Annotated in this window: 47 protein-coding genes (2 of these 47 only partly in view); 36 read left to right on the top strand and 11 right to left on the bottom strand. The window is 72.8% G+C overall.

The window, feature by feature from the left end; genetic code table 11:
- From ACFVSL_RS10055 to ACFVSL_RS10115, 13 genes are all read left to right on the top strand, one after another.
- Window positions 1–1,318: the 3' portion of a protein kinase gene (locus ACFVSL_RS10055; protein ID WP_386940666.1), read on the top strand. 377 nt of this gene lie to the left of the window's left edge; the window shows 1,318 of its 1,695 coding nt (coding positions 378–1,695); the start codon falls outside the window, past its left edge; its stop codon occupies window positions 1,316–1,318.
- Complete coding sequence (locus ACFVSL_RS10060; RefSeq protein WP_386940667.1) at window positions 1,315–2,025, top strand: hypothetical protein; 711 nt, start codon at window positions 1,315–1,317, stop codon at window positions 2,023–2,025. The genes ACFVSL_RS10055 and ACFVSL_RS10060 overlap by 4 nt, the downstream gene beginning before the upstream one ends.
- A gap of 141 nt (window positions 2,026–2,166) precedes the next feature.
- Window positions 2,167–7,530, top strand: a complete 5,364-nt coding sequence (locus ACFVSL_RS10065; protein ID WP_386940669.1) for an Ig-like domain-containing protein — start codon at window positions 2,167–2,169, stop codon at window positions 7,528–7,530.
- 46 nt (window positions 7,531–7,576) lie between these two features.
- Window positions 7,577–8,545, top strand: coding sequence for an AAA family ATPase (locus ACFVSL_RS10070; RefSeq protein WP_386940671.1), 969 nt, complete (start codon window positions 7,577–7,579; stop codon window positions 8,543–8,545).
- The gene (locus ACFVSL_RS10075) at window positions 8,542–9,840 is read left to right on the top strand and encodes a DUF58 domain-containing protein (protein WP_386940673.1); all 1,299 of its coding nucleotides are present in this window, start codon (window positions 8,542–8,544) and stop codon (window positions 9,838–9,840) included. Before ACFVSL_RS10070 ends, ACFVSL_RS10075 begins: the two co-directional genes overlap by 4 nt.
- Window positions 9,837–12,149 carry a transglutaminase domain-containing protein gene (locus tag ACFVSL_RS10080; protein WP_386940675.1) on the top strand — a complete coding sequence of 771 codons (2,313 nt, stop codon included), beginning with the start codon at window positions 9,837–9,839 and terminating at the stop codon, window positions 12,147–12,149. Before ACFVSL_RS10075 ends, ACFVSL_RS10080 begins: the two co-directional genes overlap by 4 nt.
- A gap of 9 nt (window positions 12,150–12,158) precedes the next feature.
- Entirely contained in the window at window positions 12,159–12,737 is a 579-nt protein-coding gene (locus ACFVSL_RS10085; protein ID WP_386940677.1) for an FHA domain-containing protein, read from the top strand.
- A gap of 142 nt (window positions 12,738–12,879) precedes the next feature.
- Window positions 12,880–14,328, top strand: coding sequence for a 3-isopropylmalate dehydratase large subunit (gene leuC / locus ACFVSL_RS10090; protein ID WP_386940679.1), 1,449 nt, complete (start codon window positions 12,880–12,882; stop codon window positions 14,326–14,328).
- Complete coding sequence (leuD, locus tag ACFVSL_RS10095) at window positions 14,328–14,948, top strand: 3-isopropylmalate dehydratase small subunit (protein WP_386940681.1); 621 nt, start codon at window positions 14,328–14,330, stop codon at window positions 14,946–14,948. Before leuC ends, leuD begins: the two co-directional genes overlap by 1 nt.
- Window positions 14,945–16,312: a UDP-N-acetylglucosamine 1-carboxyvinyltransferase gene (gene murA, locus ACFVSL_RS10100; protein WP_386940683.1), complete on the top strand. Its 1,368-nt coding sequence runs from the start codon at window positions 14,945–14,947 to the stop codon at window positions 16,310–16,312. The genes leuD and murA overlap by 4 nt, the downstream gene beginning before the upstream one ends.
- Before the next feature lie 7 nt (window positions 16,313–16,319).
- Window positions 16,320–17,096 carry a lysophospholipid acyltransferase family protein gene (locus tag ACFVSL_RS10105; RefSeq protein WP_386940685.1) on the top strand — a complete coding sequence of 259 codons (777 nt, stop codon included), beginning with the start codon at window positions 16,320–16,322 and terminating at the stop codon, window positions 17,094–17,096.
- Window positions 17,086–18,225: an NAD(P)H-dependent glycerol-3-phosphate dehydrogenase gene (locus ACFVSL_RS10110; protein ID WP_386940687.1), complete on the top strand. Its 1,140-nt coding sequence runs from the start codon at window positions 17,086–17,088 to the stop codon at window positions 18,223–18,225. Before ACFVSL_RS10105 ends, ACFVSL_RS10110 begins: the two co-directional genes overlap by 11 nt.
- Complete coding sequence (locus tag ACFVSL_RS10115; RefSeq protein ID WP_386940689.1) at window positions 18,125–19,234, top strand: D-alanine--D-alanine ligase family protein; 1,110 nt, start codon at window positions 18,125–18,127, stop codon at window positions 19,232–19,234. The genes ACFVSL_RS10110 and ACFVSL_RS10115 overlap by 101 nt, the downstream gene beginning before the upstream one ends.
- A gap of 130 nt (window positions 19,235–19,364) precedes the next feature.
- Here the strand turns inward: ACFVSL_RS10115 and ACFVSL_RS10120 are convergent, their stop codons facing one another.
- Together ACFVSL_RS10120 and ACFVSL_RS10125 are read right to left on the bottom strand one after the other, a co-directional pair.
- A complete protein-coding gene (locus ACFVSL_RS10120) occupies window positions 19,365–19,892 on the bottom strand; it encodes a DUF3515 domain-containing protein (protein WP_386940691.1) in 528 nt (175 codons plus the stop codon).
- A gap of 46 nt (window positions 19,893–19,938) precedes the next feature.
- Window positions 19,939–21,606: a substrate-binding domain-containing protein gene (locus ACFVSL_RS10125; protein WP_386940693.1), complete on the bottom strand. Its 1,668-nt coding sequence runs from the start codon at window positions 21,604–21,606 to the stop codon at window positions 19,939–19,941.
- Window positions 21,607–21,814: 208 nt separating this feature from the next.
- Between ACFVSL_RS10125 and thiL the strand changes: the two genes are divergently transcribed.
- Window positions 21,815–22,822 carry a thiamine-phosphate kinase gene (gene thiL / locus ACFVSL_RS10130; RefSeq protein ID WP_386940694.1) on the top strand — a complete coding sequence of 336 codons (1,008 nt, stop codon included), beginning with the start codon at window positions 21,815–21,817 and terminating at the stop codon, window positions 22,820–22,822.
- On the opposite strand, the gene rsmD is transcribed toward thiL, so the two are convergent.
- The gene (rsmD, locus tag ACFVSL_RS10135; protein ID WP_386940696.1) at window positions 22,792–23,385 is read right to left on the bottom strand and encodes a 16S rRNA (guanine(966)-N(2))-methyltransferase RsmD; all 594 of its coding nucleotides are present in this window, start codon (window positions 23,383–23,385) and stop codon (window positions 22,792–22,794) included. The genes thiL and rsmD overlap by 31 nt on opposite strands.
- A gap of 48 nt (window positions 23,386–23,433) precedes the next feature.
- Here rsmD and ACFVSL_RS10140 point away from each other — a divergent pair, with 48 nt between their 5' ends.
- The 10 genes from ACFVSL_RS10140 to mutM are packed head-to-tail and all read left to right on the top strand — an operon-like array spanning window position 23,434 to window position 34,320.
- Window positions 23,434–24,264, top strand: a complete 831-nt coding sequence (locus ACFVSL_RS10140; RefSeq protein ID WP_386940698.1) for a hypothetical protein — start codon at window positions 23,434–23,436, stop codon at window positions 24,262–24,264.
- Window positions 24,261–26,477, top strand: coding sequence for an ATP-dependent DNA helicase RecG (locus tag ACFVSL_RS10145; RefSeq protein WP_386940699.1), 2,217 nt, complete (start codon window positions 24,261–24,263; stop codon window positions 26,475–26,477). The genes ACFVSL_RS10140 and ACFVSL_RS10145 overlap by 4 nt, the downstream gene beginning before the upstream one ends.
- Window positions 26,478–26,528: 51 nt before the next feature.
- Window positions 26,529–27,020 (top strand): pantetheine-phosphate adenylyltransferase, encoded by a 492-nt coding sequence (coaD, locus tag ACFVSL_RS10150; RefSeq protein ID WP_157423978.1) that lies wholly within the window; start codon window positions 26,529–26,531, stop codon window positions 27,018–27,020.
- Window positions 27,017–28,048, top strand: a complete 1,032-nt coding sequence (locus ACFVSL_RS10155) for an AAA family ATPase (protein WP_386940701.1) — start codon at window positions 27,017–27,019, stop codon at window positions 28,046–28,048. Before coaD ends, ACFVSL_RS10155 begins: the two co-directional genes overlap by 4 nt.
- Before the next feature lies 1 nt (window position 28,049).
- On the top strand, window positions 28,050–29,489 hold the full coding sequence (locus ACFVSL_RS10160; RefSeq protein WP_386940703.1) for a DUF58 domain-containing protein: 1,440 nt from the start codon (window positions 28,050–28,052) through the stop codon (window positions 29,487–29,489).
- A complete protein-coding gene (locus tag ACFVSL_RS10165) occupies window positions 29,479–31,857 on the top strand; it encodes a transglutaminaseTgpA domain-containing protein (protein WP_386940705.1) in 2,379 nt (792 codons plus the stop codon). Before ACFVSL_RS10160 ends, ACFVSL_RS10165 begins: the two co-directional genes overlap by 11 nt.
- A gap of 11 nt (window positions 31,858–31,868) precedes the next feature.
- Entirely contained in the window at window positions 31,869–32,438 is a 570-nt protein-coding gene (locus ACFVSL_RS10170) for a YceD family protein (protein WP_386940707.1), read from the top strand.
- 2 nt (window positions 32,439–32,440) lie between these two features.
- Entirely contained in the window at window positions 32,441–32,644 is a 204-nt protein-coding gene (gene rpmF / locus ACFVSL_RS10175) for a 50S ribosomal protein L32 (protein WP_022887809.1), read from the top strand.
- A gap of 46 nt (window positions 32,645–32,690) precedes the next feature.
- Window positions 32,691–33,401 carry a ribonuclease III gene (gene rnc, locus ACFVSL_RS10180; protein ID WP_386941134.1) on the top strand — a complete coding sequence of 237 codons (711 nt, stop codon included), beginning with the start codon at window positions 32,691–32,693 and terminating at the stop codon, window positions 33,399–33,401.
- 1 nt (window position 33,402) lies between these two features.
- On the top strand, window positions 33,403–34,320 hold the full coding sequence (mutM, locus tag ACFVSL_RS10185; protein WP_386940708.1) for a bifunctional DNA-formamidopyrimidine glycosylase/DNA-(apurinic or apyrimidinic site) lyase: 918 nt from the start codon (window positions 33,403–33,405) through the stop codon (window positions 34,318–34,320).
- A gap of 7 nt (window positions 34,321–34,327) precedes the next feature.
- Here the strand turns inward: mutM and ACFVSL_RS10190 are convergent, their stop codons facing one another.
- Window positions 34,328–34,885 (bottom strand): dihydrofolate reductase family protein, encoded by a 558-nt coding sequence (locus ACFVSL_RS10190; RefSeq protein ID WP_386940709.1) that lies wholly within the window; start codon window positions 34,883–34,885, stop codon window positions 34,328–34,330.
- 105 nt (window positions 34,886–34,990) lie between these two features.
- Here ACFVSL_RS10190 and ACFVSL_RS10195 point away from each other — a divergent pair, with 105 nt between their 5' ends.
- Complete coding sequence (locus ACFVSL_RS10195; RefSeq protein ID WP_386940711.1) at window positions 34,991–35,623, top strand: TetR/AcrR family transcriptional regulator; 633 nt, start codon at window positions 34,991–34,993, stop codon at window positions 35,621–35,623.
- A gap of 8 nt (window positions 35,624–35,631) precedes the next feature.
- On the opposite strand, the gene ACFVSL_RS10200 is transcribed toward ACFVSL_RS10195, so the two are convergent.
- Complete coding sequence (locus tag ACFVSL_RS10200) at window positions 35,632–36,702, bottom strand: GNAT family N-acetyltransferase (RefSeq protein ID WP_386940713.1); 1,071 nt, start codon at window positions 36,700–36,702, stop codon at window positions 35,632–35,634.
- Window positions 36,703–36,886: 184 nt separating this feature from the next.
- Here ACFVSL_RS10200 and smc point away from each other — a divergent pair, with 184 nt between their 5' ends.
- Entirely contained in the window at window positions 36,887–40,405 is a 3,519-nt protein-coding gene (gene smc / locus ACFVSL_RS10205) for a chromosome segregation protein SMC (protein ID WP_386940715.1), read from the top strand.
- A gap of 3 nt (window positions 40,406–40,408) precedes the next feature.
- Here the strand turns inward: smc and ACFVSL_RS10210 are convergent, their stop codons facing one another.
- The 3 genes from ACFVSL_RS10210 to ACFVSL_RS10220 all read right to left on the bottom strand — a co-directional run bounded on the left by ACFVSL_RS10210 (window position 40,409) and on the right by ACFVSL_RS10220 (window position 43,770).
- Entirely contained in the window at window positions 40,409–42,070 is a 1,662-nt protein-coding gene (locus ACFVSL_RS10210) for an alpha-amylase family protein (protein ID WP_386940717.1), read from the bottom strand.
- Complete coding sequence (locus ACFVSL_RS10215) at window positions 42,067–43,035, bottom strand: TIGR03885 family FMN-dependent LLM class oxidoreductase (protein WP_386940719.1); 969 nt, start codon at window positions 43,033–43,035, stop codon at window positions 42,067–42,069. Before ACFVSL_RS10215 ends, ACFVSL_RS10210 begins: the two co-directional genes overlap by 4 nt.
- Window positions 43,036–43,134: 99 nt before the next feature.
- Window positions 43,135–43,770 carry a hypothetical protein gene (locus ACFVSL_RS10220; RefSeq protein WP_386940721.1) on the bottom strand — a complete coding sequence of 212 codons (636 nt, stop codon included), beginning with the start codon at window positions 43,768–43,770 and terminating at the stop codon, window positions 43,135–43,137.
- A gap of 73 nt (window positions 43,771–43,843) precedes the next feature.
- On the opposite strand from ACFVSL_RS10220, the gene ftsY reads away from it, so the two are divergent.
- The 3 genes from ftsY (at window position 43,844) to ffh (ending at window position 46,903) form a co-directional block, all read left to right on the top strand.
- Window positions 43,844–44,719, top strand: a complete 876-nt coding sequence (gene ftsY / locus ACFVSL_RS10225) for a signal recognition particle-docking protein FtsY (protein WP_386940723.1) — start codon at window positions 43,844–43,846, stop codon at window positions 44,717–44,719.
- Window positions 44,720–44,727: 8 nt separating this feature from the next.
- Complete coding sequence (locus ACFVSL_RS10230; RefSeq protein WP_386940724.1) at window positions 44,728–45,216, top strand: hypothetical protein; 489 nt, start codon at window positions 44,728–44,730, stop codon at window positions 45,214–45,216.
- 106 nt (window positions 45,217–45,322) lie between these two features.
- Window positions 45,323–46,903, top strand: a complete 1,581-nt coding sequence (gene ffh / locus ACFVSL_RS10235; RefSeq protein ID WP_386940726.1) for a signal recognition particle protein — start codon at window positions 45,323–45,325, stop codon at window positions 46,901–46,903.
- A gap of 92 nt (window positions 46,904–46,995) precedes the next feature.
- On the opposite strand, the gene ACFVSL_RS10240 is transcribed toward ffh, so the two are convergent.
- Window positions 46,996–48,177 carry a glutamate--cysteine ligase gene (locus ACFVSL_RS10240; RefSeq protein ID WP_386940727.1) on the bottom strand — a complete coding sequence of 394 codons (1,182 nt, stop codon included), beginning with the start codon at window positions 48,175–48,177 and terminating at the stop codon, window positions 46,996–46,998.
- A gap of 169 nt (window positions 48,178–48,346) precedes the next feature.
- On the opposite strand from ACFVSL_RS10240, the gene ACFVSL_RS10245 reads away from it, so the two are divergent.
- The 7 genes from ACFVSL_RS10245 (at window position 48,347) to ACFVSL_RS10275 (ending at window position 55,764) form a co-directional block, all read left to right on the top strand.
- Window positions 48,347–49,012: a GntR family transcriptional regulator gene (locus ACFVSL_RS10245; RefSeq protein WP_386940729.1), complete on the top strand. Its 666-nt coding sequence runs from the start codon at window positions 48,347–48,349 to the stop codon at window positions 49,010–49,012.
- A gap of 120 nt (window positions 49,013–49,132) precedes the next feature.
- Window positions 49,133–50,290, top strand: coding sequence for an NAD(P)/FAD-dependent oxidoreductase (locus ACFVSL_RS10250; RefSeq protein WP_386940730.1), 1,158 nt, complete (start codon window positions 49,133–49,135; stop codon window positions 50,288–50,290).
- Window positions 50,287–50,601, top strand: a complete 315-nt coding sequence (locus tag ACFVSL_RS10255; protein WP_386940732.1) for a (2Fe-2S)-binding protein — start codon at window positions 50,287–50,289, stop codon at window positions 50,599–50,601. The genes ACFVSL_RS10250 and ACFVSL_RS10255 overlap by 4 nt, the downstream gene beginning before the upstream one ends.
- Complete coding sequence (locus ACFVSL_RS10260; protein ID WP_386940734.1) at window positions 50,598–52,103, top strand: FAD-dependent oxidoreductase; 1,506 nt, start codon at window positions 50,598–50,600, stop codon at window positions 52,101–52,103. The genes ACFVSL_RS10255 and ACFVSL_RS10260 overlap by 4 nt, the downstream gene beginning before the upstream one ends.
- A 119-nt stretch (window positions 52,104–52,222) precedes the next feature.
- Window positions 52,223–53,155 (top strand): dihydrodipicolinate synthase family protein, encoded by a 933-nt coding sequence (locus ACFVSL_RS10265; protein WP_386940736.1) that lies wholly within the window; start codon window positions 52,223–52,225, stop codon window positions 53,153–53,155.
- A gap of 64 nt (window positions 53,156–53,219) precedes the next feature.
- Entirely contained in the window at window positions 53,220–54,221 is a 1,002-nt protein-coding gene (locus ACFVSL_RS10270) for a proline racemase family protein (RefSeq protein WP_386940737.1), read from the top strand.
- 49 nt (window positions 54,222–54,270) lie between these two features.
- On the top strand, window positions 54,271–55,764 hold the full coding sequence (locus ACFVSL_RS10275) for an aldehyde dehydrogenase (NADP(+)) (RefSeq protein WP_386940739.1): 1,494 nt from the start codon (window positions 54,271–54,273) through the stop codon (window positions 55,762–55,764).
- Window positions 55,765–55,877: 113 nt separating this feature from the next.
- On the opposite strand, the gene ACFVSL_RS10280 is transcribed toward ACFVSL_RS10275, so the two are convergent.
- Window positions 55,878–56,861: a proline racemase family protein gene (locus tag ACFVSL_RS10280; RefSeq protein ID WP_386940741.1), complete on the bottom strand. Its 984-nt coding sequence runs from the start codon at window positions 56,859–56,861 to the stop codon at window positions 55,878–55,880.
- Window positions 56,861–57,671: the 3' portion of an ornithine cyclodeaminase family protein gene (locus ACFVSL_RS10285; protein WP_386940743.1), read on the bottom strand. 134 nt of this gene lie beyond the right edge of the window; the window shows 811 of its 945 coding nt (coding positions 135–945); its start codon lies beyond the right edge, outside the window; the stop codon is at window positions 56,861–56,863. The genes ACFVSL_RS10280 and ACFVSL_RS10285 overlap by 1 nt, the downstream gene beginning before the upstream one ends.

Genomic DNA, 57,671 nt, shown 5'->3' on the forward strand with positions numbered 1-57,671 from the left:
CACCGCGCACGCCGCCGGCATCCTGCATCGCGACATCAAGCCCGCGAACGTGCTCACGAACGACTACGGCTGGCCCGCCCTCACCGACTTCGGCATCTCGTCGAACCTCGAGGGCGAGCTGCCGGTGCACACGGTCACGGCCGCCGAGCTCGGCGCGACCGGCTCGGCCTCCGGCACGGGGCAGTCCGCGGTCGGGCTCAGCGTGCCCTGGTCGCCGCCCGAGATGTTCGACGACGACCCCACGCCCGACCCCCGCAGCGACGTCTTCTCGCTCGCGGCGACGGTGCACACCCTGCTCGCCGGGCGTACCCCGTTCGAGATCCCGGGGCGTTCCAACGGCTCGCTCGACCTCATGGGCCGGATCGAACGCGGCGCGATCACGCCGATCGGCCGCAGCGACGTGCCCGCGAGCCTCGCCGCCGTCCTGGCGAAGGGCATGGCGACCCGCCGCGACGACCGGTACCCGAGCGCGGTCGAGTTCGCGAGGGCCCTCCAGCGGGTCGAGCTCGAGCTCGGCTACGCCGCGACGAACATCGAGGTGCCGAACCTCGCCGCCGAGCGCGATGCCGAGTCCGGCGACGACGACGGCGTCGACGCGACGCGCGCCCGCTCGGTGCAGACCGTCCAGGCGCAGGCGCCCGTCGCGCCCGCGCCGGCCGCGCCGCCGCGCGTCGCGCCGCCCCCCGTCGACGAGGACCGCACGCAGGTGCGCGCGCCGCAGCAGATCGCGGCGCAGCCGCCGGCGCCGTCGCCGCAGGCCGCACGCCCCGTCGACGACTCCACGGTGCTGCGGCCGCGCGGTGCGGCGCCCGCTCCGTCGCCCGCGGCCGACCGGACCGTCGTCCGGCCTGCGGCGCCCGCGGGGCCGGTGCCGTACGAGCCGAGCGCCGCGCCGACCGAGACGCGGGCGCCCCGTCGCTCCCGCATCGGCGTGGTCATCGCGATCGTCGCGGCGGTCGTGGTCGCGGCGGTCGTCACGGTCGCGATCGCGCTCTCGGGTGCGCCGGCCCCCGAGCCGACCTCCGAAGCGAACCCGGGCGGCAGCGGCGAGGACGCGCTGCTCGGCGAGCAGGTTCCGGTGCCCACCGTCGAGGTGGCCGGCGTCGACGGGGCATCCGTCACCTTCGCGCTGTCGCACGACGACGCCGAGGAGGGCGACCGCTACCGTTGGAAGCGGGCCGACGGCTCGGGCGGCATCGAGGTCTCCGAGGGGCCGACCGTGACGGTCGAGAACACCGCAGGGGGCATCGTGTGCATCGACGTCCAGGTCCAGCGCGGGAGCAAGACGTCCGAAGAGGTACGGGGGTGCACCGAATGAGGCCGCTGCGCGTCGAGTACTGCGGCGAGTGGTACACGGTCGAGGAGGGGGCGCCGTTCACGATCGGGCGCGACTCCGACCTCACCATCGACGAGAACCCCTACCTGCACCGCACCTTCCTGACCCTGTCGTCGGAGTACGGGCTGTGGTGGCTCTCGAACGTCGGTCAGCTCCTGTCGGCGACCGTCTCCGACGCGACGGGCAGCGTGCAGGCCTGGGTCGCCCCCGGGGCGAAGCTGCCGCTCGTCTTCCAGACGGTGCACGTCATGTTCAGCGCCGGGGCGACGACCTACGACTTCACCGTGCACGCCGAGGAGGACTTCTACAACACCTCGCTGACCGCGACGCCGGCCGACGGCGGCACCACGGTGATGCCGGTCACCCTCACCACGAGCCAGCGGCTGCTCGTGGTCGCGCTCGCCGAGAACGTGCTCGCCCAGCCGGCCGCGGGCCGCGCCGCGGTCCCGAGCTCGGTCGAGGCGGCCGCGCGCCTGGGGTGGAGCATGACTACGTTCAACCGCAAGCTCGACAACGTCTGCGAGAAGCTCGACCGGATCGGCGTCGACGGGCTCCGCGGCGGTCGCGGCAAGCTCGCCACGAACCGCCGCGCCCGGCTCGTCGAGTACGCCGTCGCGACCCGCCTGGTGAGCGCCGACGACCTGCCGATGCTCGACCGCGACGACGAGGGCGGCGAGGCGAGGGCCTGATCGCCGCCCGGCTGCAGGCCGCGCGCCGCGCGCCGTCATGGGGATGACTCCCCATGTGATCTCGTCGCAGGGCCGTGTTACCGTGTACCCCGTTGTGGGCATTGCCGCCCTGGTCGATGACGGATTATTCGGGGAGCAGTGGTGGGAAGCTTCAGCACGTGGGTGCGCACGCGCAAAGCGACCGCGACGACCCTGGCCCTGAGCCTCATCGCGGGCGTGCCGCTGACGTTCGCCGTCCTGCACCAGGGCTTCCCCGTGACCGACCCCGACCTCCGCGCACGCGACGTCTGGGTGACCAACGCCCAAGACCTGCTCGCGGGCCGGCTCAACCGCCCGATCGGCGAGCTCGACGCCGCGGTGAGCACCGCCACCAACGAGTTCGACGTCTTCCAGAACGGCGACGACGCCTTCCTCTACGACCGCAGCCTCGGCACGATCGATCGCATCGACCCGTCCTTCACCACGCTGACCGAGCGCATCGACGTGCCGCCCGGCTCGTCCGTGGCGTACGGCGGCGAGGTGCTCGCGGTGCTCTCCCCGAAGGGCGAGCTGTGGACGGTGCCGGCTGGGTCGGCCCTGTCGTTCGACCCCTCGGGCACCGACCCGCTCCTGAAGCTCGGCAAGGGCGCGCAGGTCGCGGTCTCGAGCGAGGGCACCGTCTTCGCGACGAAGCCGTCGAAGCGCGCGCTCTACACGGTCGCGATCGACGCCGAGCCCGCGAAGAGCGACCTCCCGAAGCTCGACGGCCACCAGCTCGCCGCCGTCGGCGAACGCGCGGTCATCCTCGACGAGGAGCGCGACGAGCTCGTCGTCGAGGGGCGCGCGATCGAGCTGCCCGAGCCCGGGCTGCGACTGCAGCAGTCGGGCGGCGAGCACGACTCGGCGTTCGTCGCCACCGCCGACGCGCTGCTCGAGGTTCCACTCGGCGGCGGCGAGGTGCGCACCATCCCGAACGGCGGCGACGGCGCGGCCGCGAAGTCGAGCGAGGTCGCCGCACCGGTCTGGCTCGACGGCTGCGCCCACGGCGCGTGGGCGGGCGCGTCGCGCTACCTCCTCGCGTGCGACGGCCAGGAGCCGCGTTCGCAGGGGATCGAGCAGCCGACCGCCGGGTCGAGGCTCGAGTTCCGCGTCAATCGCGACGTGATCGTGCTGAACAACCTCTCCAACGGCAACGCCTGGCTCGTCGACTCCGACCTCAGGCTCGTCGACAACTGGGAGGAGGTCACGCCGCCCGAGGAGTCGGAGGACGAGGAGGGCGACGAGAAGAGCTCCCAGCAGAACTTCGAGGACACGCTCGCCGAGCGCGGCCCCATCAACCGCCCGCCGCTCGCACGCGACGACGAGTACGGGGTGCGCCCCGAGCGCACCACGATCCTCGAGGTGCTCGAGAACGACACCGACCCCGACGGCGACGTGCTGACCGTCGCCGAGCTCCCGACGCCGAGCGGCGCCCCGGGGCGACTCGAGCTCATCGACGGCGGGCGGGCGCTGCAGTTCACGCCCGAGTCGGGGGCCGCAGGCACCACCTCCTTCCGCTACACCGTCGACGACGGTCGGGGCGGTCGAGCAGAGGCCCAGGTGAACGTCCGCATCCGGCCCGCGAGTGCGAACGAGCCGCCGGTGTCGCTGCGCAACGCGGCGACGAGCGTCGAGCAGAGCCGCCAGATCTCCTACAACGTCCTCGGCGACTGGAACGACCCCGACGGCGACGACGTCTATCTCGTCAACGCGTCGCCGACGAGCGGCGACTCGGTGCGGTTCAGCCCCGACGGACTCGTCACCTTCGCGCACCAGTCGGGTGAGATCGGCACGAAGGAGGTGCAGTACGTCGTCTCCGACGGTCAGACCGAGGCCGCGGGCACCCTCACCGTCGAGGTGAAGCCGAGCGGCACGCTGAACCCCGTCGGCACGCCCGACTTCGCCCAGGTCTTCGTCGGCGAGTCGGTCGCGATCGAGCCGCTCGCGAACGACCTGACGCCGTCGGGCGCCCCGCTCACCCTCGTCGGCGTCGACGAGGTGCCCGAGGGGCCGACCGTCACCCCGAACCTCGAGCGCGGCACGATCACCTTCTCGGCCGACGAGCCCGGCGAGTACGTCTTCCTCTACAACCTCGGCGCCGACACGGCGGTGAGCGTCGGGCTCATCCGCGTCCAGGTGACCGAGCCGCCGGCCGAGGCGCCGGTGCCGATCGCGGTGAAGGACACCGCCTACCTGCGCCCGGGCGAGCCGACCATCGTGCCGCTCCTCGTCAACGACGTCTCGCCGTCGGGCAAGGTGCTCGCCGTGCAGTCGGTCGACGACGCCGGCACCGAGGGCCTCGTCTCGGTCGAGATCCTCACCAACACGGTCGCACGCGTCACCGCGTCCGAGGCGATCGATCGACAGCTGCAGTTCACGTACACCGTGTCCGACGGGCTCAACACGGCGACGGCGTCCGTCGCGGTCGTGCCGGTTCCGCCGCTCGTGAAGCACCAGCCGCCCGTGGCCGCCGACGACAGCGTGAACGTGCGCGCGGGCGACATCGTCACCGTGCCGGTGACCGAGAACGACTACCACCCCGATGCCGCCGCGTTCCGCGTGCTGCCCGAACTGATCGACCCCGTCACCGAGGGCGGGCTCGCCTTCGTCAGCGAAGACACGGTGCGGTTCCAGGCACCGAAGACGCCCGGCACCTACAGCGTCGTCTACACGATCGGCGACGACTTCGAGCAGACCGCCCGGGCGACCGTGCGCTTCACGGTCATCGGTCCCGACGACGAGAACAACCGCGCGCCGCTGCCGACGCCGCTGACCTCGCGCACCTTCGAGGGGTCGCAGGTGAAGATCGACGTGCCGCTCGACGGGCTCGACCCCGACGGCGACTCGGTCGTCCTCACCGGCATCTCGTCGCCGCCCGCGCTCGGACGCATCGTCGAGCGCACCAGCACCTCCATCACCTACGAGGCGCTCACCGGGTCGGCGGGCACCGACTCGTTCAAGTACGAGGTGCAGGACACGTCCGGTGCCACGGCGACCGGCGTCGTGCGCGTCGGCGTCATCCCGAGGCCGGCGGTGCAGCTCCCGCCGAAGGCGGTCGACGACACCATCGAGATGAAGCCGGGCCGCACCGTCGGCGTCGAGGTGCTGCTCAACGACTCCGACCCGTCCGGGTACCAGCTCCACGTGTCGAAGCTGCCCGACATCGACGAGGGCATCGAGGCCGAGATCCGCGACCGCCGGCGGGTCGTCGTCACGGCCCCCGAGACCGAGGGTGCCTACACCCTTCGGTACGAGGCGTCCAACGGGCACGGCGGCGCCGACACGGCCTTCATCCAGGTGAAGGTGTCGAAGAACGCCAAGATCCAGCCGCCGACGGCAGAAGACCAGGTCATCGAGCCCGAGGAGGTCGTCGACGTCGACCGCGTGAACGTGCGCCCGCTCAACGATGCGACGAACCCCGGTGGTCTCGTCGAAGACCTGAAGGTGTCGCTCGAGGGCCCCAACGCCGACCGCGCCGAGGTGCTGCCCGACGGCAGCATCGACGTGAAGCCGCGCAGCGAGCGCTTCGCGGTGGCGTTCCGCCTGACGAACGAGCTCGACGAGCTCGACGCGAAGGCGTTCGTCATCGTGCCGCCCATCCCCGGCGGCGACGATGCGCCCACGGCGGAGGAGACCCAGCGGCCGAAGACCCCCGAGGAGCTCGCCGCCGAGGAGAAGGCGAAGTTCCCCGCGCCGCACCTGGCCGACCTCGGCGAGATCGTCGTGCCGATGAACGGCAGCATCACCTGGGACGTGAACGACATCGTCGTGGTGCCCTCGGGCAAGCCGCCGCTGCTCCTCTCCGCCTCGGCGACGAACGCGAAGGAGTCGCCGCTCGTCGACGGGCAGACCCTGCAGTACGTGCCCGAACAGGACTACCGGGGTTCCGCCGCCGTCACCTTCCAGGTGACCGACGGCGAGAGCGCCGCCGATCCGATCGGCCGCGTCGCGCTCCTGACGATCCCGATCACGGTCGGCGACCCGAACTTCAACGACACCCCGCCGACGTTCACGCCGCGCTCCGAGACGCTCGAGGCCGGTGAGGCGCCGCTCCAGATCGACCTCCGCTCGTCGACGTACCAGCCGAACCCCGACAACATCGAGCGCGTCGAGTACACGAACCTCTCGGGCACGTCGAGCGACTTCACCGCCTCGATCGACGGGGGCACGCTCACGGTCTCCTCGCCCCGCGGCGTGCAGGCCGGCACCGCCACGAGACTCAGCTTCGACCTGAAGTTCGAGTCGTTCACGGTGCCGGGCTACGTCGACGTCAAGGTCGTCTCGTCGACGCGCGCGAAGCCGCAGGCGGTCGACGACGGGCCGTACGAGATGGTGCGCACCGACTCGCGGACCATCGACGTCCTCGCGAACGACTTCAACCCGTTCAACGCCGAAGGCGAGCCGCTCCGCATCGTGGCCGCCGAGATCGACTCCCAGAGCGTCGGCGCGAACGCCACCGTCTCCCACACCGCCTCCGACCTCACGGTGCGCACGGGGCCGTCGTTCACCGGCCAGCTGAGCGTGATCTACCGCATCGGCGACGCGACCCTCGACCCGCTCCGCGAGGTGCAGGGACGCGTGACGATCGTGGTGCGCGACAAGCCCGACGCGCCGACCCTCACGAACATCGAGAGCGGCGACCGCAACATCAAGCTCACCTGGCGCGCCAACGCGACGAACAACTCGCCCATCACCGGCTACGTGGTCGAGGCGACCTCGGGCGGCGGAGGCCCCTGGAACTTCGGCCCCGAGGCGGCCGGTTCGGCCCAGACGATCGGCAGCCTGACGAACGGCAGGGCGTACACCTTCGTAGTGCGCGCGGTGAACGACAAGGGCACCTCTCCCGCGTCGAACTCGATGAGCTCAACGCCGTACGGAACACCGACCGCGCCCACGAACGTCCGCCACGGGTCGGTCGGCTATGCCAACGCGACGGTGGACGTCGCCTGGGATGCCCCGAACGACACCGGCGGCGGCGGCGTGCAGTACCGCACCCGGATCAACAGCGGCGGATGGTCGGGCTGGCAGACCGGTGAGTCGCGCCAGTTCGGCGGACTCGGAGCCGGCACGTACACCGTCGAGGTGCAGGCGAGGAACAACGGCAGCGGTCAGACCGGTCCCGCCGGATCGACTCGCTTCACGGTCGAGAACGCCCCGCCCCCGCAGGCCTCGGGCTCGATCGGCAAGGGCCCGAGCCGCGCCTGCGACAGCGGCGGCAGCGGGTGCGCCAACGTCCGCATCAGCTGGGCGAACATGGATCCGGGCCGCTACCAGGTCTACGTGACCGTCAACGGCTCGTGGGGCAACTGGAAGGGCACCTACGACGTGGGCGCGAGCGGCAACCTCGAGCTGCAGAACCACCTCGGCCGCCGCGCCGCGGGCGAGACGATCGCGGTGCGCTTCGAGAACGTCAGCGGCGGCACGTCGAAGACGCTCGGCGCGATCAGCGGCTCCCAGTGGAACAGCATCCCCTTCAACTCGTGGTGACCCCACGCATGAATCGACTCGTCATCAGCAGGAGAGAGCAGCACACATGTCAGTGACCCAAGAACAGGCCCTGTGGTTCCAGGACGCCTTCTCGAAGCTCGTCGACAACGTCGACCGCGCCATCCTCGGCAAGCGCGACGTCATCGAGCTCGTCGTGACGGCGCTGCTCTCCGACGGGCACGTGCTCCTCGAGGACTTCCCGGGCACCGGAAAGACGGTGCTCGCGAAGGCGCTCGCAAACACGCTCGACGGCACGAACTCGCGCATCCAGTTCACGCCCGACCTGCTGCCCTCCGACGTCACCGGCGTGACGATCTACGACCAGGGCAAGGGGCAGTTCGAGTTCCACCGCGGCCCGATCTTCGCGTCGATCGTCCTCGCCGACGAGATCAACCGCGCTTCGCCGAAGACGCAGTCCTCGCTCCTCGAGGTCATGGAGGAGGGTCGCGTGACCGTCGACGGCGTCGGCTACGAGGTCGGCAGCCCGTTCATGGTGATCGCGACGCAGAACCCCGTCGAGCAGGCGGGCACCTACTCCCTGCCCGAGGCGCAGCTCGACCGCTTCCTCATCAAGACCTCGCTCGGGTACCCCGACCACGACACGGCGGTCACGCTGCTGCTCGACTCGGCGAACCGCGCGCGGGCGTCGAAGGTGTCGCCGATCATCGCCCCGAGCTCGATCACGACGATGTCGCAGCTCGCGAGCGAGGTCTACGTCGACGCCGCGGTGCTGTCGTACCTCAACGAGCTCGTGTCGGCCACGCGCGACCACAAGGACGCCGCGCTCGGAGTCAGCATGCGCGGCGCGCTCGCGCTGGCGCGCGCGGTGAAGACCTGGGCGATCGCCCACGGCCGCACCTTCGCGACGCCCGACGACGTGCGCGAGCTCGCGGTGCCGGTGCTCGCGCACCGCATCATCGTCGACCCCGAGTCGGAGTTCGCGGGGGTCACGGCCGAGGACATCGTGGGTCGTGTCCTCGTCGAGGTGGCGCCCCCGGCCTACCGGGCGGCATGAGCGCCGGCACGGGCGCGCCGCAGACCCCTTCGCAGGCGCGCATCGCGGTGCGCGCCGTCGCACGTTCCCTCGCGGCATCCGCCCGCTCGCTCGGAGCGGCCGTCGTGCGCGCCTGGCGCGCGGTGGCCGCCTTCTGCGAGCCGGTCACGGGGCTCGTCTCCACGACCGGATGGCTCGTGCTCGCCGCCGCGGCCGTCTCGCTCGTGCTGGCATGGGCCTTCGGATGGATCGAGTTCGCGTTCCTCGGGTTCACGCTGCTCGCCGCGGTGCTCGTCTCGATCGCGTTCGTCTTCGGGCGCATGCACTTCGCCGTCGGCATCGAACTGCAGCCGGCTCGCGTCGTCGCGGGGGAGCGGGCGCTCGGCCGCCTGCTCGTGCGCAACGCCGGCACGGCGCCGTCGGCGCCCGCCCGGATCGAGCTGCCGGTCGGCGCGGGCCTCGCCGAGTTCGTGGTGCCCCAGCTCGCCGCGGGCGACGAGCACGAGGAGCTCTTCGCCGTGCCGACGAACCGTCGCGCGGTCATCGTCGCGGGCCCGGCGGTCTCGGTCCGCGGCGACCAGCTCGGCATCCTCCGTCGCACCGTGCGCTGGACCGATCCCGTCGAGCTCTTCGTGCACCCGGTGACCGCGCGTCTCCGGCCCTCCGCCGCCGGACTCGTGCGCGACCTCGAGGGCGAGATCACGAAGGTGATCACCGACAACGACATCTCGTTCCATGCGCTGCGCGCCTACGAGCCGGGCGACGCCCTGCGCAACGTGCACTGGCGGACGTCCGCACGCACCGGTCAGCTGATGGTGCGGCAGTACGAGGAGACGCGGCGCTCGCAGCTCATCCTCGTGCAGTCCACCGAGCGCGCCCAGTACACCTCCGACGACGAGTTCGAGCTCGGCGTCTCGGTCCTCGCGTCGATCGGCGTCCAGGTCATCCGCGACGCGACGAGGCTCGCCGTCGTGACCGAACGTCTCGGGCTGCGCACCGCGACGCCGACGGTGCTCCTCGACGACTCCTCCCGCATCGAACCCGTCGACGGCGCGTACCCGACGATGCGCGACTTCGTCCGCGAGTCGACGAAGCGGCTGCCGGCGCCGAGCGTCGTCATCACCGTCGGAGGGTCGCTCCTGCCGCTCGCCGAGTTCCGCTCGGTCGAGACGGTGTTCGGCAATGACACCCAGACCATCGCGATCCGCGTCGAGGACGGCGCGACGAGCTCGCTGACGAAGGTCGCAGGCACGACCGTCGCGACCGTCGGCTCCCTGGGCGACCTGCCCCGCATCATGAGGAGGCTGCGCCCGTGACCCGGCTTCCCCGCACGGCGGTGAGCGACCTCCTCGTCCTCAGCCTCCTCTCGCTGCTCGGCATCCTCGGCTACGAGACCTCGTTCGGCGACCTGAACTTCCTCGTGGCCGCGGTCGCCGGACTCGTCGTCGGCACGCTCGCAGCACTCGCCGGCACGCTCCTGCGACTCGGCGTCGTCACGACGGTGCTCATCGCGATCGTCGCCTACTTCCTGCTCGGCACCCCGTTCACGATGCCCGAGACCGGGATCTTCGGGGTGCTGCCCTCGCTCGGCTCGCTCGCCGGGCTCGCCTACGGCGCGGTCTTCGGCTGGGCCGACATCGTCACGATCGGCACCCCGGTCGAGGCGCCGTACTACATCGCGGCACTGCCGTACTTCGCCGCGTGGCTCGTCTCGCTCGTCGGCGGCCTGCTGGTGCTGCGCTGGCTGTCGAAGCGCCGCACCGCGCTGCGCACCAGCGTGCTGGTCATCGGCCCCGCGCTGCTCTACCTGTCGGGCATCCTCCTCGGCACCGACGAGGCCTACTTCGCCGGCGTCCGCGGCGTCGCGTTCGCGGTGATCGCGCTCGTCTGGATCGCCTGGCGCCGTGGCACGACCGTCGAGGCCTCCGGAGACGGGGCGAAGCGGCTGCGCAGGCAGAAGGTCACGGGCACCGCCGTGGTCGTGGCGGGCGCCGTCGCGATCGGCGCGGTCGCGGGTCTCGCGGTCGCACCGGTGAGCCCCGACCGCTTCGTGCTGCGCGACGAGATCGTTCCGCCGTTCGACCCGCTCGAGTTCCCGAGCCCGCTCTCGGGGTTCCGCAAGTACACGAAGGACCTCGCCGAGGAGACGCTCTTCACGGTGCGCGGGCTCGAGCCCGGCGACACGCTGCGTCTCGCCACGATGGACGCGTACACCGGGCGCCTCTGGAACGTCGCCGGCCCCGACGACGTCGGCGCCGACGGCGGCGGGTACGGCATCGTCGGCGAGTCGCTGCCCGAGCCCGAGCTCGCCGACCTCGGGTCGGCGCGCGAGATCGAGGTCGAGGTCGGCGCGTACTCCGACGTCTGGCTGCCGACGGTCGGCTACGGGCGCACCCTGCAGCTCCTCGACGGCGGCAGCGCCGCCCGTGCCGGAGACCTGCGCTACAACCCCGCGGCGGGCACGGCGGTGCTCACGAGCGGCGTCGGGGAGGGCGCCCACTACGCGCTGACGGCGAACGTGCAGCGCGAGCCCGACACCGAGGACCTCCTCGACGTGCCGGTGGCCGACCTCACCCTGCCGATCGTCGAGAACTCGCCCGACGTCACCGAGGCGAAGGCGGGCGAGTTCGCCGGCGACGCGGTCAGCCCGATCGAGCAGCTGCGCGCGATCGAGCGCGCCCTGAAGACGGGCGGGTTCCTCAGCCACGGCCTCGCTTCCGACGCGGTGCCGTCGCGCGCCGGGCACGGCGCCGACCGCATCGACGAGCTCTTCACGCGCACGCAGATGGTCGGCGACGCCGAGCAGTACGCCGCCGCGATGGCGCTCATGGCCCGCGACCTCGGCTACCCGTCGCGCGTCGTGATGGGGTTCGCGCCCGAGATCTCCGAGGGCCAGGAGGAGGTCGAGGTCGTCGGCGACGACGTCACCGCCTGGGTCGAGGTCGCCTTCGACGGCGTCGGCTGGGTGAGCTTCCGCCCCACCCCCGACCAGGTCGACGTCCCCCAGGAGGAGACGCCGAAGCCGAAGTCCGAGCCGCAGCCGCAGGTTCGCCAGCCCCCGCGGGCCGAGCACACCGACGACGAACTGCTCGCGACCGTCGAGATCGACGAGACCGACGACGACGACAAGGACCGTCCGTTCCAGATCCCCGGCTGGGTGTGGGTGACGCTCGGTGCCATCGGCATCCCCGCCGCGATCGTGTTCCTCCCGATGCTCGCGGTCATGCTCGTGAAGGCGGCCCGCCGTCGCAGGCGCCGTTCCGGGCCGAACGACCGTCAGGCCGCAGCGGCCTGGGAGGAGCTGATGGACCGCTGGGCCGAGCTCGGCTTCGAGCCGCCCGCCCAGGGCACGCGCCTGCAGTCGGCCCGGGTGCTCGAGCGGCAGGTCGGCGAGCAGGGCCTGGCCTCGGCGCTCCACGGCAACGGGGCGGATGCCTCGGCGCCGGTGCCGCTCTCGACGCTCGCGACGACGATCGACCGCGACGTGTTCGACGGCGGCGCGGTCTCCGACGAGGTCGTGGCCCGCCGCTGGACGGAGGCGGAGGCGGCGACCGCCGCGGTGACGGCCGCGGTCGGCCGGGCGCGCCGGCTCATCAGCCGGTACCGGATCCGTTCGCGTCGTTAGGCTGGGGGCGTGGCCGAGTCCGATTTCATCGTCCCGCCGCCGGGTCTCGTCCCGTCGGCGCCCGAGACGGCCGCGCCCGCGCCGACGTCCGCGCCCGACCGGACGGTGCGGGCCGTGCCCTCGCGGGCGGTGCCGCCCCGAGCGCTGCCCACCTTCGTCCCGGGGCGGGTCGCGCCCGACGCGAGCCCCTCGCCCGCGCCGCGACCCGGCGCAGCCGCGGGGGCCGCGCCGTCGCAGCCGGCGGCTCCGGTGTGGCGCCTCGTCGGGGCATCCGGGCTCGAGATCGTGCTCGACGGGGTGCTCGTGCTCGGGCGCGACCCGGTGGCCGCCGCGGCGTCCGACGCCCGTGCGGTCGCGATCGACGACCCGACCCGGACGGTGTCGAAGACACACGCCGTCATAGAGCCGACGGCCGCCGGGGTCCGCGTGACCGATCTCCGTTCGACGAACGGCAGTCGCGTCGAGGCGCCGGGGGCGCCGCTCAGCGAGCTCGTGCCCGGCGAACCGGGCGAGGCGCCGGCGGGCTCGGCGATCTACCTGGGCGAGCTCGGCCTGCGCGTGGATCGGGTCGTCCGTTCGACGGTGTAGCCTGAATCCATGCGCGCGCCACGACTTCTCCTTCGTCGCCGCGACGGGGCTTCGTACTGAGGCCGTCCCCGTCGCGGAGTCCGTCGTCGGCCGATTTCTCAGGATCGAAGTCGATCCCCCCGGAACGAAGAGAGACGAACGCATGAGTACTGCGCAGACGAGCGCCGACCGCCCCCGCACCCTGGCCGAGAAGGTCTGGGACGCCCACCTCGTGAAGCAGGGCGAGGACGGCACCCCCGACCTCATCTACATCGACCTGCACCTGGTGCACGAGGTCACGAGCCCGCAGGCCTTCGACGGCCTCCGCATGGCGGGGCGCCCGGTGCGCCGGCCCGACCTCACGATCGCCACCGAGGACCACAACACGCCGACGCTCGAGATCGACAAGCCGATCGCCGACCTGACGAGCCGCACGCAGATCGAGACGCTCCGCAGGAACGCCGCCGAGTTCGGCATCCGGCTGCACTCGCTCGGCGACAAGGAGCAGGGCATCGTGCACGTCGTGGGCCCTCAGCTCGGCCTCACGCAGCCCGGCATCACGGTCGTCTGCGGCGACTCGCACACCTCGACCCACGGCGCCTTCGGTGCGATGGCGTTCGGCATCGGAACGAGCGAGGTCGAGCACGTGCTCGCCACGCAGACCCTGCCCCTGAAGCCGTTCAAGACGATGGCGATCAACGTCGAGGGCACCCTGCGCCCCGGTGTGACGGCGAAGGACATCATCCTCGCCGTGATCGCGAAGATCGGCACGGGCGGCGGCCAGGGCTACGTGCTCGAGTACCGCGGATCCGCGATCCGCGCGCTGTCGATGGACGGCCGCATGACGATCTGCAACATGTCGATCGAGGCCGGTGCCCGCGCCGGAATGGTCGCGCCCGACGAGACGACGTACGCGTACCTGAAGGGCCGGGCGCACGCGCCCGAGGGCGACGACTGGGACGCCGCGGTCGAGTACTGGAACACGCTCGCGACCGACGAGGGCGCGACCTTCGACGCCGAGGTGTCGATCGACGCCGACGCCCTCGAGCCGTTCGTCACCTGGGGCACGAACCCCGGCCAGGGCGTGTCGCTGTCGGAATCGGTCCCCGACCCGGCGACGATCGCCGACCAGCACGAGCGCGCCGCCGCCGAGCGGGCGCTCGAGTACATGGACCTCGCTGCGGGCACCCCCCTGAAGGAGATCAAGGTCGACGCGGTCTTCATGGGTTCGTGCACGAACAGCCGCATCGAGGACCTGCGCGCGTTCGCCTCGATCATCAAGGGCAAGCAGAAGGCCGACGGAGTGCGCGTCATGGTCGTGCCCGGCTCGGCGCGGGTGCGTCTCGAGGCCGAGGCCGAGGGGCTCGACAAGGTCATCACCGACTTCGGCGCCGAGTGGCGCTTCGCCGGCTGCTCGATGTGCCTCGGCATGAACCCCGACCAGCTCGCCCCGGGCGAGCGCTGCGCGTCGACCTCGAACCGCAACTTCGAGGGCCGCCAGGGCAAGGGCGGCCGCACGCACCTCGTCTCGCCGCTCGTGGCCGCGGCGACCGCGATCCGCGGCACGCTCTCGAGCCCCTGGGATCTGCAGAACGAAGGAGAGGCGCGCTGATGCAGAAGATCACGACCGTCACCGGCGTCGCCGTGCCGCTGCGCCGCTCGAACGTCGACACCGACCAGATCATCCCCGCCGTGTTCCTGAAGCGCGTCACGAAGACCGGCTTCGACGACGCGCTGTTCCACGGCTGGCGGCAGGACCCCGAGTTCGTGCTCAACCGCCCCGAGTACCAGGGCGCGAAGATCCTCATCGCCGGCCCCGACTTCGGCACCGGCTCGAGTCGCGAGCACGCCGTGTGGGCGCTGCGCGACTACGGCTTCGACGTCGTCGTGAGCTCGCGGTTCGGCGACATCTTCCGCGGCAACTCGGGCAAGCAGGGCCTCGTCGCCGCGCAGGTCGCGTACGAGGACGTGGAGCGCCTCTGGGAGGTCGTCGAGGCCGACCCGGGAATAGACGTGACGGTCGACCTCGTTGCACGAACGGTGAGCGCAGGCGCGCTCACAGTGGCCTTCGATATCGACGACTACACTCGATGGAGGCTTCTGGAGGGTCTGGACGACATCGCCCTCACTCTCCGGGACGAAGCAGCCATCGCCGAATTCGAGACGCATCGAGCGGCGTGGCGGCCCAAGACGCTCCCCATCCGGGAGCCGGCGGAATCAGGGAGTCTGTGAACACACTCGGGCAGGATGCCAAGAACCACGGGACGGCAGTCGGGTTGAACGTCGACAAGATCACGATCAACGGCGGCAAACCGCTCCGCGGCCGGATCGAACTGAAGGGGGCCAAGAACCTCGTCACCAAGGCGATGGTCGCGGCGCTCCTCGGCGACACCCCGAGCGTCCTGAAGGACGTGCCGAACATCAGCGACGTCCGCATCGTGCGCGGCCTCCTCGAGGTGCACGGGGTCACGGTGACCCAGGGCGAGGTGGGCGAGCTCATCCTCGACCCCTCGGCCGTCGAGACGGCGCACATGGCCGACATCGACGCGCACGCCGGCTCCAGCCGCATCCCGATCCTCTTCTGCGGGCCGCTCCTGCACCGGCTCGGCGAGGCGTTCATCCCCGACCTCGGCGGCTGCCGCATCGGCGACCGGCCGATCGACTACCACCTCGAGGTCCTGCGCAACTTCGGCGCGATCGTCGAGAAGCTCCCGAGCGGCATCCGCATGTCGGCGCCGAACGGCCTGCACGGCGCGAAGGTCGCCCTGCCGTACCCGAGCGTCGGCGCGACCGAGCAGGTGCTGCTCACCGCAGTGCTCGCCGACGGCATCACCGAGCTCTCGGGCGCGGCGATCGAGCCCGAGATCATGGATCTCATCAACATCCTGCAGAAGATGGGCGCCATCATCACGGTCGACACCGACCGGGTGATCCGCATCGAGGGCGTGCAGAAGCTCAACGGCTACACGCACCGCGCCCTCTTCGACCGCAACGAGGCCGCGAGCTGGGCGGCCGCCGCCCTCGCGACCGACGGTGACATCTTCGTCGGCGGCGCGCGTCAGGCCGAGATGCTCACCTTCCTCAACGTCTTCCGCAAGGTCGGCGGCGCGTTCGAGATCGCCGAGGACGGCATCCGCTTCTACCACCCCGGTGGCGAGCTGAAGCCCGTCATCATCGAGACCGACGTGCACCCCGGGTTCATGACCGACTGGCAGCAGCCGCTCGTCGTCGCGCTCACGAAGGCGAAGGGCGTCTCGATCGTGCACGAGACGGTGTACGAGCAGCGCTTCGGCTTCGTCGACGCCCTCGTCGAGATGGGCGCGTCGATCGAGGTGCACAAGGAGTGCCTCGGCGGGCGGCCCTGCCGCTTCGGCCAGCGCAACTTCCAGCACTCAGCCGTCATCTCAGGACCGACGAAGCTCACGGGCGCCGACGTCGAGGTGCCCGACCTCCGCGGTGGCTTCAGCCACCTCATCGCCGCGCTCACCGCAGAGGGTCGCTCGACCGTCTCGAACGTCGGAATCATCGCGCGCGGGTACGAGGACTTCATCACGAAGCTCGAACTGCTCGGGGCGGACTTCGAACTCGAAGGATAATAGGGGAGTGCAACACGACGACTCGTCCCCGACGACCACCGCGAAGGTGCGTTCGGAGACCCGCCGCCCCTCGTTCTTCTGGGTGCTCGCCGTCCTCATCCTGCCGGTGATCAACCTGGCGGTGCGGTACCGGTTCCACCACCGCGAGCGCATGCCCGCGGCGGGGGCCTTCGTGCTCGCGCCGAACCACTACAGCGAGATCGACCCGGTCGTGATGGGCGCCGCGAGCTGGAAGCTCGGGCGCGCCCCGCGCTTCCTCGCGAAGGCCTCCCTCTTCAAGAACCCCGTGCTCGGCTGGTTCCTGCGCACCTCGGGGCAGATCCCGGTGGAGCGCGCGGGCAGCAACGGCCACGCGGCGCTCCGCGCCGCGGAGGAGCTGGTCGAGAAGGGGCGCATGGTCGTCGTCTACCCCGAGGGCACGCTCACCCGCGATCCCGACCTGTGGCCGATGCGCGGCAAGACGGGGGCGGTGCGCATCGCGCTGGAGCGCGACATCCCCATCGTGCCCGCAGCCCACTGGGGCACCCAGGCGCTCATGCCGCGCTACGGCAAGAAGATCAGCCTCTTCCCGCGCAAGACGATCGACGTCATCATCGGCGAACCGCTCGACCTGAGCGCGTACCGGGGCAAGCCCCTCGACCAGGCGTCCCTCCTCGCCGCGACCGCGCAGCTGATGGACGCGATCGCCGAGCTCCTCGCCGAGGTCCGCCACGAGCCGGCCCCGGCCGAGCGATGGGATCCGGTGGCCCACGGCCAGAAGGAGACGGGGCGCCTTGAAGACTAAGCAGACCGCGCGCAAGCCCGTGGGCAAGCGCGTCGCCGTCCTCGGCGCGGGCAGCTGGGGCACGACCTTCGCGAAGATCCTCGCCGACGGCGGCGCCGACGTCGTGCTCTGGGCCCGTCGCCCCGAGATGGCGCGCGAGATCCAGGAGGCCAAGCGCAACAGCGACTACCTCCCCGGCGTGAACCTGCCGCTGGGGCTCCGCGCGACGAACCGGCTCGACCTCGCCCTCGCGGGCGCGGAGCAGGTGTACGTCTCGGTGCCGAGCCAGTCGCTGCGCGACAACCTCAAGCTCATCGCGCCGCACCTGCACGCGCAGGCGACGGTCATCTCACTCATGAAGGGCGTCGAGAAGTCGACGGGCAAGCGCATGAGCGAGGTCATCGCCGAGGTGCTGCGGATCGACGAGTCGCAGATCGCGGTCATCTCGGGCCCGAACCTGGCGCTCGAGATCGCGAAGGAGCAGCCGACGGCCGCCGTGGTCTCCTCCACGAGCCTCGAGACCGCCCAGGCGGTGGCCTCGGTCGCCCGCAACCGCTACTTCCACTCCTTCGTGAACACCGACGTGATCGGCACGGAGTTCGGCGGCGTGCTGAAGAACCTCATCGCCGTCGCGATCGGCATCGTCGACGGCGCCGGCTACGGCGAGAACACGAAGGCCTCGATCATCACCCGCGGCCTCGTCGAGATGACCGACTTCGCCGTCGCGTTCGGCGCCCACCCCGAGACCCTGTCGGGCCTCGCGGGGCTCGGCGACCTCATCGCGACCAGCCAGTCGCCGCTCTCGCGCAACAACACCGCGGGCCGGCTGCTCGGCCAGGGGTATCACCTGAACGACGTGGTGAACCAGATGCAGCAGACCACGGAGGGGCTCGCCTCGGTCGGGCCGATCCTCGAACTCGCGCGGGCGAAGGGCGTCGAGATGCCCATCGTCGAACAGGTGCGTCAGGTGCTCGCGGGCACGCTCGACCCGAAGGACATCGCGCCCCACCTCACGACCGACGACGAGCCCCAGGGCGAAAGGACGAACGATGGACAAGCTCAGGGTGGTTCTGCTGTTCGGCGGGCGTTCAAGCGAGCACTCGATCAGCTGCGCAACGGCGGGCGGAGTCCTGGGGGCGATCGACCGTAGCCGCTTCGAGGTGATCCCCGTCGGGATCACCCGCGACGGCGCCTACATCCTCGAGACCGACGATCCGGCGCGGTTCGCGCTCGACCCGGCGCACCTGCCCGAGGTCGTCGACAACGGCACCCGGGTCCACTGGCCCGAGTCGACGGCGTCGCGCGAGCTGACGGTGACGACGGCGTCCGACGGAGCGGGGGGCCCGGTCACCCGCTCGCTCGGCGAGGTCGACGTCGTGTTCCCGATCCTGCACGGGCGCTTCGGCGAGGACGGCACGATCCAGGGGCTCCTCGAGCTCGTCGGGCTGCCCTACGTCGGCAACGGCGTGCTCGCCTCCTCGCTCGGCATGGACAAGCACTTCACGAAGACCGTGCTCGAGGGCGCCGGCATCCCGGTCGCGCCCTGGGTCACCGTGACGCGTGCGGCGCTCGCCGCCGACCCCGAGCTCTGGCAGCGCCGCACGCGCAGCCTCGGCCTGCCCGTGTTCGTGAAGCCGGCGCGGGCCGGCTCCTCGGTCGGCGTCACGAAGGTGAGCGACTGGGCCGAGCTCGACGCGGCGCTCGACGTCGCGTTCGCCGAGGACGGCAGCGTGCTCATCGAATCGGGCGTCGTCGGTCGTGAGATCGAGTGCGCGGTGCTCGAGGGCCGCGACGGCTCCGCCCCCCGGGTGAGCGTCGCGGGCGAGGTCGTCGTCACGGGCCGCGAGTTCTACGACTTCGAGGCCAAGTACCTGGATGCCCCGGGCGTCGAGCTCGTGTGCCCCGCCGACCTCGGCGACGGCGAGCTCTTCGAGCTGCAGCGCATCGCGCGCCGCGCGTTCGAGGCGATCGGCGGCCAGGGCCTCGCGCGCGTCGACGTGTTCCTCACCGACGAGGGCTTCGTCGTGAACGAGCTCAACACGATGCCGGGCTTCACCCCGATCTCGATGTTCCCGACGTGCTGGCTCAACTCGGGGCTCAGCTACCCCGAGCTCATCACCGAGCTCGTCGACGTCGGCTACGCGACCGGCCCGCGCTAGCTGCGCCCGTCGTCGCGGGTCCGCGCCCGGGCTCGCGCACGGCGCGGCCCGCGGCGGTGCCCCGGAGCGCTGCGGCGTGACCGGAGCCGGGAGTCCCGGTCGTCCCGGAGCCGTCCGCGCGTCAGGCGCGTCAGCCCGCCGTCGCCTCGTCGACGTCGGTGCAGCCGCCGTCGGCGGGGATCACCGAGACGGCCGACGAGAGCTCGGTGATCGCGGTGGTGCCCGAGACCACGTCGTTGTCGACGAGCACCTCGACTGCGGGGGTGCGCCCGTAGGTCGTGAAGCGGAAGTTCGGCGCGTCGGACTCGTCGATCACCCAGTCGACCCCGTTCACGCTCACGCAGCGATCGGTCGTCGGGCCGGGCTCGGGCACGCCGCAGCGGAGAAGCACCGAGGCGGGGGAGCCCCACGCGCCGGTGCCCTGCGCGTTGGTCTCGCGCTCGCGCTGCTCCTGCCCGGTGTCCTTGGCGATCGAGTCGGGAAGGCGCACGACGACCGCGGCGCAGTCGGGGTCGCTCGCCCCGGCCGCCGGGTCGATCGGCACGGCCTGGCTGCACCCGGTGAGGGCGAGGGCGGCGGCGCCGGCCACGAGCAGCGCGGCGAGGCGGAGTCGGCGGGGTCGCGGGGATCGGTGGGGGCGGCCGGTCGGGTGTTCCATCCCCTTCAGGGTAGTGGCCGATCCCGAGTGCCGGCTGCGACGCCGGTCAGCAGTTCGGGCGGCAGGCGCGCTGCGAGAGGGCGTCGGTGAGCACGACGCTCAGGTCCTGCGGCTTGGCCGCCGAATAGGCCGCCCCGCCGGTGGCCTTCGCGATCGCCCGCATCGCCGTGACGTCGGTGTCGGGACCGATGCCGACCATGATCACGGGCACGGGCCTGGCCGGGTCGTCCATCTCGGTCAGCTGGGCGAGCAGCTGGTCGAGCGAGATGCCGTTCTCGTCCTCGTTCCGGCCGTCGGTGAGCAGGAGCACGGAGTTGACCTTGCCGGGGTCGTAGCTCGCCCGGACGTGCGCGACCGCGGCGAGGGTGGTGTCGTAGAGGCCGGTCGCGCCGCCGAGGCGGCCGGGCAGCGAGGCGATGGCGTTGCCGAGCGCCGCCTTGTGCTCCTCGTCGCCGAGGCGTTCGACAGGTGCCAGGGCCTCCCAGTCGCGGTCGCCCGCGCGCTCGGTCGAGAAGACCCACATGCCGAGGTCGACGTCGCCCGAGAACTGGGCCAGCGTCGAGCTCGTCGCCTGGGTGAGCAGGTCGATCCGCCGGAGGCCGGTCACGGTCGGCTCCTCCATCGAGCCGGAGACGTCGATGACCGAGAGGATGCGCGAGCGGAGGCTCAGGACGCCCCAGGTGCGGAGGATCGAGACCTGCGCCCCCGCGGCGGCGGTGTCGACCGCGACGGCCTCGGCGAGCACGCCCTCCTGTTCGAGCTCGCCGGAGCCCACGCCGTCGCGGAAGCCGTCGGCGGCGAAGGCGTCCTTCGCACCCCAGAGCGCGAGCTTCAGGCCGTCGAGTTCGCGCGCCCGGAGCGCGAGCGCCCGCGACTCGGCCGTCTCGGGTGCGCGCTCGGCGTCGGAGGCGGGGAGGTTCTTCGCGAGCTCGGCCTCGTCGAGGGCCCGCAGGAACGGATAGTTGAGGGCGAGGGTGCCGTCGGAGGGGTAGAGGGCGACGAGCGGCGACGAGCCGGCCTCCCGGTTGTGCAGCGCGATCTGCTGCTCGCTGGCGATCGCGAAGGTGCCGGCCGGACGCGAGCCGAGCGCGGCGAAGGCGTCGGCGGCCGTCGGCAGGACGGTGTCGTTGAGCCCGATCATCGCGGTCTGGAACTGCCGCGGCGCGCCGATGTCGGCGCGGCGCTCCATGGCCTGCAGGGCGCTGAGGCTCGCCGACGAGGCCTCGGGGTCGGCGAGCAGCGCCGTGAACTCGCCCTTCATCAGCGCGTTCCAGCCCGGTGCGGCGTCGCCGAGCTCGCCCGCCCGCTCCGCGGCGCCCGCGAAGACGACGGGGCTCGAGGCGATCGACCGCTCGAGGGCGAAGTCCGGCACCGGCCGGCCGAGCGATCGCGCGGTGCTCGACATGCGCGCGAGCCAGACGGGGGAGTCGGGGATCCAGGCGTCGAGCCCCGCGGCGTTGCCCGACGCGAGCATCGCGGCGGTGTCGACGGAGGCCTGCGAGACCACCTCGGTGCGGGAGCACGACTTCTCGCTCGCGTCGTAGTCGGCCGCGATCGCCTTCACGGTCGCGGCGATCGCGGGGTCGGCGACGACGCTGAGCTCGGCGGGCGAGGTGCACGGGATCTCGGGATTCTGCCAGCGCTCGAACTCGCCGCTCGCCCAGGCGACGCCCGTGACGCCGGCGGCCGCGACCAGGGCGACGGTCGCCGACACGGCCGTGACCGCGATGGTGGTCCGGCGACGCCGTCGACGGTTCGCTGCTCGTTCGCTCCGTCGACTCACGCTTGCTCCATTGCAGGGCGGTGGGCGGGTTCGTCCACCGCGATCGGGTTGTTCGCGAACCCAGCGTAGGCATCGACGCCGAATTCGTAAAGAACCATTACACATCATCAGGCGCTCGCCCGTGACCTACGCTGAGGGGATGCCCGACGATCGCTCCAGCACCGACGCCGATCTCGAGACGATCGGCTCGCTCGGCGAGCAGGCGGTGCTCGCCCGCATCCTGCCGCGGCTGCGGCCCGGCGACGCGGCGCTCCTCGGCGCCGGCGACGACGCCGCAGTGCTCGCCGCGCCCGACGGCCGCTTCGTCGTCACGTGCGACATGATGATCCACGGCCCCGACTTCCGCCTCGCGTGGTCGACGCCGTTCGAGCTCGGCTGGAAGGCGGCGGCGACGAACCTCACCGACGTCGCCGCGATGGGCGCCCGGCCGACCGCGCTCGTCGTCGCGATCGCGGCGCCGCCCACCCTCGCCGTCGAGGTCCTCGAGGGCATCGCCGACGGGCTGCGCGAGGGCCTCGCGGCGCTCGCTCCCGGAGCGGGGGTCGTCGGCGGCGACCTCTCCGCCTCCTCCGTCCTGACGATCGCCGTGACCGCGTTCGGCGACCTCGAGGGCCGCACCCCGGTCACTCGGTCGGGCGCGCGCGTCGGCGACGTCATCGCCCACGCGGGCGCTCGGGGCGATGCAGCGCGGGGGCTCTCCCTCCTCTTCGCCGAGGGCGTGGACGCCTCGGGCGAGCCCGACGCCGAACGCACCGCCGCGCTCCGCGCGAGGCATCCGCGTCTCATCGCCGCCCAGCTCGCACCCGCGCCGCCCGTGGGTGCCGGCGTCGCCGCGGCCGAGGCGGGGGCGACCGCCATGCTCGACGTCTCGGACGGGCTCGCGCGCGACGCGCGACGACTGGCCGAGGCGAGCGGGGTCGGCCTCGACTTCGACGGGTCCGCGCTCGGCGCCGAGGTGCGGCTCGCCCTCGCCGGCGCCGAGGACCACGGCCTGCTCGCGACGTTCCCCGCCGGCACGGCGGTGCCCGCGCCCTTCGAGGTCATCGGCCGCGTGGTCGATGCGCCGGGCGAGCTGCGGGTCGACGGCGTGGCGATCGCGGCCGAGGGATGGGACCCCTACTCGGGCTGGGACGGCCGCGCGGGCTGATCGGCCGCCGCCCACCACAGGGTCGTCTCCCCGTAGTCGCGGCGCCGCTCGGGGGTGAGCCCCGCGGGCCAGGCGGGCTCGGGGGAGCGGCTGCTGCGCTCGACCATGACGACCGCCTCGTCGGAGAGCAGCGGCACGAGCAGCTCGAGGTCGTGCGCGAGCGCGGATTCGGAGAGCTCGTACGGCGGATCGATGAACACGAGGTCGACCGCCCCGGCCGCCCCCTCGAGGTAGGCGGCGACGGCGCGCGCGACGACTCGCACGCGCACCGCGTGCCTCCCGCCGTCGGCGCGGGCCACGGCATCGGCGTTGCGCCGGCAGACGTCGGCGGCGGGCTTCGCGCGCTCGACGAGCACGACGTCGGCGGCGCCGCGGCTCGCCGCCTCGAGGCCCAGCGCGCCGGAGCCCGCGTAGAGGTCGAGCACGCGCGCACCGTGGATGGCGTCGCGGGCCTCGAGCGCGGAGAAGATCGCCTCGCGCACGCGGTCGCTCGTGGGACGGGTGCCGGAGCGCGGGACCTGGAGGCTGAGTGAGCCGGCGAATCCGGCGATGATGCGGGTCATGCTCCCGGCAGCATATCGACGCCCGCCGAGCGCTGCCATGATGGAGGGGTGCCAGCCCCGATTGATGAAGAGACCGGTTCGACCGACCCCGTGCCCGCCGAACCGTCCCGACACCGTGGAGGCGAGCAGCAGCTGATCGATCGCCTGTGGGACTTCGCCGACCCCGGAGCCAGCGCCGAGCGGTTCCGCGAGCTCGCGGGCGACGAGTCGCAGGCCCCGCACACGCGCGCGGTCATGCAGACCCAGTTCGCCAGGGCGCTCGGGCTCCTCGGCCGGCGCGACGAGGCGCTCGCGGTCCTCGACGACGTCGCGGGCATGCCGGTCGACGACCGCGAGCCCGAGGCCTTCGCGAGAGAGCTGCGGGCCCGCGTCGCGATCGAGCGGGGCCGCCTCGCCGCGGCCGACCGCCGGCCCGCCGACGCCGTCCCCGAGCTGACGCGCGGAGTGCGGGAGGCGGCCCTCTCCGGCTCGACCTTCCTCGTGCTCGACGCCCTGCACATGCTCGCGCTCAACGACGTCGGCCACGAGGAGGAGTGGGCGACCGAGGGCTTCGACGTGCTCGACGGCACGCGCGACCCGCGGCTGCTCCGCTGGGGCGTCGCGCTCCACAACAACCTCGGCTGGACGCTGCACGACTCGGGCCGGCTCACCGGCGCCCTCATGCAGTTCGAGGAGGCCGCGAAGGCGGCCGAGGCGTACGGCACCGCCGAGCAGCGGCACGTCGCGAGGTGGTCGGTCGCGCGGTGCCTGCGCAGCCTCGGGCGCGCCGAGGAGGCGCTCGAACTGCAGCGCGCGCTCGCGGCCGAGCGGCCCGACGACCCCTACGTGCAGGCCGAGCTCGCGGCGCTGACGGAGGCGCCGCCTACGATCGAGGCATGACCGCACGACCAGCGGATGCCCCCGAGGAGGCGATCCCCGGCAGCTACACGCTCGATTCGAAGCTGGCGGGCGCCCTCGGCGGGCGCACGGCGCAGGCGATCGAGCGGGCGTTCGGCCACGTCACCGTCGGCGACCTGCTGGCGCACTATCCGCGCCGCTACGCGCTGCGCGGCGAGCTCACGGCGCTCGCGTCGCTGCCGCTCGACGAGAACGTGACGCTCGTCGCCGAGGTGATCGAGGTGCGCGTCCGCGAGATGCGCCAGCGCCGGGGCTCGATCGTCGAGGCGAAGATCACCGACGGCACGGGCGTGCTGACGCTCACCTTCTTCAACCAGCGCTGGCGAGAGAACGACCTGCGGCCCGGGCGCCGCGGCATCTTCGCGGGCAAGGTCGGCGACTATCGCGGCAATCGCCAGCTCGCGCATCCCGACTACGAGCTCTTCGACGACGAGGTGCCCGCCGAGGTCGGCGACGCGGCGGCCAGGCGCTGGGCCGAGGCGCCGATCGCGATCTACCCCGCGACGTCGACGCTCGCGAGTTGGCAGCTGTCGAAGGCGATCGGCCTCCTGCTCGACGGGCTCGGCCGCGTCGACGATCCGCTGCCGGGCTCGGTGCGCGAGGGCCGCGGCCTCCTCGGCCATCGCGAGGCGCTCGAACGCGTGCATCACCCCGAGCGCGAGTCCGACTGGAAGGCGGCGCGGCGCACCCTGCGCTTCACCGAGGCGTTCGTGCTCCAGTCGGCCCTCCTCGAGCGGCGTGCGGCCCTGCGCGCGCGCCACGCCCTCGCCCGGCGCCCGGCGCCCGGGGGGCTCCTCGAGCGCTTCGACGCCGCGCTGCCGTTCTCGCTCACGGGCGACCAGGAGCAGGTCGGCGCCGAGATCGCCCACGACCTCGGCGAGCCCGTGCCGATGAACCGGCTCGTCCAGGGCGAGGTCGGCTCGGGCAAGACGGTCGTGGCGCTGCGCGCGATGCTCGCGGTCGCCGACTCCGGCGGGCAGTCGGCGCTGCTCGCCCCGACCGAGGTGCTCGCCGCCCAGCACCTCCGCTCGATCGTGAAGATGCTCGGGCCCGAGCTCTCCGCCGAGCTGATCCCGACGCTGCTCACCGGGCAGCTGCCCGCCGCCGAACGCAAGAAGGCGATGCTGCGCGCCGCGGCAGGCCAGTCGAGGCTCATCGTCGGCACCCACGCGCTCCTCGGCGACACGGTGACGTTCGCCGACCTCGGGCTCGTCGTGGTCGACGAGCAGCACCGCTTCGGCGTCGAGCAGCGCGAGGCGCTGCGGCTCAAGGGCGCCGAGCCGCCGCACGTCCTCGTGCTCACGGCGACGCCGATCCCGCGCACCGTGGCGATGACCGTGTTCGGCGACCTCGACGTCTCGACGATCGCCGAGCTGCCGGCCGGCCGCGCGGGCATCGAGTCGCAGGTGGTGCCGCTCGCGATCCGGCCGGCCTGGCGCCCGCGCGTGTGGGAGCGCCTCGCCGAGGAGATCGCGCTCGGCCGGCAGGGGTTCGTCGTCTGCCCCGCGATCGAGACGCGCGTCGCCGAGGACGACGGCGCCGAGGCGGCACCCGGCGAGCCCGAGCCCGAGGGCGCAGGGCCGGTGGCCTCCGTCGCGTCGGTGCTCGCCGAGCTCGAGTCGCACCCCCGGTTCGCCGAGCTGCGCGTCGCACCGCTGCACGGGCGCATGAGCGCCGACGAGAAGGACCGCACGATGCGCGCCTTCGCCGCGGGCGAGCTCGACGTCCTCGTCTCGACCACGGTCATCGAGGTCGGCGTCGACGTGCCCAACGCGAGCGTGATGGTCGTCGTCGACGCCGACCGCTTCGGGGTCTCGCAGCTGCACCAGCTGCGCGGCCGGGTCGGCCGGGGCGCCGTTCCCGGGCTCTGCCTGCTCGTCACGGGCGCGCCCCCGAACTCGCTCGCGCTGCAGCGCGTCGAGGCGGTCGCCGCGACCCTCGACGGCTTCGAGCTGGCGCGCGTCGACCTCGAGCTCCGGCAGGAGGGCGACGTGCTCGGGGCGATGCAGTCGGGCGGGCGATCCTCGCTCAAGCTGCTGCGCGTGGTGCGCGACGGCGAGATCATCGCCGACGCCCGGGCCGAGGCCGAGGCGATCCTCGAGGCCGATCCGACGCTCGCCGGGCACCCCGCGCTCGCCGCCGCCGTCCGCCGCCGGCTCGACGACGAGGCGAGCGGCTACCTGAGCAAGGGCTGAGACTCTCGGCCGGGCCCCGACGGGGCCCCCGCTGGCGCTACGCTGGTGCGTATGCAGCGGATCGCCGTCGTCCCCGGATCGTTCGACCCCGTCACGCGCGGCCACCTCGATGTGATCTCGCGGGCCGCGGGCCTGTACGACGAGCTGCACGTCGTCGTCGTCCACAACCCCGACAAGTCGGCGCTCCTGCCGATCGCCCAGCGCGTCTCGCTGATCGAGCAGTCGATCGCCGACGCCGGCATCGAGGGCCGCATCGTCGTCGCGGCGTGGAGCATGGGCCTCCTCGTCGACTACTGCACCGACGTCGGCGCGAGCGTGCTCGTCAAGGGCGTCCGCTCGCAGCTCGACGTCGCGTACGAGACGCCGATGGCGATCGTCAACCGGCATCTCGCCGGCGTCGAGACGGTGTTCCTCCTGCCCGATCCTGCGAACGCGCACGTGTCGAGCTCGCTCGTCAGGCAGGTCGCCTCCCTCGGCGGCGACGTGGCCCCCTACGTGCCGGCCGTCGTGGCCGACTACCTCGCGGTGGCGATGACGCCATGAGCAGCGAGGTCGCGGTGACGGGCGGGTCGGGTTCGGCGGCGCGCGCCGCGACCATGGGCATCGACGAGGTCGGCTCGCTCGCCGCGGCCATCGTGGCGAACGTCGAGACGGTGATCGCCGGCAAGCGCGACGCCGTCACGGCCGCCCTCACCGTGCTGCTCGCCGAGGGGCACCTCCTCATCGAGGACGTGCCCGGCGTCGGCAAGACGATGCTCGCGAAGGCGCTCGCGCGCTCGGTCGACGCGAGCGTCAGCCGCATCCAGTTCACCCCCGACCTGCTGCCGAGCGACGTGACCGGCGTGTCGGTCTTCGACCAGTCGAGCCGGCGCTTCGAGTTCAAGCGCGGCCCCGTCTTCGCGAACCTCGTCATCGGCGACGAGATCAACCGGGCGAGCCCGAAGACCCAGTCGGCCCTGCTCGAGTGCATGGAGGAGCGCCAGGTCACGGCCGACGGCACGACCTACCGCCTCGATCCGCCGTTCACCGTGGTCGCGACCCAGAACCCCGTCGAGATGGAGGGCACCTACCCGTTGCCCGAGGCTCAGCGCGACCGCTTCATGGCGCGCATCTCGATGGGCTACCCGGCGTCGGCCGACGAGCTCGCGATGCTCACGACGCGCGAGACCTCGAGCCCGTTCGACGCGCTCGACGCCGTCGTCTCCCTCGGCGAGCTCCGCGCCATGATCGCCGCGGTGCACCAGGTCTTCACCTCGCAGCCCGTGCAGGAGTACGCGGTCGAACTCGCGCGCGCGACTCGCGAGGACCGCCAGCTCAGGCTCGGCGCGAGTCCGCGGGCGACGCTCCAGCTCGTGCGCGCGGCGAAGGCGCACGCCGCGATGCACGGCCGCGACTTCGTGCTGCCCGACGACATCGACGCCCTCGCCGTGCCGGTGCTCGCGCACCGGCTCGTGCCGACGAGCCGGGCGCTCGGCGCGCACGACCGCGATGCCGGACCGCTCATCGACGCCATCGTCCGACGCATCGTGGGGGAGACGCCGGTTCCGGTCGGCAGCGCACGAAGGAACTGACATGAGGCGCCCCCGTCCCCTGCGCATCGCGGCCTGGCCGCGACTCACCCGGCGCGGCGGCGCGCTGCTGGTGGTCGGGGTCGCGCTCCTCGCCGTCTCGCTGTGGTTCGACCTCCGCGACGTCATGCTGCTCGCGTTCGTCGGCATCGCGATGCCGGGCGTCGCCGCCCTCTTCGTGACCCTGCGCGTGCCGCGGCTCGGCGTGACCCGCAGGTTCTCGCCGCCGGTCGTCGCGGCCGGCTCGTCGACCGGCGTCGCGATCGCGGTGCGCAACCGCTCGCGGCGCACGCTCGACGGCGCGCACTGGCGCGACCGGGTGCCCGACGGGCTCGACGCCCCGGCCGAGGCGGTGCTGCCCGCGCTCGGGCCGTACGAGGGCGTGCTGCCCTCGGGTGACGACACCGTGCACCTCGAGTACCGGCTGCGGCTGCCCCGCCGTGGCGTGTACGGCATCGGGCCCATGCGGATCGGCGTGGCCGACCCCTTCGGGCTCGCCCGGATCGACCGCGACGCGGGCCCGCGGCACGAGGTCGTCGTGACCCCGCGGGTGACGCCCCTCGAGCGGGCGCTCGGCTCGGCCGCGAGCGTCGACGGCGTGCTGCACGGGCTGCAGCGGCGCTCCCACCCGAACTCCGACGAGCTCATCGCCCGCGAGTACCGCTACGGCGACCCGCTGCGACGCGTGAACTGGCCGGCGACGGCCCGGCGCGGCGAGCTCATGGTGCGCGAGGAGGAGCAGCGGGGCGACCCCGAGGTCCGGATCCTCCTCGACACGACGCTCTCGGGGCAGGCCCGCACGGGCGGGCCGCGGCCCGAGTGGGCCGAGCGGGTGCACTTCGGCTTCGAGCTCGGCGTCGAGGTGGCGGCCTCGATCGGCGTCCACCTGCTCGAGCGCGGATTCCGCGTCCGCTGCGACCCGCTGGGAGACCCAGGACGCGGCGGGGTCGGCGAGGGCGCGCCCGGCGCCTATCGCATGCCGGGCGGAGACCACCTGCTGCTCGAGGACCTCGCCCGGCTCGACTCCCCGAACCGCGCCGACCGGGCCGAGGGCGCGGCTGCGCGGGGCGGCCGGATCGCCGAGGGCACCGGTCGCGGCGAGGTGCGCGCCAGGGAGGCGAGGATGCCGGGATTCGCCGTGCTCGTCGACCCCGACGAGCAGGATGCCGCGACGCTCGTCTCGCTGCGCACCGGATTCGAGCCCGCGGTCGCCTTCGTCGGCGAGGGCGTCGCCACGCGCGTCGTCGACGCGCTGGAGCAGGCCGACTGGCGCGTGGTGCGGGTGCGACGGGCCACCGCGATCGGCGACGCCTGGGCCGGTGCCGCGCAGCGCGATCCGATGACCGGGAGGGGCGCGACGGCGGCCGTGTCGGCGGACGGCACGTCGGGCGCCGCGCGCCGCGGCCCGGGCGCGCCGCCGGCAGGAGGGCGCGATGCGTCCTGACCCCCTGCCTCTCACGCGCGGGCAGCGACTCGCGCTCACCGCGGCGAGCCTCCTCCTGCTCTCGGTCGCGACGATGGCGCTCGGTCCGCTCATCTCGGGCAGCGGGTGGTGGTGGCTGTGCGCGTTCGTCGCCGCCGGAACGCTCTTCGGCGGCGCGGGCCTGCGGGCCGTGCGGGTGCCCGCCTCGCTCGTGCCGGTGCTCGAGATCGTCGTCCTGCTCCTCCTGCTGACGCTCCTCTTCGGCGGCTCGACGAGCTTCGCCCTCATCGTGCCCACGCAAGACACCTTCGTCCACTTCGGCGAGCTCTTCGACGGCGCGCAGCGCACCATCCAGCAGCAGTCCGTCCCCGCGATCCCCGTCCCGGCGCTCAACTTCGTGCTGGCGCTCGGCGTCGGGGTGCTCGCGATCTGCATGGACGTGCTGGTCCAGACGGTCCGCATGCCGGCCCTCGCCGCGGCGCCCGCGCTCGTCCCGATCCTCATCCCGGGCTTCATCATCGAATCGGGTGCCGAGGTGCCGACGCTCGTGTTCTCGGCGGCCTCGTACCTGCTGCTCCTCCGCATCGACGTGCGCGCCCGTCGTCGCGCACTGCTCGCCGCGGCGGAGCGCAACGACGAGACGGGCGGCACCACGGTCATCCCGCCGGCGCGGGTGCCGATCGTCTCGACCCTCGGCGCGACGCTCGGCCTCACCGCGGTGGGCATCCTCACGGCGGCGGTGCTCACCGCCTCGACCCCGAGTATCTCCTCGAGCCTGCTGCTCGGCTCGGGCGCCCCCGCGACGAGCTTCGCGCGCGGCGTGAGCCCGTTCATCGACCTCGGGCGCGACCTGCGCCGGCCCGAGCCCCGGCCGGCGTTCCACTACTTCGCACGCGACAACGACCGCCCCTACTTCACGGTGCTGACGCTCGACCGGTTCGAAGGCCAGGCGTGGGGCGTCACCGAGCGGCCGGTCGACGCCGACAACACCGTCGACGCCCTGCCCCTCCCCGACGGCCTCGATTCCGACGTGTCCGCCACGGAGCATCCCATCGACATCGTCGTCGACGAGGTGCGGACGACCTGGCTGCCCCTGCCGTACCCCACTCGGCAGGTCGAAGGGCTCAGCGGATCGTGGTTCTGGGACGCCGGCTCGCTGACGGTGCGGAGCGTCGATGCCGACACGGGCGGTCAGCGCTATCGCGCGACCTGGCTCGAGGTGGACCCGAGCCCGTCGCAGCTGAGATCGGCGGGCGGGCGGGCCGGCGAGGAGTACGACGACTTCCTCGCGCTGCCCGACGACGCGCCGCCGCTCATCGCCGAGACGGCGGCAGCCGTCACGGGGGAGGCCGCCACGCAGTACGACGCCGCGGTCGCGATCCAGGCGTTCCTCCGCTCCTCGGCCTTCGAGTACTCGACGGAGGCACCCGTCGAGGCGGGCTACGACGGCGGCGGCTTCGACGTGATCGCCCGGTTCCTCGAGGAGCGCACGGGGTACTGCGTGCACTTCGCCTCGACGATGGCCGTGCTCGCCCGCGAGGTGGGCATCCCGTCGCGCATCTCCGTCGGCTACACCCAGGGCACCTCGACGCAGGAGCGCGTCGGCGGGGTGCAGCGCGTCGAGGTCGACTCGCACGATCTGCACGCGTGGCCCGAACTCTACTTCGAGGGCGTGGGGTGGGTGCCGTTCGAGCCCACACCGAGCCGCGGCATGGTGCCCGACTACTCGCGGCCCGGGGCCGGCGACGCCGAGGCGGCGCCCCCGCTCGCGTCGGGCAGCGCGAGCGCCCCGCTGAGCGGGCGCCCCGAGCTCGACCCCGACCGCAACCTCGCCGGCGGAAGCGGCTCGGCGTCGCCGGCCGACTCGTGGTGGTTCCGCGGCGGCGTCGCGCTGCTCCTCGTCGCCGCTCTCCTCCTGGCGCCCGCGGCGCTGCGCGCGAGCCAGCGTGCGTCACGGCGTCGGCGGATCGCACGCGGCGACCGTCCGGCGGATGCCGCGTGGGACGAGCTCGTCGCCACGGCGCGCGACCTCGGGGTCCGGCTCGAGCCGACCTCGACCCCGCGTGCGATCGCCCGGGGGCTCGCCGAGCGGGAGGGCTTCGCGGACGACGAGGCGCGCGCGGCCCTCGCGGCGCTCCGCGACGCCGTCGAGCGCGAGCGCTACGGACCGGCGGAGCCGTCGCCCGGTGCCGGTGCGGTCGCGGCGGGCGGTCGGGCCGGCGGCGGCGGTGCGACATCCGCAGGGCTCGTGGACGCGCTCGCGATCGCCTGCGCCGCGCTCGCGGAGGGGGAGTCCATGCTCGTCAGATGGCGCGCGACGCTCGTGCCGCGCTCGCTCATCGATCGGGCACGGCCGACGTTCGGCGAACGTCCACCCGTCGACGCGTAGAATCGTCGATCGTGGCCATCAAGCATTCCGTGTTCGACCTCAGCGTGCGCGATCTCGTGAACCGTCCGGGCGAGATGCGCGAGGAGCGCATCAGCGCGCCCGCGCCCGAGCAGCTCGGTGAAGGGCTCGTCGCCGTGAAGGCGGGGTCGGCGATCGATCTCGACGTCCGGCTCGAGTCCGTGCACGAGGGAATCCTCGTCACCGCCGAGGTCGACGCGACCGCTGACGGCGAATGCGGGCGCTGCCTGATCGAACTCGCCGTGCCCGTCCAAGTCGAGTTCCAAGAACTCTTCGGGTATCATGGCGGGGAAGCCATCGAGTATGAGGTTCAAGACGACCACGTGGATCTTGAACCACTCATCCGAGATGCGGTAGTGCTGTCACTGCCGTTCCAGCCGGTGTGCCGACCGGATTGCCCGGGTCTCGACCCCGAGACAGGGCTCCGACTGGCCGATCATCCGGAACTCGTCACCCCTGAGCACAACGACCCTCGTTGGGCCGCGCTCGCAGGGTTCCAGGCTTCCGAAGACAACGGTCCGGATGCGTCATCCGGCGCCGACCAGCAGAGAGAAGAGAGATAGTCATGGCTGTTCCCAAGCGGAAGAAGTCACGCGCCAACACCCACGCGCGCCGTTCGCAGTGGAAGGCCGAGGTCCCCACGCTCGTCAAGACCGTCGAGAACGGCAAGGTCACCTACAGCCTTCCGCACCGCGCGAAGGTCGTCGAGGACTCCGCGGGCACCCCGCTCTTCCTCGAGTACAAGGGCCGCAAGGTCGCCGACGTCTAGTCGGCCCGAGACGCACCGACGACCGGTCGTGACGCGAACGGAACGCATGGGAGGCGGGCGCACCGCGCTCGAGGATCGTACGCTCGACGACCTGCAGCGAACGCTGCAGGTCGACATCGATCCCTCCCTGCTCCTGCTCGCGCTCACGCACCGGTCGTTCGCGTACGAGAACGGCGGCATCCCGACGAACGAGCGCCTCGAGTTCCTCGGCGACTCGATCCTCGGCCAGGCCGTCACGGTCAGGCTCTTCCGCGACCATCCCGACCTCGATGAGGGCGAGCTCGCGAAGCGGCGCGCCAGCCTCGTCTCGAGCGTCGCGCTCGCCGAGGTCGGTCGCACCATCGGCGTGGGCTCGTACATCCGGCTGGGCCGCGGCGAGACGATGACCGGCGGCGCCGACAAGCCGTCGATCCTCGCCGACACCGTCGAGGCGATCATCGGCGCGGTCTACCTCGACGCCGGCGGCGACGCCGCGACCGAGCTCGTGCTGCGTCTCATCACCCCGCTCATGCAGGACCCCGAGCGCTTCGGCGCCGCGATGGACCCGAAGACGAGCCTGCAGGAGATCGCGGCGCGTCGTGGTGCTCCCGCTCCGTCGTACTCGGTCGCCGAGTCGGGGCCCGATCACAACAAGCACTTCGTCGCCACCGTCACGGTCGGCGAACTCGTGCAGGCGTCGGGCGAGGGCTCGAGCAAGAAGCAGGCCGAGATGGCCGCCGCACTCGAGGCCTGGACGCGCATCAACGGCGCGGCCTGAGGTGCCCGAGCTCCCCGAGGTCGAGGTCGTCCGCTCCGGGCTCGCGCCCGCGGTGACCGGTGCCGTCGTCAGCGCGGTCGAGGTGCTCGACCGACGATCGCTGAAGCGGCACGACCCGCTCATCGGCGACTTCGAGCGGCTCGTCACGGGCGCGCGCATCGCCGCCGCGGTGCGTCGTGGCAAATTCCTCTGGCTGCCGCTCGAGGGTGCGCCCGACGAACGTGCGATCGTCGGGCACCTCGGCATGAGCGGGCAGATGCTGCTGCGCACCCCTGACCACCCGGGTGACGACCGGCATGCGCGGGTTCGCCTGCACCTCGAGCATCCGGCCCACGGCGAACTGCGCGTCGACTTCGTCGACCAGCGCATCTTCGGCTCGCTCGCCGTCGACCGCATGCTGCCGACCGCCGACGGCGGCATCGGCGGCTTCTCGGCTGCGACGACGGGGGAGTGGGCTCGGCTCATCCCGAGCCAGGTGGCCCACATCGCCCGCGATCCGCTCGACCCCGAGTTCGCCGACGACGGGTTCGCGGCGCAGCTCGCCCGGCGCGGCACGGGCATCAAGCGGGTGCTGCTCGACCAGGGCGTCGTGAGCGGCATCGGCAACATCTACGCCGACGAGACGCTGTGGGCGGTGCGCCTGCATCCCGAGCAGCCGGCCGCCTCGCTCAGCACCCGACGCGTCCGCGAACTGCTCGGCGCGGTGCGCGACGTGCTCGGGCGGGCGCTCACCGAGGGCGGCACGAGCTTCGACGCGCAGTACGTGAACGTGAACGGCGCCTCGGGGTACTTCGAGCACTCGCTGAACGCGTACGGGCGTGCAGGCAAGCCGTGCCCCCGCTGCGGCACCGCGATGGTTCGCGAGCCCTTCATGAACCGCTCCTCGCACCGCTGCCCGAAGTGCCAGCGGAGGCGGTGAGCTCGCCTCATCGGGCTCGGTAGCGGGCGGAGATGAGCCCCGACGGGAACGAGCGATGTTCGACGAGTTCGAGGTCGAGGCGCACATCGTCGGGGAAGAACCGCGTGCCGCCGCCGACGACGCTCGTGGTGGTGAAGAGGTGGTACTCGTCGACCAGGCCGGCCCGGATCGCCTGGGCCGCGAGGTTCGGGCCGTCGACCGAGAGGTCGTGATCGGACTCGGCCTTGAGCCGCCGGACCGCCTCGGGGTCGAAGCTCCGCTCGATGCGGGTTCGCGCGCTCGAGACCGACTCCAGCGTCGTCGAGTAGACGACCTTCTCCGCGGCCCGCCAGTCGTTCGCGTACTGCACGATGTGCGGTGGGACCTCGGGCCCGTCGCCCACGGTCTCCCAGAAGACCATGGTCTCGTACATCCGCCGGCCGTAGAGGAAGGTGCCGACGTCGCGGAACGCGTCGCCGATGAAGGTGTGCACCTCCTCGTCCTCCGCGCCCCTGCCGAGGTCGCCGTCGGCGGCTTCGGCGTAGCCGTCGAGCGAGGTGATCATCGAGTAGATGAGCTTGGCCATGTTCAGCTCCTTCGCGAGAGGTGAGTCGACTGGCTCACCTCTCATCGACGGTAGTCCTCGTCGAGAGGTGAGTCAAGTGACTCGCCTCTGTGCGATACTGGCGGCATGACCCGTGAGCTGTCGAGCTACCACCGCGGGGTCGCCGCGACCAATCGGGCGACGATCCTCGACGCCGCCAACCGGCTGTTCCTCGAGCACGGCTACGACCGCACCTCGCTGGCGCGCGTCGCCGAGCGTGCCGGCGTCTCCAAGGCGACGCTGTTCAAGCAGTTCCCGACCAAGGCCGAGCTCTTCGAGGCGACCGTGCTCGCCGCGGCCGGCTCGCCCGACGGCGCGTTCGAGGAGCCGCCGACGGGCGACTTCCGCTCGGGCCTCACGACCCTGGGCCTCGCCTACGTCGAACTCCTGAACCGCCCGGGGATGACGGAGCTGATCCGCACGGTCATCGCCGAGTCATCGCGGTTCCCCGAACTCCGGGAACGGGTCTTCGACTTCGGCACGCTGCCCCTGTTCGCGGCGGTGCGGCGCTGCTTCGTCACCGCGAGCGCCGCGGGGACGGCGGTCGTCGACGATCCCGACACGGCCTCCGCGCAGTTCCTCGGCATGATCTCGACCGTCGTCTTCTGGCCGAGACTGCTCCACGGCGGATGGTCGCAGAGCGACGCCGAGATGCGGCGCGTCGTGCGCGAGGCGGCGCTCACCATCGTGGCCCGGTACGGCGCGCGAACCGGCGGCTGATCGGCCGATCAGCCGCGCTGGAACTCGGCGCCGAAGCCGTGCTGCTCGAACCCGAGCGCGATGTTGATCGCGAGCATGTGGTCGTTCTCGTCGGCGTTCCAGGTGTAGACCGCGGTGCGCTCGGGTGCGAACTCGGCGAGGCGCACGAGGTTCGCGAGCTTCACCCGCATGCCGAGCGCGTGGCCGCGATGGGCCGCGACCACGAGCGTGTCGGACTGGAAGGCGAGCGGCTTGCCCGGGGGCAGCTCGAGCTCGGTGTAGCCGGCGATCGAGCCGTCGGGCGCGACCGCCGCGGCGACGAGCAGGGTGCGCCCGCCTCGCGTCGCGTGCGACTCGTGCACGCGCACGCGCTCCGCATCCCAGATCTCGGGGTCGAGATCGAGGCCGCCCGCGGGCACGTCGAGCACCATGCGCGCGCGGGCCGCCGCGTAGCCGTCGACGAGGTCGTCGGGCACGTGGTCGGTCCAGGTGATGATCCGATAGTCGGATGCCTCGGCCTCGCGCCGGGCGGATTCGCGCCGGAACTCCTCGGTGCGGCCGCCGATCTCGAGCACGCTCGCCCGCTCGAGCTGGCCGAGCACGTAGCCGTGCCGGATCGCGAACCGCACGTTGGGCAGCTCGGCCGGAAGCGAGGCGTCGCCGTCGGGCGGGCGCAGCCGCTCGCCCGGGGTGTCGAGCTGGTGGAGCGGGAAGTCGATCCAGCCGGTGTTGCGCCGGCGGCCGAGGTCGGTCAGCACTCCTTCGGCGCGTTCGAGGAGACGGCTCCCGACGCCCCGGCGACGGAAGGCCGGGGCCACCTCGACGATGACGATGCCGCTCTCGGCGGCCGCGTCGCGTTCGCCCCAGGTGATCGAACGGCCGATGCAGGCGTCGCCGTGCCACGCGGCGAACGGCTGCCGGAACTCGTAGTCGTCGTCGCGGTACATCGCGAGCATCTCCTCGCGGGTGAACGCGAAGCGGTCGTCGCCCCAGCGTTCGACCTCGATGTCGATCGCGAAGTCGGCGTAGCGCTCGAACTCGACCGCCTCGGGCGTGCCGAGCCGTTCGGGGAGCGTGATCGGTCGGATCTCGACGGTCATGCGCGTCTCCTCTCGGATGGTGCATCGGACGATGCGCCGCCCGGTGGGCAGCCGCCCAGACTACCGAGCACCGGGGGCGGCGACAAGGGTGCAATCCCGCGGGGCGCGGCGCGCGTGCGCTTCGGGGGTGGAATCCTCGGATACGGTAGTCCGCAGCGTTCTCGCGCACAGGGGAGGGTAGGACGTGTACCTCAAGAGCCTGACGCTCAAGGGCTTCAAGTCCTTCGCACAGCCGACGACCTTCGCCTTCGAGCCGGGCGTGACGTGCATCGTCGGCCCGAACGGATCGGGCAAGTCGAACGTCGTCGACGCGCTGGCCTGGGTGATGGGCGAGCAGGGCGCGAAGACCCTCCGCGGCGGCAAGATGGAGGACGTCATCTTCGCCGGCACCTCGACGCGCGGCCCGCTCGGCCGGGCCGAGGTGAGCCTCACGATCGACAACTCCGACGGCGCGCTGCCGATCGAGTACAGCGAGGTCACGATCTCGCGCACCCTGTTCCGCAACGGCACGAGCGAGTACGCCATCAACGGCGACCAGTGCCGCCTCCTCGACGTGCAGGAGCTCCTCAGCGACTCGGGGCTCGGCCGCGAGATGCACGTCATCGTCGGCCAGGGCCAGCTCGACCAGGTGCTGCGCGCGACCCCCGAGGACCGACGCGGCTTCATCGAGGAGGCCGCGGGCATCCTCAAGCACCGCCGCCGCAAGGAGAAGACCCTCCGAAAGCTCGACGCGATGCAGACGAACCTCACTCGCCTCTCCGACCTGGCCGGCGAGATCCGGCGCCAGCTGAAGCCGCTCGGCCGTCAGGCCGAGGTCGCCCGCGAGGCCGCGACGATCGCCGCCGTCGTGCGCGACGCGAAGGCCCGACTGCTCGCCGACGAGGTCGTCGGCCTCCGGCGCGCGCTCGAGGAGCACGGCAAGAGCGAGCACGAACGGCACTCCGAGCGGCTCGTGCTGCAGGAGCGCCTCGAGCAGCACCAGGCCAAGGTCACGCGACTCGAGGAGGCGCAGAGCGGCGACGACGTCGACCGTGCCCGTTCGACGAGCTTCGCGCTCGAACAGGCGCAGTCGCGCCTGCGCTCGCTCGACTCGCTCGCCCGGCAGCGGATCGCGCTCCTCGAGGGCGCGTCCGACGAATCGGATGCCGCGCCGAGCGTGACCCGCGAGATGATCGACGGCGCCGTCGCCGAGCTCGACGGGCTCCGCGACGGCATCGGCGCCGAGGCATCCGCCCTCGACCTCGCCCACGAGCAGACGATGCGCACCCGGGCCGAGCTCGACTCGGTCGACGAGGGGATCGCCCGGCAGTCGGCGCTCGTCTCCGCCTACGACCTCGAGCTCTCGAAGCTCACCGGCCAGGCCGACTCCGCCTCCTCCAAGCTCGCCGCCGTGCGCGGCGAGGTGCTGCGCCACGCCAATGCGCTCGAGGCGTCGGCCGCTCGTCGCGAGGCGGCCGCGACCGCGCTCGCCGAGGCCGAGGCGGCCGCCGGCATCGAGCAGACCGCCGAGACCGACCTCGACGAGGCCTACGAGCTCGCACAGGGGGCCGTGTTCGAGGCGGAGGCCGAGATCGAGCGCATCCGCGACGAGCTCCACGGCCGCGAGCGCGAGCATGGCGCACTCAGCGCCCGCACCCAGGCGCTCTCGCTCGCCCTCGACCAGAAGGACGGCTCGGCCGCGCTCGTCGCCGCGGGCGTCCCCGGCGTGCGCGGGCTGCTCGCCGAGTCGATGCAGGTCGCCGCAGGGTACGAGGCCGCGATCGCCGCCGCGCTCGGCTCGCTCGTCGACGCCGTGCTCGTCGACGACCGCGACGCCGCCTATCGCGCGCTCGGCCGGGCCGAGTCGGGCGAGCTCGGCCGCGTGGCCCTCGCCGTCGCCGAGCCCGGCGGCCAGGCCGACGCCGAGACCGCGGTCGACGGCCTCATCGCCGCCGCCTCCGTCGTCACCGCACCGGTCGGGGTGCGGGGGCTCCTCGCCGAGATCTTCATCGCCGACGACCTCGCCGCGGCGCGGGCCGCCGAGCCGGCGCTCGTCGAGGCATCCCGCCCGGCGACCGTGATCACCCGCGACGGAACGGTCATCGGCCGGTACGTCGTGCGGGGCGGTTCGGGTCGCAAGCAGAGCCGCATCGAGCTCATCGCCGAACGCGACCGCGCGGCCGCACGCCTCGAGGAGGTGCGCGGCGAGATCGAGCGCAGCCGGGCGGAGCTCGCCGAGCAGCGGCAGCTCGTCGAGGCCGCCAAGGAGCAGTCGAAGCGCGCGCTCGCCGCGCTTCGCGAGTTCGACGCGCAGCTCGCGCAGCGCACCGAGCGGCTGAACCGCGCCCGCGTGCAGGCCGAGGCCGCCGAGGCCGAGTCGGAACGACTCCGCCAGGCGTCGACGAACGCCGAGGAGCGCGTGGCCGAGGCCGAGCAGGCGGCGGGCGAGGCGAAGGCCGCGCTCGAGTCGGCCCGTGCCGTGCCGCGGCCGGTGCTCGACGTCTCCGTGCGCGACGCGGCGCTCGCGACCGTCGAGTCCGCCCGCGAGGCCGAGGTCGAGGCCAAGCTCCGGCTCGAGACCGCCAAGGAGCGCGTGCGTGCCGAAGAGGCCCGGATCCGCACGATGGAGGCGCAGTACGACGCCGAGCGGAAGGCCGCGGTCGAGGCCGCCCGCCGGGCGGTGATCCGCCGGGCGCAGCTCGAGGCCGCCCGCCGCGTCGCCGAGGCGCTGCCGCCCGCGCTCGAGTCGGTCGACGCCTCGGTCGCCGAGGCCCGCGTCGCCCTCGGCCGGGCGGAGGCCGAGCGCTCGAGCCGGAACGAGGAGCTCCAGGCGGTGCGTCGCGAGGAGGCCGCGCTGCGCGAGCGCCTGCACTCGGTCACCGAGGACGTGCACGGGCTCGAGCTGCGCATCTACGAGAAGAAGCTGCACGTCGGCGGGCTCGTCGAGCGAGCCGAGTCCGAGCTCGGCCTCGACGAGCAGGTGCTCATCGACGAGTACGGCCCCGAGGAGCTCATCCCCGCCGAGGACGAGGAGGGCGAGCCGCGCCCGTTCCGCCGCGAGGAGCAGCAGCGCCGGCTCGCGGGCGCGGAGCGGAAGCTCGCCCAGCTCGGCCGGGTGAACCCGCTCGCGCTCGAGGAGTTCGCGGCGCTCGAGCAGCGCCACCAGTTCCTCAGCGAGCAGCTCACCGACCTCGCGAACACCCGCAAGGACCTGCTCACGATCATCGAGGAGATCGACGGGCGCATGGAGACGATCTTCCGCAGCGCCTTCGACGACACGAAGGCGGCGTTCGCCGAGGTGTTCCCCGTGCTCTTCCCGGGCGGCACCGGCAGCATCTCGCTCACGAACCCCGACGACATGCTGACGACGGGCATCGAGGTGAGCGTGAAGCCCGCGGGGAAGAAGATCGAGCGCCTCTCGCTGCTCTCGGGCGGCGAGCGGTCGCTCGCGGCGGTGGCGCTGCTCATGGCGATCTTCAAGGCGCGCCCCAGCCCGTTCTACATCATGGACGAGGTCGAGGCTGCGCTCGACGACGCCAACCTGGGGCGTCTGCTCACGACGTTCGAGAGCCTCCGCGACGCGAGCCAGCTCATCGTCATCACCCACCAGAAGCGCACGATGGAGATCGCCGACGCCCTCTACGGCGTCTCGATGCGCCAGGACGGCGTCTCGGCGGTCGTCGGACAGCGCGTGCGCGAGGAGCGCGAGGCGCAGGCCAGCTGACGCTCACGTGAGGCGGCGGTCGTCGGGCTCGACGATCCGGAACCAGCGGTAGCCGTACGCGTCGAGGTGCACCTCGATCCGCCCTCGCTCGTCGAGCGGGAAGGTGTCGGGCGCGAAGAGGTCGGAGAGCACGGAACCCTCGGCGACCGGTCCGAGCTCGAGCGGCACGAGCGCGGGCGCGGACGCGAAGTTGTGCACGGCGATGAACCGGCCGACGTCGGCGGTGATCCGGTGGGCGAGCACCCCGTCGAGCCCGGTGGTCAGCACGTCGAGCTCGCCCCAGCCGATCTCGGGCGAGCTGCGGTACCGGGTCGCGAGCTGCCTGATGAACGACAGCAGCGAGTCGGGGTCGTGCATCTGGGCCTCGACGTTCACGTGCTCGGGGGAGTAGCCGTCGCCCGGCGGCGTGGCGACCAGCCGCGACCGAACCGCCCGCGAGAACCCGCCGTTGCGCTCGTCGGTCCACTGCATGGGGGTGCGCACGGCCTGCCGCCCCTCCTGCGCGCCGTTCTCGCCCATGCCGATCTCCTCGCCGTAGAAGAGCACGGGCGTGCCCGGGAGGGAGAAGAGCAGGCTGTAGACCAGCTTGATCCGGCGGGGGTCGCCGTCGAGCATCGTCGGCAGCCGCCGCACTATGCCCCGGTCGTAGACGCGCATCCACTCCTCGGGGGCGAACGCGTCGAACACCTCCGCGCGCTCCGCCTCGGAGAGCTTGTCGAGCGTGAGCTCGTCGTGGTTGCGCACGAAGTTCGCCCACTGCGCCTCGGGTTCGAGCGGGGGCCGCGCCGCGAGCGACTCGGCGAGCGGACGGGCGTCCTCGCGCGCCAGCGAGAGGTAGAGCGCCTGCATGCCGAGGAAGTCGAACTGCATGGTGAGCTCGGCGGCGTCGCCGGCGCGGCCGAAGAAGTCGAGCTGCTCGTCGTAGGGCAGGTTCACCTCCCCGAGCAGCACCGCCTCGCTCGAGCGGCGCTGCAGGAAGCGGCGGAGGTCGCGGAGGAACTCGTGCGGATCGCCGATGTCGACGCCGTCGGGCGGCTCGATGAGGAAGGGCACCGCGTCGACGCGGAACCCCGAGACGCCGAGCTGGAGCCAGAAGCCGAGGGTGCGGGCGATCTCGTCGCGCACGGCCGGGTTCGCGATGTTCAGGTCGGGCTGGTGCCGGTAGAAGCTGTGCAGGTAGTACTGGCCCGTGCGCTCGTCGAACTCCCAGACCGAGTCCTCCTCGCCCGGGAAGACGGCGTTCGGCTGCTTCGGCGGGTCGTCGCGCCACACGTACCAGTCGCGGAAGGGCGAGGTGCGGCTGCGCCGGGCAGCCCTGAACCACGGATGCCGCTCCGAGGTGTGGTTCATGACGAAGTCGATGATCACCCGCATGCCGCGGTCCCGTGCCGTGCGGGTGAACTCGGCGACGTCGCCGAGCGTGCCGAGGCGGGGATCGACTCCGAGGAAGTCGGTGATGTCGTAGCCGTCGTCGCGATCGGGCGTCGGCTGGAACGGCATGAGCCAGATGCACGTGACGCCGAGCTCCGCGAGGTGGTCGAGGCGGTGGGCGAGCCCCTCGAAGTCGCCGGAGCCGTCGTCGTTCCAGTCCATGTAGGTCTCGACGTCGAGGCAGTAGACGACCGCCGTCTTCCACCAGAGGTCGCTGCGATCGGTGATCCTCATGCGGAGACCGCCTCGAGCCGGGGCACGACGCGCTCGCCGAAGACCTCGATGAACGCCGCCTGCTCGGTGCCGACGTGGTGCAGGTAGATGCGATCGACCCCGAGCTCCGCGATGCGCAGGAGGTGGTCGAGGTGGCGCGACGGGTCGGCCGACGCGAGCAGCGTGCCGCCGACCTCGGCGGGCGTCGCGTCGGCGGTCCGCGCGTCGAAGTCCTCGGGCAGGTCGAGCTCCCAGGCGAGGTGGGCCGGCACGAGGCTCTGCCGCCACTGCTCGTGCGCGATCGCGAGGGCCTCGTCGTCGGTGTCCGCCCAGCTCAGGTGCACCTGCACGGCCACCGGTCCGCGGCCGCCCGCACCGCGGTAGGCGTCGATGAACTCGCGCAACTCGCGCTCGGGCTGGTCCACGGTGATCACGCCGTCGGCCCAGCTCGCCGCGTCGCTCGCCGTCTCGGCGCTCACCGCGGCGGCGAAGAGCGGAGCGGGCTCGGCCGGCAGGCTCCACACCCGTGCGCGATCGACGCGCACCAGTCCGTCGGCGCTCACCTCCTCGCCGGCGAGCAGCCGTCGCATCACGTCGACCGTCTCGACGAGGCGCTCGTCGCGTTCGTCCTTCGGCGGCCACGGGTCGCCGGTCACGTGCTCGTTGATCGCCTCGCCGCTGCCGAGCGCCGCCCAGAACCGGCCGGGGTACATCTCGGCGAGGGTCGCGATCTTCTGCGCCGCGACCGCCGGGTGGTAGCGCTGTCCGGGGGCCGTGACGACGCCGAGCGAGAACCGGGTCGCCTCGAGCGCGGCGCCGAGCCAGCTCCAGGCGTAGCCGGAGTGCCCCTGCCTGAGGCTCCAGGGGGCGAGGTGGTCGCTGCACATCGCCGCCGAGAAGCCGGCCCGCTCGGCCCGGACGACCGCCTCCAGGAGGCGGCTCGGCGGCAACTGCTCGTGCGAGGCGTGGAATCCCACGGAGGTCATGCGCGCTCCTTCCGTCGTCCCGAGACTCCTCCGGCCGTGCGGCGGCGGGCAACCCCTTGCACAGCTGCGGGGCCCCCGTGTAACGGCCGAGGGGCGGGGTCAGCCGCCCAGGAGGCGGCGCTGCACCGGGTCCCGGCGGGAATGCGCGCGATGGATGCGGAACACGCCGCCGAACACCCCGCACCCCACGAGGACGAGCAGCACGCCGATCGACGCGATCGCGGCGGTGAGCGAGATCTCGACCGGGTCGGCGACGGACACCGGCCTGAATACGATCGACGCCGCCATCACCCCGAACAGCAGGCTGAGGGAGGCCGCGACCAGGCGAGCGAGGATGAAGGGTTCGAGGATGAAGGTGCGTGCGAGCACCGCGTCGGCGATCGAACCGCGGCCCTCGGCGTCGGCGCTCAGCCGCTGGGCGAGCGCGATGGAGAGCCGTCGCCCGCTGCGGTGCAGGCCGAGCAGCAGCCAGACGGCGCCGGCGCCGAGCGCGACGAGGAGGAGCGCCGCCGGCGCGACGAACGGGTCCGTGAACCCGACGGCGCCGACGAGTCCGCACACGAAGAAGATCGCGACGACGAGGACGACCGTGGCGCCGAGGCCGATGAGCAGCCGTGACGCGCGGCCGTAGTCGGCGCGCAGCGTCGCGATCTGCCGTTCGAGCGAGTGGGCTCCGTCGGCCGCCTCCTGTTCGAGGAGGGGCTGGGAGGCGGCGAGCACGAATCGGAATGGCACGCGCCGAGTCTACGGATCGCCCTGGCCCCGTCGGCGCACGCCGCCGGGGCATCCGCCCCCGTAGGCTGGTCGTATGGCAGAACGCGCATCCTGGTCGCTCGGCGCCGCCCTCCGCGGGGTCTTCGGGGCGAAGACGATCGACGACGACACCTGGGACGACCTCGAGTCGGCGCTCATCCGCGCCGACTTCGGACCCGACGTCACCGAGGAGATCGTCGCGCAGATCCGCGCGCAGGTCGAGCGGTTCAAGACCACCGACCCGAAGGACGTCCAGCGGATGCTCCGCGAGGTCGTCGAGGAGCGACTCGCCAAGTACGACCCCACGCTGAAGCTCACCGAGCGCCCGGCCGTCGTACTCGTCGTGGGCGTCAACGGGGTCGGCAAGACGACGACGATCGGCAAGTTCGCCCGCTTCCTCCGCAGCTACGACCGCTCGGTCGTGGTCGGCGCGGCCGACACCTTCCGCGCGGCCGCGGTCGACCAGCTCGCGACCTGGGCCGAGCGCGCGGGCGTCGGCATCGTGCGCCCCGAACGCGAGGGCCAGGACCCGGCGTCGGTCGCCTTCCAGACGGTCGACAGGGCCAAGCAGGACGGCACGGAGATCGTGATCATCGACACCGCCGGCCGCCTGCACACCAAGGGCGGGCTCATGGACGAGCTCGGCAAGATCCGCCGGGTCGTCGAGAAGCAGGCGCCGATCAGCGAAGTGCTGCTCGTGCTCGACGCGACCACCGGCCAGAACGGCCTCGCGCAGGCCGAGGCGTTCATCGAGCACGGGGGAGTGACGGGCCTCGTGCTCACGAAGCTCGACGGGAGCGCGAAGGGCGGGTTCGTCCTCGCCGTCCAGGAGAAGACGGGCCTGCCGATCAAGCTCATCGGCCAGGGCGAGGGCATCGGCGACCTCACCGGTTTCACCCCGCACGTCTTCGCGCAGAAGCTCGTCGGATAGGAGCACGCATGTCGATCGAACACGACTACTTCGGCCTCGTCGGCGACTACTGGTCCGAGACGTACGAGTACGCCGACCAGCGCGTCGAGGTCGTGCTCGACGCCGACGCCGACCTCGTCTCGCTGCCGTCGCTCGACATCGCCTCGTCGCTCGTCGGCGAGCTCGAGCTCGTCGACGACGAGCTGCGCCAGGCGTTCGTCAGCCAGCTCGACAGCAAGAGCTCGCCGATCGTGCGGTTCCTCGACGTCGTGCTCGACCCCGAGCTCGAGCAGGCCGACGACGTCGACGCGGCGATCGGGCGCGACTCGGGCGACCGCCAGGTCGACGCACTGCGCTCGCTGAGCCTCGTCCGGGTCGACCTGCGACCCGACGCCGACGAGCCCGGCGACGCCTTCGCCGAGTTCGAGTACGCGCTCGCCCCCGACGACACCGACGAGCGGCTCGTCGCGTCGATCGACCTCGAGCGCGAGATCGTCGACGTCCGCTTCGAGGGCTGAGCCCGCCGCCTGGCCTCCGCTCCACGCTCCGCGGAGCGCGCCCTGGCCGGTCGTTCGTCCCGCGAAGCGGGGGAGGCATCCGACCTCGCCTAGAATCGAAGGCACCATGGCTACCTTCGGAACCCTGTCTGACCGCCTCGCGGAGACCTTCAAGAACCTCCGCACCAAGGGCAAGCTCTCCGCTTCCGACGTCGACGGCACGGTGCGCGAGATCCGTCGCGCCCTGCTCGACGCCGACGTCTCGCTCGACGTGGTCAAGCAGTTCACCGCGCACGTGCGCGAGCGCGCGCTCGGCGACGAGGTCAACAAGGCGCTGAACCCGGCCCAGCAGGTCGTGCAGATCGTCAACGAGGAGCTCGTGGCGATCCTCGGCGGCCAGCAGCGCCGCCTGCAGTTCGCGAAGAACCCGCCGACGGTCATCATGCTCGCCGGCCTCCAGGGCGCCGGAAAGACGACCCTCGCGGGCAAGCTCGCGAAGCACCTCGCCAAGGAGGGCCACACGCCGCTCCTCGTCGCGAGCGACCTCCAGCGACCCAACGCGGTCAACCAGCTGCAGGTCGTCGGCTCGCAGGCCGGCGTGCCGGTCTTCGCCCCCGAGCCCGGCAACGGCGTCGGCGACCCCGTGAAGGTCGCGAAGGCGGGCGTCGAGCAGGCGCGTCGCGCGCAGCACGACGTCGTCATCATCGACACCGCCGGCCGCCTCGGCGTCGACGCCGAGATGATGAAGCAGGCCTCGAACATCCGCAAGGCGACCGATCCCGACGAGGTGCTCTTCGTCATCGACGCGATGATCGGCCAGGACGCCGTGACGACCGCGAAGGCCTTCCAGGAGGGCGTCGACTTCACGGGCGTCGTGCTCTCGAAGCTCGACGGCGACGCACGCGGCGGTGCCGCGCTCTCGGTCGCCTCCGTCACCGGTCGCCCCATCATCTTCGCCTCCACGGGCGAGGGCCTCGACGACTTCGAGCCCTTCCACCCCGACCGCATGGCGAGCCGCATCCTCGACCTCGGCGACATCCTCACGCTCATCGAGCAGGCCCAGCAGGCCTTCGACGAGGAAGAGGCGCTGAAGGTCGCCGAGAAGCTCGCGACCGAGCAGTTCACCCTCGACGACTTCCTGGCGCAGATGCAGCAGCTGCGCGGCGCCGGCTCGATCAAGAAGATGCTCGGCATGCTGCCGGGCGCGGGCGGCATGAAGCAGCAGCTCGAGAACTTCGACGAGCGCGAGATCGTGCGCACCGAGGCGATCATCCAGTCGATGACGCCGGCCGAGCGCAAGAACACGAAGCTCCTGAACGGCTCGCGGCGCCTGCGCATCGCGAAGGGCTCGGGCATGACCGTCACCGACGTGAACCAGCTCGTGCAGCGCTTCGAGCAGGCCGCGAAGATGATGAAGACCGTCGCCCGCGGCGGCGTGCCGCAGATCCCCGGCATGGGCCCGATCCCGGGCGCCGGCGGCTACGGCGGCGGCAAGCGCAACGCGGCGAAGAACAAGAAGAAGTCGGGTGGCTCGCGCTCGGGCAACCCGGCGAAGCGGGCGGCCGAGAACGAGGCGATCGCCTCGGGCGTCACGCCGGCGGGCCAGGGCCAGGCGCCGAGCGGTTCGGGCTTCGGTCTCGGCGGCGCCAAGAAGGGCGCGCCGAGCGAGGCCGACCTCGCGGCGATGCAGAAGCTGCTCGGCCGCTGATCGGCTGAGCAGGCGGCGCGCCGGTCGCACGCGGCGTGATCGCCGGCGCCTGCACGTCATGCGCCGGGTGCGCGGCGCCGGGTTCGGGCGGCTCAGCCGGCGGATGCCTCGCGGCCGCCGTCGGGCGACGTCGGGGCGCCGAACCCCTCGCGCAGCTCGCGGGCGAGGTGCGCGACGACGGCGGTGAGGTCGCCACCGGCGGCCTGTGCGACGTCGAGCTGGCGTTGCGCGCTCGCGCCGGCGTCGAGGGTCGCGCGCACGCCCTGCAGCTCGGCCGCGCAGCCGAGCCGATCGGCCACGGGCGCGAGCGTCGTCAGGAGCTCGCGCAGGTCGTCGGCGACGGGCCGCTCGGTGCCCGAGACATCCGTGATGACCTCGGCGTCGAGCCCGTACCGCGCCGCGCGCCACTTGTTCTCGCGCACGTACCAGGGCTGCAGCACCGTGAGGGTCTCGCCCTCGTCGAGCCGCGTCGACATCCACTCGACGAGGCACTGCACGAGGGCGCCGATCGCGGCGATCTCGGCGGCGGTCGACACGCCGTCGCAGACGCGCACCTCGACGGTGCCCCAGCGCGGCGAGGGGCGGATGTCCCAGCGGACCTCGCTGTGGTCCTCGATGACGCCGGTGCGCACGAGGTCGCCGACGTACCGCTCGTAGGCCGACCAGTCGGCGAGCGGGTAGGGGAGTCCCGCGGTGGGCAGCTGCTGGAACATGAGTGCGCGGTTGGAGGCGTAGCCCGTGTCGACGCCCGCCCAGAACGGGCTCGAGGCGCTGAGCGCCTGCAGGTGCGGCAGGTAGGCGAGCAGTCCGTCGAGGATCGGCAGCGCCTTGTCGCGATCCTCGATGCCGACGTGCACGTGCACGCCCCAGATCATCATGTTGCGGCCCCACCAGCGCGTGCGCTCGATGAGCTTGTGGTACCTGGGCTTGTCGGTGAGGTGCTGGTCGTACCACTGGCTGAACGGGTGCGAGCCGCTGCAGATCAGCTCGTAGTCGCCGAGGCCGTCGATGACGGCGCGGACTTCGGCGAGCTGCTGCTCGAGGTCGTTCACGGCGCCCGCGACGGTGGTGTGCACGCCGCTCACGAGCTCGACGGTGTTCGTCAGCAGTTCGGAGGTGATCGTGGGGTGCTTGCCGGAGGGGCTGCCCGCGTCGAGCAGCTCGAGCACCCGGTCGCCGATCGAGGCGAGTTCGCCGGTGGCGCGATCGACGATCGCGATCTCCCACTCGAGGCCGATGGTGGAGCGTGGGGAATGCGCGAACTCGATCGGCATGGCGGCCTTCCTCAGGGCCGCGCTGGGGCGGGCCCGTGCGCCCATCATCGCACGGCGCACCGCTCCGATCACCGGTACGACGCGGGATGACGCGGGGCTCGCGCCTCCCGACCGCGGAGTGCGACTGGAGTACGATGTGCCGCATGACATCTCGCACGATCGGTACCCCGTGAGCCCCGAGCCCATGCGGCTGCTCGAGGTGCAGAGCCTGCGCGAGCAGGTCGAGCGCACCCTGTCGTCGCGGATCGTGGCGGGGGAGTTCGCGCCCGGAACGGTGCTCACGGTGCCGACGCTCGCGGCGGAGTTCGGCGTCAGCGCGACGCCGGTGCGCGAGGCGATGCTGAACCTCGCCCGACGGGGGTTCCTCAGCCCCATCCGCAACCGCGGGTTCCGGGTCACCGAGATCTCGCTCGACGAGCTCAAGGAGCTCGGCGAGGTGCGCGCGCTCCTCGAGGCGCCGCCGATGCGCCGGCTCGCGGGCAACCTGCCCGACGCGACGGTCGCGCGGCTCGACGAACTGGCCGCCGAGATCGTCGCCGCCGGCCGGGAGGGGCGTTTCGAGGACTACCTCGAGGCCGACACGGCGTTCCACCTGACCCTGCTCGAGGTCACCGGCAACCGGCACCTGGTGCGGCTCGTGAGCGAGCTGCGCCAGCAGACGCGCCTCGTCGGGCTCGTGAACCTCGCAGAGAGCGACGCGCTCGTGGCCTCCTCGCTCGAGCACGCCGAGCTCGTGCGGCTTCTCGTCGCGGGCGACGGCGTCGCGGCCGAGGCGCTGATGCAGCGGCACGTCGGCCATGTCGCCGGGCTCTGGAGCGGCCAGGACGAGGCCTGAGCCCGGCGCCGTCGTCCGGCATCCGTCGGCGGGGCCGGAACGAGCTCGTGGTCGCCCGCTCCCGTGAGTAATATGTCACGTACCGCGTGCGAGCGGTTCGGCTGAGCTGGAAGGACGACGATGCGGGTCGCAGTGATCGGAGCGGGCATCGTGGGTGCCGCGTGCGCACTCGAGCTGGTCGAGCGCGGCGCCGAGGTGGTGCTCGTCGACCGGGTGGGGGTCGCGGGCGAGACCTCCAGCCGGTGCGAGGGCAACCTGCTCGTGAGCGACAAGGCGCCGGGCCCCGAGGCCGACCTCGCCATCCACTCGAACGCGCGATGGCGCGCGCTCGCCGAGCGGCTCGACGCAGGACGCGCGGGCGGCCGGCCGGCGACCGAGTTCGAGGCGAAGGGCGGCGTGGTCGTCGCGTTCCCGGGCGGCGAGCAGGCGCTCCGTCGCTTCGCCGAGACGCAGCGCGGGATCGGCATCCGCGCCGAGGCGCTCGACGCGGCGGCCCTGCTCGCGGCCGAACCGCACCTCTCGCCCGAGGTCTCGCTCGCGATCCACTACCCCGAGGACGCCCAGCTGCAGCCGTCGAACACGACCCAGGCGCTGGCCGACGCTGCGGTCCGCGGCGGCGCGCGCCTCCTCCAGGCCGAGGTGACGGGGGCCCGCGCCCCGGGCGGCCGCATCCGTGCGCTCGAGACCACCGCCGGCCCGCTCGAGGTCGACGCGGTCGTGAACTGCGCCGGCCCGTGGGCGGGCGAGCTCGGCCGTCGGCTGGGCGCGCCGCTCGACATCCGCCCGCGCCGCGGCGTCATCCTCGTGACGACGCCGATGCCCCAGCGGGTCTTCCACAAGGTCTACGACGCCGACTACGTGGGCGCCGTCGGGTCGGGGGATGCCGCGCTGCAGACCTCGACCGTCGTCGAGTCGACCCCCGGCGGCACCGTGCTCATCGGCTCGAGCCGTGAACGCGTCGGCTTCGACGATCGCCCGGGCGTCGACCCGGTGCGCGCGATCGCGGCGAAGGCGACCCGGCTCTTCCCCTTTCTCGAGGACACCATGCTCCTGCGCAGCTACTTCGGCTTCCGCCCCTACGCCCCCGACCACCTGCCCGTGATCGGCGAGGACCCGCGCCTCGCCGGGCTCTTCCACGCCACCGGCCACGAGGGCGCCGGCATCGGCCTCGCCCCGGCGACCGCCGAGCTCGTCGCGCACGCGATGCTCGGCACCCCGACGTCGCTCGACCCGGCGCCGTTCCGGCCCGGCCGCCCCGGGATCGGGGTGGCGGCGTGAGCCGCGCACGCGGTGCGCGCGACGCTCGCGCGACGGCCGCGACGGCCGCGACGGCCGGAACGCACGGCACCGTCGACCTCTTCGTCGATGGCGAGGCCGTGTCGGGCCGCGCGGGCCAGACGATCGCCGGCGTCCTGCTCGGCGCGGGCCGGGTCGCCTGGCGCGGCGCCCAGGACGGCGAGCGCGGCGTGTTCTGCGGCATCGGGGTGTGCCACGACTGCCTCGTGACCGTGAACGGCGTCGAGGGCGTGCGCGCCTGCCAGCGCGAGGCCGTCGACGGCGACCTCGTCGAACGGGAGGTGCGCGGATGACCCGCGTCGCGATCCTCGGCGGCGGTCCGGCCGGCCTCGCCGCGGCCGAGGCGGCGCTCGCCGCGGGAGCGGAGGTGACGCTGCTCGACGAGGGCGCCCGCCCGGGCGGGCAGTTCTGGCGCCACCGTCCGGGGCTGACCGATCCGCGCATGCAACACGGAACGCGTCGCTTCGACGAGCTGCAGGACGCACTCGCCGGGGCCGAGGTGCACTCGGGAGCGGCCGTGTGGTCGGTCGAGCTGCGCGAGCCCGACGGCGCGGGTGGAGCGGGTGGCGCGGGCAGCGGGAGTGGCGCGGCGGCCGGACCCGTCGTGCTCCGCGCCGCGGTGGGCCCCGCGGACGGGACCGGCCGCCGTGCGGTCGTCGTCGAGGCCGACGCGCTCGTCATCGCCACGGGCGCGCACGATCTCGCCCTGCCGATCCCGGGGTGGACCCTGCCCGGCGTGACCACCGCGGGCGCGGCCCAGGCCCTCGCGAAGCGCGACGGCGTGTCGGTCGGGCGGCGCACGCTCGTCGCGGGTGCCGGGCCGTTCCTGCTGCCCGTCGCCCAGTCGCTCGCACTCGTCGGCTCCACGGTCGTCGGCGTGCACGAGGTATCCCGCCTCGGAGCGCTCGCGCGAGGGTGGCTGCCGAAGCCGTGGCAGCTCCTCGGCAAGTCGGGCGAACTGGCCGAGTACGCGGGAGCGCTCGCCCGCCACCGCATCCCGTACCGGGTCGGCAGCGGCGTCGTGCGCGTGCTCGGCGACGAGCGCGTCGAGGGTGCGGTCGTCGCACGCCTCGACGGCGACTGGCGGCCCGTGCCCGGCACCGAGCGCGTCGTCGAGTGCGATGCCGTCGCGCTCGGGCACGGCTTCACGCCGCGCCTCGAGGCGGCGCTCATGCTCGGCTGCGAGATCGTCGGCGATCGCCGCGGACGCTTCGTGCTCGTCGACGACGCGCAGCGCACCACGCAGCCGCGGGTCTTCGCCGCGGGCGAGGTCACTGGCATCGGCGGCGCCGACGCCGCGCTCGCCGAAGGCGCGATCGCGGGGTACCGCGCGGCGGGCGTCGCGCAGGAGGATCCGCGGTTGCGCCGACCCCTCGCGGTGCGCGACCGGATGCGGCGCTTCGCGCGGAGACTGGAGACGGCGCACGGGATCCGCCCCGGCTGGACCGCGTGGCTCGAGGACGACACGATCGTCTGCCGCTGCGAGGCGGTGGCGAAGCGCGCGATCGTCGAACGGGCCGAGGTGCCCCTGCGGGCGATGCGCCTCGCGACGCGGGCCGGGCTCGGGCCCTGCCAGGCCCGCACCTGCGGGCGCGCCGTCGAGGCGATCGTGGCCGAGGCCCGGGTGGCGACCGCATCGGGGTCGCCGGCACCGGGGGCGACGGCACCGGAGTCGCTCGACGGGCCGTCGCCGGAGCGACTCGCGGGCTCCGGCTTCGATCGGCGACCCCTGCTCGCGCCGGTGCGCCTCGGCGAACTCGGCGGTTCGGATCGGCCGGCCGACGGGGAGAATTGAACGGGAGGATCGCGCATATCCGTAGTGCGTGATATATTACACACTACTTGAGGTCGAGGATGTCCCGTCGACGCCCCGAGACCCACCAGCACATCGAGACCGACAGGATGGAAACCCCAATGACCGAGCAGAACATGGACCTGGGCGGTGTCGTCGTCGCCACCACCCTCGCCTTCCGTGAGGACGCCGCGGCGCCCGCCGGGCTCGCCGTCGACTACGACAAGTTCGGCGAGCACGTCGACTTCCTCATGTCGAACGGGTGCCGCGGCGTCGGCCCCAACGGCTCGCTCGGCGAGTACTCCTCGCTCACCGACGAGGAGCGCCGCAAGGTGATCCAGGTCGCCGTCGAGGTCGTCGACGGCCGAGGCATCGTCATCGCGGGCGTGCACGGCGTCGGCAGCCACCAGGCCCGCAAGTGGGCCGAGATCTCCCAGGAGGACGGCGCCGACGGCGTGCTCCTGCTGCCGCCGACGCTCTACCGCGCCAACGACGCCGAGGTCATCGCGCACTACCAGGAGGTCGCGAAGGTGGGCCTGCCGATCATGGCCTACAACAACCCGTTCGACACCAAGGTCGATCTCGTGCCCTCGCTCGTCGCGAAGCTCGCCGAGATCCCCGAGGTCGTCGCCATCAAGGAGTTCTCGGGCGACGTGCGCCGGGTCTACGAGATCAAGGAGCTGTGCGACATCGACGTCATCGCCGGTGCCGACGACGTGCTCTTCGAGCTCATGGTGAACGGCGCGGTCGGCTGGTTCGCCGGCTACCCGAACGCCTTCCCGCGCGAGGCCGTCGAGCTCTACGACCTCTGCGTCGACGGCAAGTGGCACGAGGCGAAGGCGCTCTACGAGCAGCTCGTCGCGGTCTTCCGCTGGGACTCGCGCACCGAGTTCGTGCAGGCCATCAAGCTCTCGATGGACATCTGCGGCAACTCGTACGGCGGCCCGACCCGCCCGCCGCGCGGCCCGCTCTCGCCCGAGCAGCACGCCCAGGTCACCGCCGACACCGAGCGCGCCCTCGCGGCGCTCGCGGCACGGCGGGCGGTGCTCGCCTGATGCGTGCTGCGCCCGAGACGCTGTCTGGCCGCCGTCGCGCGACGGTCGGAAGGGCGGTCGCCTGATGCGTGCGCGCCGGGTCGTCTCCGCGGTCGACTCCCACACCGAGGGCATGCCGACCCGTGTCGTCACTGGCGGCGTCGGCCGGATCCCCGGCGCGACCATGAACGACCGCCGGCTCTACGCGATGGAGCACCTCGACGGGCTGCGGGGCCTGCTCATGAACGAGCCCCGCGGCCACGCGTCGATGTCGGGCGCGCTGCTGCAGCCGCCGGCGCGCGACGACGCCGACTGGGGCGTCGTCTTCATCGAGGCATCCGGGTTCCTGCCGATGTGCGGGCACGGCACCATCGGCGTCGCGACCGTGCTCGTCGAGACCGGCATGGTCGAGGTGACCGAGCCGGTCACCGAGATCCGGCTCGACGTGCCCGCCGGCCTCGTGATCGCCCGCGTCGCGGTCGAGGACGGCAAGGCGAAGCACGTCACCATCGAGAACGTGCCGAGCTTCGCCGAACGGCTGGATGCCTCGATCGACGTGCCCGGCTACGGCGAGGTGCAGTACTCGATCGCCTTCGGCGGCAACTTCTACGCCCTCGTCGAGCTCGACGCCGTCGGGCTGCCGTTCGACCGGGCACGGAAGGACGAGATCGTGCGCGCGGGCCTCGCGATCATGGACGCGATCAACACGCAGGCGCCGCCGCAGCACCCCGTCATCGCGGGCGCGAACCACGTGCACCACGTCGAGTTCATCGCGCCGGGTTCCGACGCCGTGCGGTCGCGGCACGCGATGGCGATCCACCCCGGGTGGTTCGACCGGTCGCCCTGCGGCACCGGCACGAGCGCCCGCATGGCCGAGCTGTTCGCCCGCGGCGAGCTCGCGCTCGACACCGACTTCGTCAACGAGTCGTTCATCGGCACCGAGTTCACCGGGCGCCTGATCCGCGAGACCGAGGTCGGCGGGGTGCCTGCCGTGGTGCCGACGATCACCGGCCGCGCCTGGGTGACCGGCCTCGGTCAGTACTTCCTCGACGAGGACGACCCGTTCCCCGAGGGCTTCGTCTTCTGACGGGCGCCCCGCGGGCACCGTCATCCGAATCCACCAGCCGGAGGCATCCATGAGCACCGAGATCGACACCGACGCCGTCGCCGCACGGGCGGCGCGCGCCGCACGCCCCTTCGCCGAGACCGAGCCCCGAGCGCGGGCGGCCGCGCTCGTCGCGGTCGCCGACGCCCTCGACGCGCACGCCGCCGAGCTCATCGCGATCGCGATGCGCGAGACCGGCCTCACCGAGGCGCGCCTCACGGGCGAGGTGCGGCGCACCTCGAACCAGCTGCGCCTCTTCGCGGAGGTGATCGTCGACGGCGCCTACCTCGACGCGCGCATCGACGACGCCGACCCCGGGTACGTGATCGGTCCGCGTCCCGACGTACGGCGGGTGCTCGAGCCCGTCGGACCGGTGCTGAACTTCGCCGCGTCGAACTTCCCCTTCGCGTTCTCGGTGGCCGGCGGCGACTCGGCCGCGGCCCTCGCGGCGGGCTGCCCGCTCGTCGTGAAGGCGCACTCGGGGCACCCCGAGCTCTCGCGGCGCACGGGCGAACTCGTCGCCGAGGCGCTCGCCGCCGCCGGCATGCCCGACGGCGTGTTCCAGCTCGTCGCGGGCCAGCAGGCCGGCGTCGAGCTGCTGCAGGACGAGCGCATCCGTGCGGGCGCGTTCACCGGTTCGACGCACGTCGGGCGCCTCCTGGCCGACCTCGCCGCGTCCCGGCCCCGCCCCATCCCGTTCTTCGGCGAGCTCGGCAGCGTGAACCCGGTCTACGCGACGGCGGGCGCCGTCGACGCCGACCCCGAGCTGCTCCAGGGCTTCCTCGCCTCGGTCTCGGGGTCGGCCGGGCAGCTCTGCACGAAGCCCGGCTTCCTCTTCGTGCCGCGCGGCGCGCAGCTCGGCCCGGTTGGCGAGACCGCCGCGGGGGTCGCCGAGCACCGGCTGCTGAACCCCGGCATCGGCCGCGCCTTCGAGGAGCGCCGCGGTGCCGTGCTCGGCGCCCCCGGCGTGACGGTGCTCGCCGCGGGCGAGGTGCGCGTCGACGACGCCGAGCAGCGCTTCGCGACGCCGACCGTGGTCGAGGTCGACCTCGACACGCTGCGCGAGCACCGCGACGAGCTCCTCGAGGAGTCGTTCGGCCCGCTGTCGCTCATCGTGCGGTACGACGACGCGGCCGCGCTGCCGGGGGTCCAGCGCGAGCTGTTCCCGGGCAACCTCACCTCGACCCTGCACGCGAGCGACGCCGAGCTCGAGGGCGGCGACCTGGCCGAACTCGTCGACGCGCTCGCCGAGACGAGCGGACGCGTGCTCTTCGGCGGCTGGCCGACCGGCGTCTCCGTCACGAGCGCGATGCAGCACGGCGGACCGTATCCCGCGACGACGACCGACGCGACGAGCGTCGGCACCGCGGCGATCACGCGGTTCCTGCGCGGGGTCGCGTACCAGAACGCGCCGCAGGCCGTGCTGCCCGCACCGCTCCGCGACGACAACCCGTGGGGCGTGCCGCAGCGGCGCAGCGCCGCCGGCCGCTCGGCCGGGTGGGGGAGTCTCACCGGCGAGCACTGACCGCGAAGCACGACGGCGGATGCCCGGGGCCGGCCCCGGGGCATCCGCCGTCGTTCGCGTGCCGAGCGCCCGGCGCTCACCGTTTCCTGAAACAGTGGTCGGCGCTCGACCGCTCAGCGCAGGCTGAAGCCCTCGGCGAGGGGGTCGGCGGGGTCGAGCTCGAACTCGCAGCGGCCGAAGCGGTACGCGTGCCCGGTGACCTCCGGGATCACGCCGTCGTCGGTGCGCTCCGCGACGCGGGCGAGGAAGCGCGTGCCGATGATCGAGTCGTGCGTGAGCGTCTCGCCGTCGGCGAGCTCGCCCGTGTGCGCGAGCAGCGCGACCCGCGACGCGGTGCCCGAGCCGCACGGACTGCGGTCGACCTCGCCGTCGGCGAAGACCGTCACGTTGCGCTGCCACGGGCCGGCGTCGGTGCGGCCCAGCTCGTCGACGAGGATCGTGCCGTAGACGCCCGAGAGCCGCTCGTCGTCGAGCTGCGCCGCGGGGTGGTCGTTCAGCGCCCATTTGATCTCGCGGCCGAGGCGGATGAGCTCGGTCGTGTGCGCCGGGGTCACCTCGAGGCCGAGCGACGCGGCCGGCAGCGTCGCGTAGACCGCGCCGCCGAAGACGAGGTCGACGAGCACCTCGCCGCGGCTCGTCGCGAGCGGGATGCCGCGGGCGAGCACCCGGGAGGCCACGTTGCGGAAGACGACGCCGGTCGTCACCCCGCCCGAGCGCTGCACGCGCGCCTCGACGCGACCGCTCGGCACGTCGATCACGACCGTCGCCTCGCCGTCGTCCGGGGCCTCGACCCGACCGGTCGCCACGGCCCAGGCGCCGAGCGCCATCGTGCCGTGCCCGCACGCGGTCGAGAAGCCGTCCTTGTGCCAGAACAGCACGCCGAAATGGGCGCCGTCGTCGTCGGGCGGCGTGATGAACCCGCCGTACATGTCGTCGTGGCCGCGCGGCTCGAGGCAGAGGAAGCGGCGCACCCGGTCGGGTTCGCCCGTCATCGCGTGCACGCGCCGCTCGGCGACGGTCGCGCCCTCGGTCCCGACGCCCTCGACGATGCGGAACGGCTCACCGGCCGTGTGCCAGTCCTCGGTGCTCCAGCGCATCACGCGTTCGTCTCCTCGTGCTCGATCGCGGCCGCGGCGACCGCGAGGTCCTGCCATCCCATGCCGCACGTCTTCACGACCCGGGGGCGGTCGCGAGCCACGGCGACCTCGCCGGTCGCGATCCGCGCCATCGGCACGACGTCGCCCGGGGCGAGGTGTCCCTCGTCGACCGCCATGATCACATCGCCGGCCTCCGTGCGCGAGACCCGATCGGTCTCCACGATCACCTGCGCGCGCCCGAGGAGGGCGCCCGGCAGCTCGCGGGCGTCGCGCTCGTGCGAGCCGACCGCGACGAGCGCGGCGCGATCGCCCACGAGGGTCGCGTCGAAGAGCGGTTCGCGCGCGGTCGTCGCGCACACCACGAGGTCGGCGTCGGCGACGTCGCGGGCGGTGCCCACGGCGACGTCGAGTCCGGATGCCGCGACGGCGGCCACCGCACGCTCGGCGCGCTCGGGGTCGCGGCCGACGAAGCGAACCCGCTCGACCGGGCGGATCGCCCGCATCGCCTCGACATGGCGGACGCCCTGCGGGCCGGTGCCGAAGACGACGAGGCTCGCGGCGTCGGGCTCGGCGACGAGATCGACCATCGCGGCCGACATCGCGGGAGTGCGCAGACTCGTGAGCTCGGTGCCGTCGAGGAGCGCGACGGGCGCGAGGGCCTCGGCGTCGAGCACGATGTAGACCGCCTGGATGCGCTCGAGCCCGCGGCCGGGGTTGGCGGGGGCGACCGTGGCGAGCTTCTGCCCGGCGTAGCGGCCGAGGTCGGCCGGCATCAGCAGCAGCTGCCCGTGCCGGACGTCGACGATCGAT

Source organism: Agromyces sp. NPDC058064 (assembly GCF_042885275.1).
Lineage (GTDB): Bacteria > Actinomycetota > Actinomycetes > Actinomycetales > Microbacteriaceae > Agromyces.

Bases quoted from the DNA above. Each gene is read 5' to 3' on its own strand.
- ffh (WP_386940726.1), top strand. From the start codon at position 45,323: ATGGCTACCTTCGGAACCCTGTCTGACCGCCTCGCGGAGACCTTCAAG.
- ACFVSL_RS10195 (WP_386940711.1), top strand. From the start codon at position 34,991: ATGACCCGTGAGCTGTCGAGCTACCACCGCGGGGTCGCCGCGACCAAT.
- ACFVSL_RS10165 (WP_386940705.1), top strand. From the start codon at position 29,479: ATGCGTCCTGACCCCCTGCCTCTCACGCGCGGGCAGCGACTCGCGCTC.
- ACFVSL_RS10145 (WP_386940699.1), top strand. From the start codon at position 24,261: ATGACCGCACGACCAGCGGATGCCCCCGAGGAGGCGATCCCCGGCAGC.
- thiL (WP_386940694.1), top strand. From the start codon at position 21,815: ATGCCCGACGATCGCTCCAGCACCGACGCCGATCTCGAGACGATCGGC.
- ftsY (WP_386940723.1), top strand. From the start codon at position 43,844: ATGGCAGAACGCGCATCCTGGTCGCTCGGCGCCGCCCTCCGCGGGGTC.
- ACFVSL_RS10120 (WP_386940691.1), bottom strand. From the start codon at position 19,892: ATGGAACACCCGACCGGCCGCCCCCACCGATCCCCGCGACCCCGCCGA.
- ACFVSL_RS10200 (WP_386940713.1), bottom strand. From the start codon at position 36,702: ATGACCGTCGAGATCCGACCGATCACGCTCCCCGAACGGCTCGGCACG.
- ACFVSL_RS10215 (WP_386940719.1), bottom strand. From the start codon at position 43,035: ATGACCTCCGTGGGATTCCACGCCTCGCACGAGCAGTTGCCGCCGAGC.
- ACFVSL_RS10155 (WP_386940701.1), top strand. From the start codon at position 27,017: ATGAGCAGCGAGGTCGCGGTGACGGGCGGGTCGGGTTCGGCGGCGCGC.
- ACFVSL_RS10075 (WP_386940673.1), top strand. From the start codon at position 8,542: ATGAGCGCCGGCACGGGCGCGCCGCAGACCCCTTCGCAGGCGCGCATC.
- ACFVSL_RS10070 (WP_386940671.1), top strand. From the start codon at position 7,577: ATGTCAGTGACCCAAGAACAGGCCCTGTGGTTCCAGGACGCCTTCTCG.
- ACFVSL_RS10060 (WP_386940667.1), top strand. From the start codon at position 1,315: ATGAGGCCGCTGCGCGTCGAGTACTGCGGCGAGTGGTACACGGTCGAG.
- ACFVSL_RS10270 (WP_386940737.1), top strand. From the start codon at position 53,220: ATGCGTGCGCGCCGGGTCGTCTCCGCGGTCGACTCCCACACCGAGGGC.
- ACFVSL_RS10265 (WP_386940736.1), top strand. From the start codon at position 52,223: ATGACCGAGCAGAACATGGACCTGGGCGGTGTCGTCGTCGCCACCACC.
- ACFVSL_RS10160 (WP_386940703.1), top strand. From the start codon at position 28,050: ATGAGGCGCCCCCGTCCCCTGCGCATCGCGGCCTGGCCGCGACTCACC.
- ACFVSL_RS10190 (WP_386940709.1), bottom strand. From the start codon at position 34,885: ATGGCCAAGCTCATCTACTCGATGATCACCTCGCTCGACGGCTACGCC.
- ACFVSL_RS10230 (WP_386940724.1), top strand. From the start codon at position 44,728: ATGTCGATCGAACACGACTACTTCGGCCTCGTCGGCGACTACTGGTCC.
- leuD (WP_386940681.1), top strand. From the start codon at position 14,328: ATGCAGAAGATCACGACCGTCACCGGCGTCGCCGTGCCGCTGCGCCGC.
- coaD (WP_157423978.1), top strand. From the start codon at position 26,529: ATGCAGCGGATCGCCGTCGTCCCCGGATCGTTCGACCCCGTCACGCGC.
- ACFVSL_RS10250 (WP_386940730.1), top strand. From the start codon at position 49,133: ATGCGGGTCGCAGTGATCGGAGCGGGCATCGTGGGTGCCGCGTGCGCA.
- ACFVSL_RS10115 (WP_386940689.1), top strand. From the start codon at position 18,125: ATGGACAAGCTCAGGGTGGTTCTGCTGTTCGGCGGGCGTTCAAGCGAG.
- rsmD (WP_386940696.1), bottom strand. From the start codon at position 23,385: ATGACCCGCATCATCGCCGGATTCGCCGGCTCACTCAGCCTCCAGGTC.
- rpmF (WP_022887809.1), top strand. From the start codon at position 32,441: ATGGCTGTTCCCAAGCGGAAGAAGTCACGCGCCAACACCCACGCGCGC.
- ACFVSL_RS10260 (WP_386940734.1), top strand. From the start codon at position 50,598: ATGACCCGCGTCGCGATCCTCGGCGGCGGTCCGGCCGGCCTCGCCGCG.
- ACFVSL_RS10240 (WP_386940727.1), bottom strand. From the start codon at position 48,177: ATGCCGATCGAGTTCGCGCATTCCCCACGCTCCACCATCGGCCTCGAG.
- leuC (WP_386940679.1), top strand. From the start codon at position 12,880: ATGAGTACTGCGCAGACGAGCGCCGACCGCCCCCGCACCCTGGCCGAG.
- rnc (WP_386941134.1), top strand. From the start codon at position 32,691: ATGGGAGGCGGGCGCACCGCGCTCGAGGATCGTACGCTCGACGACCTG.
- ACFVSL_RS10280 (WP_386940741.1), bottom strand. From the start codon at position 56,861: ATGCGCTGGAGCACCGAGGACTGGCACACGGCCGGTGAGCCGTTCCGC.
- ACFVSL_RS10275 (WP_386940739.1), top strand. From the start codon at position 54,271: ATGAGCACCGAGATCGACACCGACGCCGTCGCCGCACGGGCGGCGCGC.
- ACFVSL_RS10210 (WP_386940717.1), bottom strand. From the start codon at position 42,070: ATGAGGATCACCGATCGCAGCGACCTCTGGTGGAAGACGGCGGTCGTC.